Origin of the sequence: Terrimonas ferruginea DSM 30193 (assembly GCF_000425585.1) — a bacterium.
Taxonomy (GTDB): Bacteria; Bacteroidota; Bacteroidia; order Chitinophagales; family Chitinophagaceae; genus Terrimonas; species Terrimonas ferruginea.
The window spans coordinates 210,087-267,757 of the sequence record NZ_KE384398.1; the positions used below are offsets into that span (position 1 = coordinate 210,087).

The following is a 57,671-nucleotide window of genomic DNA, read 5'->3' on the forward strand; positions in this document are numbered from 1 at the left end:
TTCGGCTACCGTAGATAAAAGGAGCTATTCAAAATTGCTTTTCTCAAATTGTTTGCAGGGAGGTAATGGTTGTTTGCGTTTCCCTGCTGCAAATTGCACTGGGGAACAGCCATAATGCCTGCGGAATAATGTGCTGAACGAAGTCGTGCTTTCAAATCCCACTTCATGACAAACGTCCTGCACAGGCATTCCCTTTTCCAGTAAACGGCATGCGGCACCGATGCGCACCGATACCAGGTATTGATGAGGTGTGCGGCCATACAGGCGCCGGAACGCGCGGATAAAATAAAAAGGAGAAAGATGTGCAGCCAATGCAATGTCTTCGACACTCAACGGCTTTGCATAATGCATCCGGATATAAGCAGCGCCCCGCATGAGCTGCTCGCGCAATCCCTTCGGCGAGGTATACAATTTTTCGTGAGCGGTTATTGCTGCTGCGAAATAATTTTCATTACCGGATGACATGTTGCAAAGATACACGGGGGGCTTGCTCATGGCAAATGCCGGTCGCGGAAAAAAGCCCATATCAGCGCCGTTGCGTTTAATGCACGCGAAGGCTGATCGGCCCGCGCGTGGGGCAAACGCCCGCCGGGCCAGGAATGGCCTCCATCCGAAGTCAGGTAATACACAATGGCAGCCGTATCCTCCTGGTTTTTCCAGACGGTGCGCTTATACCCCGCCTCATCCGAGATCTCCCCGGCGGGATTACAATGATTGTATGCTACCCATTTCTGCAGGCCGTCCATAACAGGCGGAAAATAATAACCACCGAGGCCGGTACCGCCGGCTGGCGGAACTTTCGTATCCAATGCCGAATGAAAATGGATCAGCGGAACAGTCCTTACCGGTGCGCAGCCGGCTGTATAATCGGTTCCGCTGACCACGGCGGCAGCGGCTATTTTGTCCGATAGCTCACAGGCCAGCCGGTAAGCCATCATGCCGCCGTTGGACATGCCCGCGATATAAATGCGCCGCGCATCCACCCGCCAGTTATCCACCAGGTAAGTAATCAACAAACGAATGAAATTAACATCCGGTATCCTGTTCATAGTCGCTTCATGGCAGCAGCCTCCGGCATTCCAGGTACGTAGTGCCAGCGGGCCGTTGCTTTGCACGCCTTCGGGATAAACGGTGATGAACCCCGCCGTATCCGCCACTGACTGAAAGCCATAATCGCGCGCCGCCTGGGACGCCTTACCACCCGCACCGTGCAATACGATCAACAGCGGTCTCTTTGTTTCATCCGTATAATAATTTGCCGGAAGGTTCAACTGATAGGTTCTGTTCAAACCATCTGCTTTCAGTACCTGGTAATAAGTGTAAGCCGTATCGGCATCTCTCGTACAACCGGCTACATATAGCACCGAGAGCATTACAAGAATACCGGTTATCCATTTTTTCATCATAACCTGTTGATTACCCTTTTCTGTTACGCCATTCGGTTTTTGCTTTGTCCTTTCTCTCTTCCATAATGGCTTTATACTTTTTGTACTGTTCGGCAGACAAAACTTTTTTCATCGCTGCATCTTTATCTGCCTGAACGGATTTTGCGGCTTTCAGTTTGGCCATTTTGCTGCCTGCCTGCTGTACAGCTTCCTGCATTTTGCCGGCATACTTAAGATTGATATCGTATACTTCCTGGTACTGGGCACTGTCGCGCAGTGGCAGTTCGGTGTATAAATTATCGGTCTGTTTGCGTACACGTTCTTCCATTCCTCCGTCCACCTGTGCATGGGCACCTGCTGCTAAAAAAAACAAAGCAATCATGAAAAAAAACCGGCGGAAAGGTGTTGCAATGCTCATTCGTTGTTGCTGCATAAAATTTTGTTTTAATCAATAAAAATGATGGTAACTATCAGACCTGCCTGTTTACGGATCGTTTAATGACCGGAAAGGCTACCCGTAACTTAACCCGCACCAGGCGAGCCAGATAAGTAGCAGTGTGAGTACAATATTGAACACCAACAGGCAGCTACGATAATTCATGCGGCAATATGGCGATAACCATTTTTAAAAACAATCACTTTTGCAGGAAGCGGGCAACAAGGAAAGGGAAGCGGACGATTCACTACCTGGAATGTTGGAGCCATTTTAAAAAAAAGGTTGCTCGGGCCTTACTGACAATGATTGTTTCCGGAATTGGCACAGTCAACCGTACGATCAGTTTACGGGCGAAATAACGTTCTGCGTTGCGGATGGCTTTTCGGTTAACGATAAACTGACGATTGGCACGGCAGAACTGTTCCGGATCGAGCAGCTTTTCCATTTCGTCCAGCGTTGACTGGTAGGAAAAGTTATGTCCCTGCATGTCATAAAGCTGTACTGTTCCTTTAGTGAGATAGCAAAAAGCGATATCGCTGACGGGTAGCGGTATGATGCGTTCCCGCTCATTCACCAGCAATGTATTGCGCCGGGTAGAAAACATTTCCGTCTGCAGGCGGTTTATCCACTGGTCACCTGTAGTGAAAACCTGCCGCATATTGTTCAGTTTTCCGAGCGCCTCCTGCAATTTGGATAATGTCACCGGTTTGAGCAGATAGCTTACCGCACATGTATCAAAAGCCTGCAATACATATTCATCAAAGGCTGTGCAGAAAATTACCGGACAGGAGCAGGAAATGCGTTTAAACACATCGAGGGATAACCCGTCTGCCAGTTGTATATCTGCTATGATCAGATCGGGGCAAGGTTGCCCGTCAAACCACTCCATCGCCTGCTCTACCGACTCGAGGCGCATCATTACCTGTATAGCCGGATCTGCCAGCTTCAGCAGGTGCAGCAATTCATTTGCCGAACGGATTTCATCCTCCATGATCACCACTTTCATATTGCCAATGGAAGTTTTACGATAAAGAAATCGGTTGTCTGTTCGATAACGATATCTTTTCCGACAAGCAGGCGATAACGCTGCAGAATATTGGCCAGTCCCGTACCGGTTGACGGTACTACTGATTGTTTTGGCTGCAGTTTATTACAAACAACTACCCATCCGTCGACGAAAGATATGGATATAGGCAAAGGTTTACGCAAAGCGGTCACATTGTGCTTTACGGCATTTTCCACCAATAGCTGCAAGGTGAACGGAGGTATCCGGTGGTGCTGGTATTTTTCATGCACATCAATGGTTACCTGTATAGCATCACCCAGGCGGATCTGCAACAGATGAAGGTATGCACGTATAAAAGCTATTTCGTCCCGCAGCAGTGTCAGGTCACGGTCCTGGTATTGAAGCGCATAGCGGTATACCTGTGCCAATTGATCAACATATTCTTTTACGGGCATTTCCTGTGAGAGGGAGCTGAGGGTATTCAGGGTATTGAAAAGAAAATGCGGGCTGAGTTGTTCTTTTAGTGAGGCGAGCCGGGCCTGCAGTTGTGCCTGCCGGAGTTGCTCCATTTCTTCCCGTGCCTGCTGTTTCTCTTCTTCCAGGTGAAAATAACGGATAAGGAAATAAATAAGGACGCTGATCACCACACTACGTACGGAGATCACCGTCCGTCGCCGCATGATTTCAACAGGATCAATTGCAAGACCTTCCCGCACAAACCACCCGTACAGTAAATCATAAAAAAAGGAAATGCCGGCAACGACCATGATCACGGCAAATCCACCGAGATAGCGCCGCGCAGGCTTCCAGTATTTATGCAGCAATAACTGCATTTCCCAGGCCAGGAAACAATACGGCCATATATAGAGAAATGAATGAAGAAAAAGAGCCGGCGTGACAGCGCCATCGTTGGCCGCCAGGCGTGGCATCGATATCGTTAAAGCCACAGCCAATGATACCCAAATACCTTTTATCCGGTAGCGTCTTTCCATGCGCGAATGTAGCCATTCGGTAAACCCGGCTCACCGAATCCGGATAAAACGGGCAAAGCACTGTATCAAGCGGGCATTTTCAACACCGTTCATAGGATAATACGATCACGCCGGATTCAAAAACACGCGTAGAGGTAAGTTGCAGGTCGAGCATATCGGGTTGATAGCGGAACAAAGCTTTGCCCTGCCCCAGCAATACCGGATGAAGCCACAATACATAGCGATCTACCAAACGTTGCTGCATCAATGTACGTACAAGACTTCCGCTTCCGTATACGATCAGGTCGCGTCCGGGAGTTGCTTTGAGGCGGGTTATTTCTCTTTTCAAACCATTTTTCACGAAACGGGAATTGGGCCATTCGCCGTATTCCTGTGTGCGCGAGAAAACGACTTTGGGATAACGGTTCATCATTTCCGCGAAGGCAATGTCTTCACGCGGCACGGAAAGATCTGCCGCGCGCGCCGGCCAGTATTGCGACATAGCAGCATAGGTAACGCGGCCCAGCAGGATGGTATCGGCTTCGCTGAGTTGCACACCGATCAATCTCGACATCTCTTCATTCCAGTAGCGCAGGTGCCAGTCGAGTTCACATTGCGGTCCCGACATATAACCGTCGAGCGTTACGTTCATGGATACTACTAATTTTCGCATAATGGGGAAGGAGGTTTAAGGCATAAGGGGTAGGGTTAAACAGCCGCCCGACACTTCGGGCCGAAGCTTCGGGCCGAAGTGTCGGCCGTAAGTAATAAGTTTTAAGTATTAAGTTATAAGTAAACAGCCATTCACTATTCACTATTGACCATTCACCTGGAGAAGGAAGGCGTAAGGCCCGACACTTCGGGCTAAGGTGTAAGGTTAAACAGCCGCCCGACACTTCGGGCCGAAGTGTCGGGCGTAAGTAATAAGTTTTAAGTATTAAGTAAACAGCCATTCACTATTCACTATTGACCATTCACCATTCACGCCGCCAGCGACAACTGCCCCTCGCTTGTCGCTGCCAGTTTCTTGTGATAAAAAACATAAGACCCCACCCCAAGCAACACGGGAATAAAAACGAAAGCCCAATCCTGCACCGGATGGCCGGAGGCCCAAATAGAATAAATAGCCCCTGCGAGGTCGAAGAACAAACCCGCATAAGCCCACTCTTTAATCCGCGGATAACCCGGAATCAAAACGGCTATTACGCCGAGCGCTTTGGCAACACCCACAAACGGCAGCAGGTAAGTTGGCATTTGCATATCCTGAAAACCTTTCACGGCCAGTGGAGCAGAAATGATGTCGGGAATGGCAGAACCCAGCATCATGAAACAAAAGAGTCCGGTGAAAACCCAGTACAGAATTTTTGTCTTTTTCATGTCGAGCAGTTTTTGTTAGTTAAGATTTTTTTGACTTTTGACTTTTGACTTTTGACTTTTGACTTTTGACTTTTGACTTTTGACTTTTGACTTTTGACCCTTCGATAAACTCAGGGTAACACTTTTGACTTTTGACCCTTCGATAAACTCAGGGTAACACTTTTGACTTTGTAAAACTATTTCACCGCGGCAACTGTAAACCTGTGTGTTTGTGACTAAATAAGGGGTGATTTGCGACGCAGGCGGGCATGGCTTTTGCCGTCCTGCAATCGGCAGGTTTCATCCACCCCGAATCACGGATGGTCGGGTGCGGGTGATTGTGATAGAGTGCTTTAACCGGAAAAGACTAATTTAGGCTCGCCGCCTTTGCCCCGCTGAGGGGTTAATACCACCAGCCCTGTATAAAAGCTGTTGTATGCCAGTAAAACACATTTCCATTCTTGTACCGCAGGAAGCTGTTCCTGCCAGCATCGTAGACCCGCGCTATATGTTTACCGTGGTCAATCAGTTTTTCGAAGAAATGGGCGAAGCCCCTCCTTTCCACGTACAACTCATCGGACTGACCAATGAAGTGGTATTGAATAAAGGTTGCTTCAGCGTACATGCCGACAAACTGACCAAAGACATCACGAGCACCGATCTTATTATTATTCCCGCTATCAGTGGTGATATCCGGCAGACGGTTGAACTGAACGCGGCGTTTGTTCCATGGATAGTGGATCAATACAATCGCGGAGCGGAAGTGGCCAGCCTTTGCATTGGCGCTTTTCTGCTGGCGTCCACGGGTTTGCTCGAAGGACGTGAATGTTCTACTCACTGGATTTATGCCGATGAATTCCGGAAAATGTATCCGACAGTGAACCTGGTAGACGACCGTATCATCACCGAAGACCAGGGCGTGTATTCGAGCGGAGGAGCCGCTTCTTACTGGAATCTTTTGCTCTACCTGATCGAGAAATACACCAATCGTCAGATGGCGATCCGTGCGTCCAAATTTTTTGCCATAGAGATCGACCGCAAAAGCCAGTCGCCTTTTATCATGTTTAACGGGCAGAAGAAACACGAAGACGAACCGATCCGGCAGGCACAGGAGTTTATTGAGAAAAATGTATCGGAGAAAATATCCATCGATGAGCTGGCATTGCGTTATGCCATCGGCCGCCGTCATTTCGAACGCCGGTTCAAAAAAGCGACCAACAATACACCCGTGGAATATATTCAACGAGTAAGAATAGAAGCCGCAAAGAAAAAATTTGAGAATACCCGGCTCAATGTAAACGAGGTGATGTATGAAGTGGGCTATATAGATGTAAAAGCATTCCGCACCGTCTTCAAAAAGATTACCGGCCTTTCACCGGTCGAGTACCGGGGAAAATACAATAAGTCAATGGCCCGGGTTTAAGAATGTGAAAATGTGTAAGTGTGGAAATGTGTAAATGATCAAAAGGACGGAGCCCGGCACTGCAGCTATTACTTCCCGTCAAAGTAAATACTTCCGTGCCATCTTCCGTCCTTTTGACACCAGTCTTATGTATGTTTTATCAGTGCCTGAACCTGGTAACGGTAAACCAGCCAGCTGATGAACACCACCGCCAGGAATACCAGTACAAGAATCCAAAGACCATATCGGTCGAAATAATTTTTGTTCATTTTTATGAAGCTAAAGCAATCGTTCAGCAAATAAACGATCTGCAACGCAACAGCACGTTACACAAGGCGTTACAAAACGTTACAAGTGCCTTTTTTCCCGGAAATAATTAAAAAAATGGGGAGAAATCAGATGCCCGCGGCCAGTTCTTCCAACCGTTGGTCTTCGGGCAGGTCTGCTTTTTTGCGGAGGCGATGCCAGGTAACGCGGATGGCCTGCGGAGTGATGCCGAGTGCAGCAGCCATTTCTTTCGGCGAAAGATTGAGCCGGGCCAGGGCCATGAGCCGGATTTCGGCCGGTGTGATACCCGGGATTTTTTCGTTTAACCGCTGCAGGTATCCGCGGTGCACTTTTTCAAATAATTCGCGGAAGCGGCCCCAGTCGGCGCCGGTGAGGATGATGCTTTTTTCGAGTTCCTCTACCAGGCTGCTGTGACCATATTGATTTTCCATGGCCTCGATCAACTGATTTTTCTCTCCGATATGACGGGCAAAATCATCGAGTTGCTGTTTGGCCGTGGTCAGTTCTTTTTCAGCTTCCGCCAACTGAAGATCACGCACGATTTTTTCCTGGCGGTAACGAAGCTGCCGGTTGCGGTACAGATAAATACCGATCAGCAACAGCAGCAGCAGGCTCGCCAGCGCGATGTAAAACCGGAATGCAAGCCGCTGTTTTTTCTGTTCTACCTCGTTGAGTTTTTCTTTTTGCTGAGCCAACGCATCTTTCTGCACGGCGCGCGCCATCAGCAACCCGCTGAAATGCTGATGCAGGCTATCGCGTATTAACAAAGAAGAATCGAGGTAACGCGCCGCCATGTCCGCATTTCCCTGCAATGAATATTTACGGACGAGCAAAGGATACAATTCCTGCAACAAGTCCAACGGTGAACGGGCCAACTGCGTATACCGCTGTACCGAGTCGAGTGAAGCGATGGCCAATGGATTTTTCTGCCGGAAATAAACAGCCGTGAGCGGCAATTGACAGCGCGCTGCGAGGTTCATATCACCAGCTTCCAACGCTTCCTTCACACCGGTTTGTAATAAGGGAATTGCTTTATCGTCTTCCGAACGCAGGTAGGCATTATACCCAAGCCCGCAGGATGCAATACCGTTCCAGATAGAAGCCTTATACGATTGATCATATGCCTGTAAACGATGAAAGTAATGATCGGAAGAATCAAGCTGGTTCAGGGCACGGTAACAAAACCCAAGGTTGTTCAGCGAATGACGATAGCTATATACCTGCAAGTCTCCTTTAGGTTCACGGATTTCAGGCACCTGTTTATAATATGTTATAGCTGATGGATAATCGCGGAAGAAGAAGTATGCATTGCCGATATGAAACAGCATCTGCATTTTATCCGGAAATGACGCCACGGTTAGTGGTTGCAGCACGCGCTCCAATTCACGATAAGTACGCAATGCCATTTCGTATTGCTGATCGTTGGTCCAGTAAAATTCAGCAAGGAGATCGAGCGCTTTGGCTTCTTCTTCTACACAGTTGGCCTGAATCGCCCTGCTGCGGATACGATGCAATTCGCCGGTAATGCGATGCCCGACCATGTTCCTGTCGTACCGGAAAAGATAAAAGATGGTGTACAGATCGGCCTCCAATTCGAGCGCCTGGTCACCGGCTTTTGCTGCTGCCGAACGCAATTGGTCTGCAAGTTTAAATGCACTTACCGAATCGGGTTGATAATGTATTTCATCGCCTTTTTTCCAGAGCCATGCCGCGCGCTCGGCATATTTTTTATTGAGCATGGCATTGTCCTCCTGCGCCAACGCAGGCAACGAAACGAGGAAACAACAAAACAACAGACTGAAGACGGCAGTTCGTCGATGGATCGAGCGGAACATGCAATAAAAATACGTCAAAATGAATCAACGACCGGAGAAATGCGCCGCAACATCTGTGACAAAAAATCCTCCCAAGTGGGAGGATGAAAAAGATCAACTGTTTTCTTTTCGTTTCTTAGAAGCTTCTTCCTCACTTTCCGAGTCGTTCTCTTCTGCTTCTTCTTTAATGCCCTGTACGATGGAAGACACAGGTCCTTCCATATTTTCCTGCGGATCGGTCTCTTCGGTGTTTTCTTTTTTCTTCTCTTCGGGTTTGTTTTTTTCTGTATTCATGACAATCGTTTCCGTACAATGTCCAAATTCCAGGCCACGATGCCGGTTATCAGAAGGTGTAACGGATGCCAACACCTGCAGTAACCGCGTTTACAGGGTGACGGTCTTTGCCCGTGTACCAGCGCTGAAGCTGATCGCCGTTATTGATCGAGTAATTATATACACGGCGGTATTCGGGTGCTGCGCCGGTAAATCCTGTACGAAACCCCAGCGACCAGGCCGTATTCAGGTGATAAGTGAGTTCCAGTCCGGCCGACCAGCCAAATGTAACGCCGGGACTTACTTTGTCCGTCTGCGCTTTGACCTGGTAAACAGGCATACCTCCACCGGGATTGGACGTGGAAGTAGCATCGTAACCGGCGGCAGGTACGGTCACCTTTGCGGCGCCGCCCAATACGCGGAACTCCAGGTCAAGTTTTGAAGAAAGCAGCAAGCTGTATTGCGCACCGGCAAAGGCGTTCAGAACCTTCCAGGCATCCCCCCATGTACTCAGATCCTGATTAAATCCCTGCTCACTGAGCGATCGTTTCTTTTCGTCCATATCCTGTCCGTGGCTGCGATAGCCAAGGTCCAGTAATACTGCCCAGTTACGTGAAAGGCGATAGCCACCTGTAAGTGATACGGCTATGCCTGTTTGGGCCCAACCTTTCCGTTCTGTTGCGGTATTGGGGTTCTCCTGGGTTTTGCTGGCAAAACCACTGACGGGAATAGCGGCCTGCGGGGTGATCTCCATAAAAAAACGGGAACTCGTTTGCTGGGCTTGCACATTCAAAATAAAACAACCGGCAACGGTGAATAAGACAAGGTGACGAAGCATGAGGTTGGTTTTTTGTAGAAATAATACCCGAATATATCACCATCCGCACAAACATAAAACGGTGTGTCTGCAAACGGTAAAGTCATATCTGCGAACGGAGGTCTTACGCCAGGATTGTATATCGCGCAGGGATAGCAACGGAAATCCCGCAGCAGCTTGCTGCTGCGGATTGGAGAGAATAGCCCGGCCCCGCATCGCGGGGGCGCGCACAAAAAAATGGGGCACCTCGCGGCGCCCCACCATTTTCATAGAAACAGGTAATGGTTATTATTCGCTCCTGATAACTTTTGACTGGAATATTTTCTCACCATGTTTGTTGATCACATTCAGCAAATAGCTACCGTTGTTGTACCTGGAAAAGTCGACATCGGTCTGGTAGCTGGTCGCCTGCCAGGTTTGCAGCAACTGTCCGGTGATGCTGTATAACTGGATAAGTTCTCCTCCATTCAGACCACGGATGGTGTAATTGTTACGAACAGGATTGGGAAAGGCAACAATTCCTTTTTCGCTGCAATTGATGTTGACGGCAATGGCCGGGCTGTATTGAAAGCGGCTGTCGCGGTCGAGCAATCGCAGGCGATAGAAATATTTACCTGCTGGCAGATCAGTATTGCTATACGTATAATGCTCGCGATACTGATCGTAGGCTACTGCACCCAGTGCAGTATAGCTAATACCATCACTGCTTCGTTCAATTTCAAACTTGTCGAAATTGGTAGCGTCGGTTGCTCTCCAGCGCAGCGTGAGACTATTGCACCGATCAAGGTGGGCGGTAAAGCTTTCCAGTTTTACCGGAATGGGGATCAGCCAGGCGATGGAGTATGCCGCCGAACTCCCCACCACGCCGGTTGCATCACGGAAAGCATAGTTGAAAGTGATAGCTGTGGCGCCGTTGGTAATGGCCGTGACGGAAAGTAATGCGGGATTGAAACCGGTGATCACCTGGTTGAGTGTAACGATCGCACCATTATACCGCAACACACCATTGGCAGGAAGCTGCGTGATCAAAATAGGATTGGCATTTGTCATGGCACCATCTTCAGGATCATTTCCTGTTACATTCTGTGTGAAGGTGCCAGCAGGAATAGTAGTACCCGAAGGCTGCGGAATGATCTGTGATTTAGGATCGGCGGTTGGGGGACGTTGCATGCCAAAGTTAACGCCTGTTACGTTTGTACTGCTGACAGTAATGGACGTAAGACCATCAGCAGGTGTGGCATCGGTGGAAGCTACGTTTACATATCCTGCCGGCGTGGTAACACCTACCACATAGCTGCCCGGTACGATGTTGGCAAAGCTATACGTGCCATTAGCCGCGGTGAACGTTGTGCCCAGCACAGTTGTACCATTGCCGGCATAGAGCGTAACGGTAACGCCTGCCATTGGTGTGCCGTTGGGCACACCTCCATCGATATCGTTGAACACTGTACCACTCACGGTTACGGGCGGATTAACGGTGACAGAGATTGTGGCTACGTTGCTCACGGCACCGGCAAGGTCGGTAACGGTATAACTGACCGGTGTGGGTGTGCCGGTAAATCCACCGAGTGGCGTAAAAGTAACGGCACCGGTAGTGCTGTTCAGCGACCAGGAGCCTTGTCCGGGCACGGTGAATCCTGTAACATCACCCTGCGCATCGGTGGTGATACCTGTTGCACCGGAAGGAGCGATAAGTGTAATGCTGTCGGGGTTGAGTGTAAGGCCGTCGTATTCGGTATCGTTAGCCAATATATTGGGTACGGTAGCGGGCAGTCCGGGTGTGACACCTGATATATTATCGTTCACCGCGATGGGTGGTCGTTGTATACCGAAATTAATATTGGTAACGGCAGTTCCGGCAACGGTAAATACGGCGCTGACACCGTTGACCAGCGGATCGCGTCCGGTATTGGGTGTACCATTGAACTCACCGGTATTGGCCCATCCTGCCGGTAGAGCTTCTGCGGGTTTTGTGGCACCCTGTGTGCCCGCAGTAGTACTAAGGCTCATCGTATAACTGCCCTCGCCAATTGCCGGAATAGTATAAGTGCCATCTGTAGCAACAGGTGAACTGGCCACTACCCGACCACTGGCATCGACCAGGTTGGCAAACATTCCCGAAGGCACCAGGTTGGCAGAACCGCTACTATTATTAACGTTGCCGCCGTTGGGATCGTTGAACACATTACCGGATACGCTTACGGGAGCCTGCAGGCTGATACCGAAAAGTATCGCGTCGCCTGCCACACCCTGTAATGCAGTAGATCCGCCACCGGGAATAAATCCTGATTGAAAGGCATACTTCACTATGTTGCCGTTGGTGGCTGGCGTGGTGGTGCCGGTAGCCAATGTTATGAGGCCGCCATCGCCTTGCAGGTAAAGGCGGAAAGAAAGTGTGGTGATGTTTGTACCGATCACGGCTACGCTGCCGCTGGCACCAAAACGCGTAACACCGCCAACTGCCGCACCAGCGGTACTGGCGCCTTTAACAGTGGAATTGTTGCGGATACTGGTACCTCCTGCAATCACGAAATTGCTGCTGCCGGATAATCTTGATAAGGTGACACCTGTGGTAAGCAGATCAAGATCCATGGAATAGCCCAAAGTATAAAAACGTTGTACACCACCCGTGGTCACATTGTAAGAAGTGGAGGCGCCGATGCCGGCCAATTGCAATACCGGATTACTGACCGGGCGACTGAAGGCAATGGTAAGGTCTGCATAATGAAAGCGGCCGGTTGTACTGGGCTGGTTACCTGCGGCATCGATCAGTGCATCGGTGTAAGCCATAAGATTGATAGCACGATGCGTGGTAACATCGATGCCCGTACCCGCAGCGCAGGTGTTGCAGGCTGTGAATTGATTGCTGACGGCACCGCCAAAAGTATTCATCAGGTTATACACCGGGTCGCCGGGTGCGGGCGAGTTGACAGTAGTACTAACGGTAGCACCGAAAACGGTACCGGGCGTACCTGCATTGCCTTCGATGTTGGCATACTGCTGATTGCTGATCCGGTAGGTTGCTGTTATGGCCGGTGTGAATGCTGTGGTAGCATTGGTATACATTGTAACAGCCTGGTTGGTTGTTACCGGTCCGGTAGTAGCGGGACCGCCACCCGGAGAAGTACCTAATAAACTGATGGTGGTTTGTGCACCGGCAGTAACAGCCGTTGTGCAAAAAAACAGTAACAGTAAAAATCGGAAAGGGTAAAACTGTGTTTTCATAAAGTACGGGGGATTTAGAGCGAGTGATTCAGTAAGTATCACTCATGGATTAAAGCATTGTGTACGGATCATTCGTGAAAAACTTTCATGGTTAGCGGTTTGGTTGTGTCAGCTGTCCGTCGGTTGGTAAATGGTTGATCTGAAGAAACTGGTCCGCGCTGAAGATGCAGCAATCCCCACAGATACGCATCCACCGCAAGCGGTGGTTTTAAAAAAATGAACTTTTTTATGCTGAATTATTCTCATTGCAGCTGATTAGTTTGGTTAAGGAAAATAACTACCCGTTTGCCTGATACGGTACATCAGACATTACGATGAATGTTTATCCGTCGCGTAAATACGCGCGGAACTTTTACTATGTGGTGGCGGATTGGAAACATCTTCTGCCGACAGCTGCAGAAATCATTTCCGGCGCAGGAGCAATAAAAAAATACAACAGGAAATGGCTTTGGTTTGGTCCTGTGTAAATGCTCTTGCCGATACTACAAACACTGGCTTCTCATATAAGTAGTAGTAGTTGTGGAAATTGGCAAGCGATGCTTAACCAATTGTATATTTTAAAATTAGCGTCATACCCTCAAACGGCCAATAAGTGTTAAGTAGTAATTAGGAGATTCTAATATGCAGCCTTATTGTATTAAAAAAAATTACCGCATATAAGCGGTAATCATTAAGCAGATAAGGAGATAACAAACGGTCTGTTTAAAAATTTTCATTTAACCATTTGAGCTGGTTATAGCTGTTTAGAAATTTCAAGCGAAGATCGAGCAGTTTCTGCTCGGCTTCGAGTAATTTATTTTCGCGTGAGTTGATCAGAAACATCGAGCTCTCGCCGTTTCGAAACAGGGTTTCCTCTGCATTCAGCAATTTGCGGTAGTTACCAATGTTCTGTTGTGCGATATCGATCTGTCGTTTATAGTTAAGTACTTCATTTCGCGTTGCGGTAATTTTTGCTGTTAACTCCTGCTGCTTATAATTAGCATCCAGCCTGTTTTGCCTGATTTTCACTTTCGCTATTTCATAACCGGCCCTCGCCTGTCGCAGAAATAACGGAATTTCCAGCTTCAATCCATACTGATAGTTATCGGTGAACAGCGGAAAATAAGCAGCGCGATAATTTTCTTTATTAAAAAAATTATAGGTGAAGTCCAGCTTGGGCAGAAAACTTTGAAACTTCAACCTGCGCTCACTCTCCAGGATGTTTTGCTTTTGAAAATAATATTGCAGCGCCGCGTGCTGGGTAATGGTTTGATTTTCGATCTGGAGCAACATGGCTGAATAATCATCATAGGCCTTGCTGCCGGTAATTTTATCAACAGGTATAATCATTGAGCTGATATCGTAGGGCTGTTGGTCTTCTTTCCACAGGAATAAAGACAACTCCTGCGTAGCTTTTACAAACTTCAGGTAGGCATCTTCCATCTGCAGTTCAAAACTTTGCAATTGCGACAATGCTTCGGTGGTGTCGATGGCGGCACGCTCGCCGTACTCATAGGTTTTGCGTATGAATTGTAAACGTTGCTGGTTGATGGAGAAGGTCTGCCTTTGTAATTGATAAGCATCATAACATTTCACCCATTCCCAATAAGCATTATCGGCATCAAGTAGCAGTTGGTTGGTGAGCAGGCGTTGTTCCACCTCCGTCATCTGCAGGCCGAACCTCGCCTGGTCGAGCAATGCCCTCCTTCTGTCGTACAATAAGTTTTTGGCAAGCGGCAACGTGATACCGAATTGATACAAACCTCCCCTTGTATCGCTGTTGTTGAGTTTATCGCCTTCCAGGTTGGTATAGTTGCCATTGAGCTCGATGCCGTACCAGGTAGGTATACCGAGACCGATATTTTTTTCTTCGTAATAATTGAGTGCGTCGATTGTCTTCGATCCTGTTTTTGCCTGGAGCATAGGATCAAATTCGCCACGGGCCGCTTGTATTTCCGCCGTCGCTATTTGTGTCTGCAAACGGTAGCGGAAGGCCAGCGGGTGATAATTCTTTACGATGGCCAGGAACTCATTGTGCGCCAGGCGCAAGGTATCCTGAGCCGTGACAATATGACTAACCAGCAGCAGTAGCAGGAGCAAGCTGCCTTTATTTAGATTTTTCATTGCCTGAACCGGATTTATCAGTGGACACGGTGTAATAATCGGGAGGGAATCCGTTGATATTTCTCCATAACTCGTACCATACCGGCACATCGTTGAGAATGGCGATGGCCTGCACGCCTGCGCCCATTTTTATCTGGGGCGGCCAGGGCTTCTTGCCTTTTTCTTCCACCACCAAAGCTTTGAAAAGTCCGTTTGTTGTGATGTTACTTTCCACCGCTATTACTTTGCCGGCGAAGATGCCGTAGCTGGTGTTGGGCCATCCGGAAAAAACGATGGCGGGAAATCCGTCGAACACGCACATCACTTTCTGACCGGGTTTCACCAATGGCAGATCAACGGGTTTGATAAAGATTTCCACCGCATAGTTCACATGTGCCGGCACGATGGAACCAATACTTTCGCCGTCTTTTAAAATTTCACCTATGCCTGCTTTGTTGAGCTGCACCACCTGTCCGTCCTGTGATGCGATTACAAAATAAAGTCCCTGACGTATCTTATAATTGGTCATCTGGTTTTCCAACTTCACAATATCGCCGGTGCTGCTTTCGATCTGGCCCATACTCTGGAACCGTTCACCCTGTATTTTGCTGAGCTTTTCTGTATAGTCCTGCACCGTGGCATTTTGCTCGAGGTTCACGGTGATGAGCTCCTGTTGTGTTTGTGCCAATTTGTTTTCGGCAGCGGTCTTTTTGGCCAGGGCGTTCTGATATGAAACGCTTCTTTGCTGAAACTGTGTCAATGAAACCAATCCTTCGTCGTACATTTTTTTCTGGCGCTCGTATTGATCGCCGGATAATTTCAGCTCATTGGTTGCCGCTTCCAGTTCTGCCTGTTCTGCAGCGAGTTTATTATTAAGCTGGCCGAGTTTCACTTTCAATTGCTGTAATTTCAACTCCCTTGAGCTGTTCAATGCAGCGAGCTGTGCTTCGGTGGTACCTACTTTAGCTTCGTAATAATTCCTGACACCTTTTTTTGCGTCAACCTGTTGCTGTGTCCGGTCTACCAGCATCGGGTCCATATAATCTTCTTTTACTTCCGTGAGTTGTACAATGGTATCTCCCTTCTTCACGAAATCTCCGTTTTTCACATACCACCGGACGATGCGGCCGGGGATGGGTGAATTCAATTGTTGGGGTCGTTGCTCCTGGTATAAAGTGGTTACGGTGCCTTTGGCCTTTACATTCTGCGTCCAGGGCAGGAATAAAATGACCACACCCACGGCAAGGAAAAAATAAAACCAGCGTTTCACCCGTGAGCCGCGGTGTACGTGGTAAATGTTTTCAAATGATTGGAGTTTCATATTGTCAGCATTATAGGTGGTGATTGAAGGGGTAACTGGTTGCCGGATTATTTTTCCTGTATTACTGCACCATCTTTTAAGGAGAAAATATTATCGGCGGCTTCGAGCAGTGCGGTGTTTTCGGTAACTATCACGATGGTGGTATCCTCTTTGATCCTGTTCAGGTACCGGATCATCGCCTGCGAAAACGCTTCATTCATGCCATCGACAGGATCTTCGAGCAATAGCAACCGCTTGCGGCCAAGCATGGCTCTCAGCAGTAAAATTTTCTTTCGTGAGCTGAAGGAAAGTTCGGTATCCGTTTCGCTTAATACGGTAAGAAAGCCTCCGGTAAACTGGCTGGAAAAATCGCCGATGCCCCACTCTTCCGCCAATGCAAGTACATCCTGGGTATCGATGTTTTGCCGGCCAAGGATAATATTATCCAATAATGAGCCTTTGATCACTGTCATGTCTTTGAGGTAGATGCCTGTCATATCCCGGAAAGAAGACTTGTCAAGATTTTTCAATGGCACTTTATCGAAAAGAATACTTCCGTTGGCGGGTTCATAAAAACCGGCCATCATGTTCAGGAGAAGCGACTTGCCGGCGCCGAGTTTACCACGGATGATGGTAAGGCTGTTGGCCGGGATACTAAAATTCAGGTTACGCAGGATGGGTTTCTGATCGCTGAACTGGAACATCACTTCTTTGAAAACAACTTCTACGCCGTTATCGGAAGGATTCAATTCTATATCGGCGTTACGTTCCTCGGCCAATTCCGTTACTTTGCTCAACTTGGTCAATGACGTAATGACGTCGTAATAACTCTCCAGGCTCTTGATCAATTTCTCTACAGCGGTGAGGATGGTCAGTACCACGATCTCTGCGGCGACGAAGGCGCCGATGTTCAATTGCTGGTTGACGAGCAGGTATACGCCGATGCCCAGCATCAATAAAGTGATGAGGACTTTGAACCCTACGATGGTCCAATACTGAAACAACAACACCTTGAAATGGGAAGTACGGTGTTGCAGGTAATCGACTACGCGGTTGTCGGTGCCGGAGAGGTGTGTATTGGCGCGGGAATTGATCTTGAACGTTTTCACAGAGCCGGCAATATCTTCCAGCCACGACACGACTTCGTACTTTTTATCGCTCTCTTCGATACTGGACTGGATACCCGAATTCATGGAAAACCGGAAAATGAGGATCACGATCATCAATACCATTCCACCAAAAACCAGGAACCAGGGGTGATAAAAAGAAAGCAATAAAATACCAAACACGATTTGAATCAGGGCCGTTGGTATTTCCAATAATAACTTGGCAATAGCTTTCTGCAGGTTGGGCGCATCGAAAAAGCGGTTGACCAATTCGGGCAGGTAGTACTTTTTGCTGGCGGTGAGGTTGATCCGCGGGAGTTTCTCTGCAAAAGCGAGTGCATACTCTACGAAAATTTTCTGCTGGATCTTTTCAATGATCTGCATAACCCGGATTCTGAAAAAGCCGACAAGGAAGGTGCCGAGTACAACAAAGCCGATAAGGATATATAAAGAGGTGACCATGGTTGCCCCCATTACAAAACTCACGATGGCCTGGATGCCGAGGGGAATGCTCAATTGCACGAGACCGCTCAAAATGGCATAAATGTAGATATTGCCTACATCCTTTTTTTCTTTGGTAATGTACTGAAACAGCTTCCTGCTGGTGAATTGTACGTTGGTGTTTTGCGCCACGGTATAGGTTATTTAAGTACCGAGAAAGCCAGCTTGTTCAGGTAATTGAAAACATACTTACGGTGATCAAGTCTGGCGGTATTATCTGTCAGGGACGGCAGGTGCTCGCTGAAAAACTGCTGATCGTGTGCGGTTTCCAGCAGGGTACTTGCCAGGGATCTGGAATAATCAAAATCCGGATTGAGTTCAAGAATAATTTCCTGTATAAAATGGCAAAGGCTCTTCAGCGGGCTGAATACTTTCTCCTGGTTGATTTCATCCACTTCTTTCACGAGGTAGGCTTTGCTGCTCTCTGCGATAACGATGCTGTGCAATTTTTCAAGATTATAATCCTGTACGCGGGAGACTACTTCTTCGTCGTGCATGATGATGCGCAGCATCAGCCTGAGTTTTTCAACCGGGTCAACGATCTGTTGAAGTCGCATTTTGGCCACGAACTCGAGGTAGCACCAATACCAATTGAGGATATAGGTCAGTAACTTATACTTGGAAGAAAAATAGCGGTAGATGGTAGCTTCGGTGGAATCGATTTTCTGCGCTAATTTTTTAAAAGTGAACTGTTCGAAGCCGACTTCGTGGATCAGTTCGATGGCGTTGTTGACAATAGCTTTGCCGACTTCGCTTGTTTCCGGATCTCTGAGGTAGAGGTGTTCGTTTAATTTAAACTTCAGCAAGACGTCCATAAAAATGTTTTTCGCAAGAAACTATGCTATTACAAGATTATGCAAAGCTAATATTTTAAAATGTTAAACAATTATAAATAATAGTATTACTATCACAAAAATGTCATTCTTTGATTTTGCAAAATTAGCTGCCCCGGGTATTAGTAGAAATTAGAATATGATTAGCAGGTGGTTAGAAAAATGGGGACATAAAATCCAGCCCTTCGGCGCAACTGACATTATTTGGCGGTTGTTCCAAGAAAGTAAGTCACCTGTTGCCGTCGGGCCACCCGGCAAAAACCCGGAATTGACAAAGGAGTATAACGAAAAGAGAAAGACGATCAGCATCAGTGGCGCACAGGAAAAGTACAGCCTGATACTTAATAAAAACGAATTAAGCCTGACTGACGTACGAGGTAGCCATATTCTGAAACCCGTGCCTGCGGAAAGGCTGGAGCGGATTGAAGACATGCCGGCCAATGAACATGTGACAATGCAGATTGCCAATCAACTCTATGGTATAAAGACAGCCGCGTGCGGGATGATCTTTTTTGACGATGGTAACCCTGCCTACATCACGCGGCAATTCGATTACAAAACCGACGGAACCAAATACCAACTGGAAGATTTTGCCACCCTGATGGGAAAAAGCCCGGAAAGGGAAGGCACGGACTTCAAATACAACGCATCTTATCTGGATATCGCGAACCTGATCCGTAAGTATGTTCCGGCCGCGGGTGTTGAAATGATCAACTTCTTCAGGATCGTTGTATTCAATTATCTTTTTGCCAACGGCGATGCACACCTGAAAAATTTTACTTTGATGGAAAGTGAACAGGGTGATTACCTGCTGTCACCTGCCTATGACTTATTATGCACGACACTGCATATTGATGACGCAGACCTCGGCCTGCATGGCGGACTTTATGAGGGTGATATGATTGAGGCACCCTATCTCAATTACGGATTTTATACCTATCAATCCTTTATACTATTCGCGGAAAAAATCGGTGTGCGGCAGCAACTTGCCGAAAGCATCATAGATCAATACACCAAAGCCGTATTGCCGGCTACGGAAATGATCAGGCGTAGTTTTTTACGTACGGAAGCTAAAGAGAAATACATAGAGATACTTTGGGAAAGACACTGGCGGTTTAAATTGAGGTGAGGTGTTTGATCTCATTTTCCGATTTTTACCGGTCCAGGCCAACAATATATTTGGCATTGATCTCGGTCATGTAGCCGGCATGTCCCACCTTGTCTTTAAACTTGGAATAGCTAATGCGGCCGTCCACCAGTACATGGCTTCCTTTGATGAAATGGTTCTTTGCATTCTCTATCAATTTTTCCCTCCACAGAATGACCGTATGCTAGGTGGTGATCATTGTCAACTTGCCATCGTCCTTTTACAGGACAGTGTCTGTTGCCAAGTTGAGTTTAGCCGTTGTACTTCCGTCACGGCGTTTCAGGATCTCCGGGTCTTTGCCTAACCAGCCGATAAGCTGGGCTTTGTTGAGGGATTTCATGTGCCTTCGCTTTTGATTGAATACGAAGGTGATAGGCAGCGCGGGCGCAAGCGGTACGATACTCGTTTAGTACCGTTTCATCAAACGGATAATTTCTTACTTTAACAGTATGGACCTGTCGATCAAAACTTGTCTTGAATGTGGCGATCCTGTCGGTAAGGGTAGGGCTGAACGTAAATTTTGAAGCTTTGAATGCAAGAACAAATACCACAATAAGGAAAACTTTGCCGATAAAATGGAGACGTCAAGGATCAAGAAGATCCTTGAACGAAACCGGAAAGTGCTGAAGAGGATGTTTGCGCGTAAAGACAAGCATGAAATCGAAAAAGAGCGACTATTGAAAGTAGGTTTTAAATTTGACTATCATACACATTTTAAAGACACGAAGTTTGGCAACTATACGTATACGTTTTGTTTTGATTATGGATACCGGGCGGTGAAGGATGGATACGGCAAAAGGACCGATTTAAAATTGTAAAGGCGTTTGACGAAAAAGAGGAATAACTGAATGATCTATCTAACATTTGACAGCAATATCTGGATATATCTACTCGATAATTCATGGACTTTATCCAATCCCCTTGATCACCTCGAACATTGGATTGATGAAAAACATATAGGAATTCTGGTACCTGATATTATTCTAACGGAATGGAATAATCACAAAGAGGCGGAAAAAGAATACAGGGTCAAAAAGCTGAAAGATTTTTTCCGGATGGCGCAGGAACTGATCCCCTCTCCTTTTATAGATGAACATAACAAACCCGATAACCTTTCCCATATCGTCGAGGAACAATTCAGCCGTATCGAAAAACTCATTCAAACAAATTCAAGAATACTCCCGATCGAAAGTGCGACCCGGCTTAAAGCAGTGGAATGGGGTGTTGCCAAAAAAGCACCCATGCACAAAAAATCAAGCATGGCCGATACATTGATTGTATGGACCGTCATTGATTTTGCCATCGCAAACCCGGGACATGACTATTTTTTTATTTCCAACAACACAGAAGATTTTTATGAAGGAGCCCCCAAGAAAATACATAGTCACCTGAAGGATCATTTTGAAACCAATAAAATAAAAGAATCCAGATGGCTGGCACAGGTTATTGAAGAACTGAAATTAAAATTGCCAGTCAGCATTGATATCGAAGCGGCCAAAAAAGAAAGAATAATAGCCAAGCTGGAGCACCAGGTATATAACCCCACTATACAAAAAGTAGTTTCGAATGCAGAAGACAGTTATTTAAGCAATACTACCATACTGGACGGAATCATAGGAAATCCGAGTCCAACTCCGGCACAAATGGCTTTTGCAATCAGCCTGACAAAAGAAGATAACAGTTATGCCTATCATTTTTATAAAAACCTGAAAAATGCATTATGGCTGGATCACCTGATTGAGCTTGGCGTTTATAAACCTGCCAATAATCCACTAACTGAAAAAACGGATAAAGGTTTTATAAGTCCGCTATGGTCTCCTCTATTATACCTGCTGAACCTGGCTAAAGATGCTTCCTTTATTGCTGACAGGAATAATGTTGAAAAAATAATTGCAATAATTGACCCGATCAGTAAAGATGCAAAAGATAACAGCAGGACCTGGCATTTAATTATTGAAATTGTAATCGCCATTCCGAATGAAATAATCTCGATTGACTTTTTAGGGAATATACCTGTTTGGGTCTCCAGCAAATTTGATAACTATATCGTAGGTGTACGGCTTTGCGAAGATCTGCTGCCTAAATTTTTAAACGCACACTCTTCGCCAGATGCTTTAGAAAAAGGTGAAATTGTAATTCGTGAAATATTCCGGTTATACCGATCAGAGCAGTCATCACCCTATAATAAAAAACCGGGGGAATTATATTCACCCATTTTCGATTACTATTTAGCAAAGGTTTCCCACCAGGAGCAGGTGATTAAGCAGGTTGTAAGCAATAGCAAGGACGAGCTCATTCTTTATATCTCTTCCCAGCTTACCCGTTTATTGTTAGACTATCCCAAAGGTATTACGACTAGCATTAAAGCCGGCACTAACCGGTATAGCCTAATCGCATTTGTGAAACAAAAAGATGCATTGTTTGTTCTCCGGGACGTTGAAACTGAAAATGTAATAGGGGAAACAACTATTACAGATTTCTTATCCGCCAGTGAAAGTAAGTTGGAAACATCCATTCTTTCATTTCTTGCTGACAACAATATTGCCTACAACGCAGCCGAAAATGAAAGTCATACGCTGGATATTATCATCATCAATCTGCTTAGGGGCAAATCATACCAGCTTGATTCAACTCCTTTGTATAAACTGGAAGCTGACGAGGATGAAAAAGACCTAGTTGCCATTTTTACCAAGATGCTGATTGCACTGATCCGGGAATATGTCATACAATTTCCAGAACAGGCATCTTCCTTTCTTGAACAATACTGGGAACAACATCCTTTGCCTGCTCACCGTCGTGTTATCCTGCATATCATTACCGGAAACTGGGCTACCACACGGTTGGTATTTACATCACTGCTTTCGAAGCATCCATCTGTCTTTTACTCACACGACTATGAAACAGAGATATATTGGCTATTAAAGAATAATTCTGGTTTGTTCTTCGAGACAGAGATTGCTACAGTTAAGCAGTTTATTGAAAAAGGCCCGGACAATTTATTAAGCGAAGAACATGCGGAAAGCAGACAATATTGGCAATTAAAGTGGTACGCTGCACTGAAAGATCACCCTGAATTTGGATTATCCTATAAACTACTTTCCGAAAAATTCAAACGCACGCAGGAAGATTTTGATAATGAAGGGGAAGTCAGGGTACGGTTCGGGACTGTTTCACCGTTTACTACCGAGGAAATTCTTGAAAAATCAAATAAAGAGATCGTCCAGTTCATGCTCCATTTCAAACCGAAGGATAGCTGGGAAGAACCCAACATAGACGGAATGGCTGAAAGATTGGGGAAAGCTGTAGAAAGCCAACCTGCCAGATTTGTTGAAGAGATAAAATTATATCTCGATGTGCCGTTTATTTATTTCTATCATATGCTCAATGGGTTAATTGAGGCATGGAAGAATAAACAATCATTTGACTGGGAGAAAATAATAGATTTCTGTACTGATTATATTGATCAGCCCAAATTCATTTCCGGTGAATTAAAGCAAGCTGCTGATAGCTGGCATGCCGATAGTGAATGGATCACAGGTTCCATCGGGAGATTGCTGTCGTCTGGTATGCAGCATGATGAGAATGCCTTTGATGCATCATTGCTTCCTAAAACCAAAAGGCTTTTACTCAGGTTATCACAGGGATTGGAGATACCCAAACAGGGGGTGAGGGATAAAATGGACTATCCAACTTATTCCCTGAACTCAACAGCCGGTAAGGTCCTTCGTGCATTGTTTGATTATTCACTCAAGTGGGCCAGGGTTAATAAAACTGCTGACGAAGATGAAAAATGGGAAAGCGATGTCAAAGCTGCTTTTGAGGCAACCATGCGCAAGGGCATTATAGATGGTTTCATCCTGCAGGGAATGTATTTTCACCAGTTTTACTGGCTTGATAAAAACTGGCTCACCCAGCATGTTAATTCTCTTTTGACAATTGAAGAGGATAAATGGATGGCATTTATGGGAGGATATTCATTTTCCAACGCACCTAATAGTAAGGAAGTCTATGCAATGATGTATCCCCACTATGAAAAAGTAATAGAGAAACAGCTTGAGTTTTCCAACTTTAATGAGCGCACCATCGTCCTTCACCTTGTCTCCTATCTGTTCTGGGGATACGAGACAATAAAAGAAAAGAAGCTGTCGTACCTGTACCTGACTGTTATGCCACCTGAAGCGGTCAGCGATTTCATCCAGTTTATTTCGCGGAATGAAAAATATTATAATCAACTGAAGGAAGAGGACAAGCCAGCTTTCCAGGCGATAATCCTTTCTGTCTGGCAACTTGTGCACGAACGGTTTTCTACGCCTGACACCGAAGATGAAAAAACGACAGTCGCGGCACTGGCTAAATTTCTTCCCTTCATGGCTACGCTTGATGATACTGTTACTGCACTCATACTGGACTCGGTAACAGTAATGAGTGAATATTACCATTGGCATGAACTCATCGAAGACTTACTTACCATCAGTGAAACAGCTACTAACAACCAAACTGCTGCGAATATTGGAAAGATCCTGCTGGCTTCTGACGGCCTTCCCTTGCATACAAGTTACGAGAGTGAAAAATTGATAACACTTGTAACCTACTTATATGAAAACGGCCAGAAGGCTACTGCCAACAAGATATGTGACGCCATCAGTCGCCAGGGCAATGATTTTCTACGTGAGGTATATAAAAAATACAATCCCTGAGCATCAGCAAAGGCTGTCTCTGAACCTGCGGTAAGTAATCTCCGAAAGGGTTCCGGTAAACCAGGGATTACCGACATACAATATATGACGGGAAAGGCCCTTGTATTCACTTACCCCAATTGTAAAATGATCTTCTTCTATCCTCGGCCCATGCGGCAAAGTCCCTACTGATGCTACAAACAGAATGACACCGAGACAGTCCGGGTAATTTTCCAGTTGCTGCATGATGGCGGTAGCTGTCTCGGCTTTATCCATTGAATAGAAATATAAAACCGATACCGGTATATACACTGTACCAGGTTGACCTGCGGGCAACTGCCTGATCTCACCAATGATCTTATTGCGATCCACCAGGCGCGGCGTGTCATTAAAGTTAACTTCCAAGCCCCCGACACTGTTGCGTTGAATCTGGTGACGTGCACACCATTCATCCAGTTCAGCTATTCGTTCCGGGTGAGTAACCGCGAACTTTATGAATTCATCTTCGTATACACAACACTTCTTTTGAGCCGCTGCTTCGTCTTTCATTGCACGGATCATTGCAATTGTCTTTTTCATCTGCGCCTCATCCAGGTGTTTCAATTGTTTACAGGCTTTGGGAAGATCATAGCCGTAATCAATAATGGTATTCGACAATTGACTATGCTGCTTCTGAATGGAACGCTGGTTATCGCTCAGCAACAACTGGCTCACTTCAATATAGATCGAGTCGCCAGTCTCTTCGTCCGTGATACGGATATCTGCACAGCGTTCTTTATTGGATTCCGTAAGAAAACTGAATTTGAAACCTGTCTTCGAGAACATCCGGCACACATCCGTAAATGGAATACCCTCTGACTGGCATTTCTTTCTTGGCTTTAACTTCTGCAATAGAAGCGTGTAATTCCCCGGATCATTTTCCTTCAATTCTTTCAGGAATTCCGTGAACTCAAACAAATCTTCGAGGTTGTGCAAATTCACTGTCAGCTTACTGCAAATCGGGTGATTATGATCACAGGTATCAAAAAAACCACGCCCTAATTCCTGCTTATAAAAATTAAGGAGCTCCAGCAATGCCTTTCGCTGTTCATCATTCTTTGCCATCTTTCCATAACTATCCGCCAACTTCGGCCATGTCGGAGCAGACCATCGAAGCGGTACCAGCGTGTACATTGTATGATCCATACCCTCACAAAAAGTTTAAGGTTCACTAGCGGATTATAAATTTACAAAAAAGCCAGCCGTTAACAGGCTGGCTTTGAAATTCTGAGAGACGATCACATGGATATACCATATCCTCTTGTACGCGCTTGCTTTTTTTTAAGCTGGGCGTTATCTTCCAGGTCGTCACCTCCTTTGACGGTTGCGGTCTTCTGTTCGAGTTTCTGGCCGGCCGGTTTGAAGTCCATGAACTCCAGCTTTTGTTCTTTGGAGAGCGGCTTCATGTGGGCATCATAGATATTTACCGTTCTCTCTTTGAGATTGGCTTCGATAAAACCTTTTACTTCTTCACAATCTCTTAAAAAGGTTACAGATTGAACATTTCCTTTAAGTAATGATTTGTGCAAACCACTTTCTTCTTCCGCTGTCATTGGTTTTAAAACGAGTTCATTGGCTGCCTTCGCGAGGTCATATCCATAGTCTCGTGGTAGCGGCTGATGGGATAGTTCTGGTTAAGGTCTATATCGCCTTTCATATCCAGTTGCACCCAGGCGTTGTATTTTTCTACTTCCTTGTTTACGAGACCCTTATTCACCGCGCGGCTTTCCAGTAAGTTGAATGCTTCTTTCGAGGTGATGGCATTGCCCCTGACAAGGTAAAATGTTTGGGAACGGTTGGATTCATCCTTCATGGTTCAAACTGTCCCGCGCTGTCCAGGAAATCCTGTAAGAATTGTGGTTTCAATGTTTCTTCCGGGACAATGGGACGTCGGAGTAAATTGGAGAACAATAATGATCCTGCTTTTCTTCCTGCCGGTTTTTTCGTCATCATAATATAACACTGGTGATCGAGGTAGGGCCGCTCATTGAAGAAGCGTTCGCTGGCGCGTGACAGGAAGCTGATACCGATCCCTGAAAAATCAGCTTTGTGTTTGGCTTCGGTGAACCACTCCTAATTATGAAATACCGTACCTGCCGGCAAAATTTTAATTGCCCTTATCAGTGACTGGTGCAAGGCTTCGTATTCCTGGTCAGATAAGGTAAAGAGTTCCTGTAACTGTACTTCATAGGCGACAGTGGTATCGCCCTGCTTGCTGAGTATGCAATCTTTCTCAACACCGAAGATGGGCAATATGTCTGCGAGGGTTTTGATGCATCAAAGGTGATGCAGAGGGGAGGCCAGGACATTGTGAAAATGGAACTACTACTTGTGAAAGAGAGAACATCAGTAAATTGCCATTCAGGCCAGTGCTTTTTCCTGTAATTTTTTAACGGCACTTATGGCACTGTGGCCAAATTCTGAATGATCGGCTAATTGCTTTAATAAAGGGATATCCAATGAACTTCCTACTACCTCCAGAAAAGTAATGGCATGAGTCAGCACAGCTTCTTTTTTATCCCATTGATATAAAGGGCATAGATCGCTTCCATTACGAATAGCGTGCCTGCAAACAGCGGCGACCCTTTCGGGAAATACCTCATGAATCATTGCGGGAGTCATCTTCAAATTATACCCAATATCATGATTGCGCAATGCCGCAAATGATTGGTACAATATATCCATCGTGTAGTTTGCCGCATCTTTTTCTAAATACAGCCATGCTTCTTCGCATTTTGCTTTTATTTCAGCATTGGTTAAATCAGTCCTGTTAATCCAGTAATGTACAATTGCCACGGCTGAAAGAGCATTATCCCGGGTCGTTGAATATTTTCCGACTCCTGTATCAATCAGCGCACCAAACTGAGCCAGTATACAATGTGCAAGGATATATACTGCAAGATCATCCTGCGGCATACTTGATTTTTCTTTCGGTGGTTCGGAGATAAATCGTTGCAGGTATACAGCCACTGCGGGGTCATCGAACTTTGCAAGTGATACAATAGCGGAAGTTGTGAACATACCATCATCGATACCCCTTACCACCATAATCATAAATTCCTTTCTTTCAGCTTCCGGGAGTTCATAGATAGCATTGCCATAAGCGCCTGAATAGGGATGGTCAAAATGCGCATAAAAAATTCCCACTGCTTCAGACCAGTTCTCAGGGTTTTCTTTATCAACCAAGATTCGCTGTAAACGGTGATCAACATTTTTACGTTCTTCTTCCTCCTCGTTCTCAAATGCACCTAAGCGACCCAGTGTGTCGAATATATTTGTATTCATCATGGGATTGCTGTTATCTATCAGTTCTTTAATCGCATCAATCAAGAGCAATCTTTCCTCTTCCTTTGGCCAGAAGTAACCAGCACCTTCGAGCAATTCAATTTTTAGATGGTAGGGCAGAAATTTCCACTTTTCAGTAAGACAATGATAGATGATGGAGTACAAAGGAATCAAACCATCGTTAAACCTTCCTAATGTCAATGCGGTATATAACGTCCCGTTGGACCATGACTCCAGGTTGATAACCGTTGCGACATTAGCAGGAACAGCCTCATTTTGCATCCGTAAGGACACAAGACCAGAATTTAATGTGGATACAATTCGGGACAAACCACTGCCGCGATCAGAGAAAGGACAATAAGCTGCAGAAAACAAATCACTGCGTATTGCAATCTTTTTCTCTTTTGCTTCCGGGTATAATCTTGTAAATTCTTTATCAAGCGTCGCGTCGGCGAAGCGGGCTACCTGGAAAACCTCTTCAAAAAAATGGCCATGCAGCAACAGTTCAGGAATGGCATATATAAAAGCCATCTCCGGCGGGCTCCATTTATTCATCGACTCTTCCACCATCGAAACTTTCCTGAAACCTTCATAATTGATTACAAATTGAAGCTGTTGCACTTCACACTTCAATTTTTTAAAAATGTCAGTAAATCGCGTAACCGCCCATTGACGGGCCACTTCTCCTCCTTCTCCCAAATATATCTCTGCTATCAGTTGCGAATCACTGATCTTTTCAAGCACCTTTAACAATACAGCTTCATCCTCAATCGCCCCTAACAAAAACATCCGGCTGTTACGATTTATCGGCATACCCAATGCAGTTGTAAGTATTTCCGGATCATGACCTGCTCTTCTTATAATGTCATCCGCGGTATAGGCATGAAGAAATAACTCGTGTCCAAAGCTCAGTTTGTCAAAATACCGGGCCAGGAGTTTTTTGCCTATTAACAGCTCAACGATACCCGGCTCTATATCCAGTTCTTCGAGTTCGCGAATGCTCAATACAAATGATACCCGGTCAGCCAGGTATTGTGCAATCCTGGAAAGCGTTCTGGTCCCTTCCGTGGCTGCGGCATCCAGTTTTTGACGTACATAATAATCAAAAAGGGAAAACCTGCTCTTACCAGCCAGCTTGTGAACTGCCATATTACCAATCATCATCGCTTCGAGACCTGAGGTAGCGGTTGACAGGAGTGATTGCAGTTTTTTACTGGCTTCCGGAGAGCTATAGCTTGCTGCTATTTGCTTTTTAGTTTCAAGGTCAGGCATCGGTACTGTAATCAATTCCAAATTCAATGCAGACGAACCAGCCTGGTGATCCTGGGATACGATGATCGTGCTTGCGGAATACCGGATGCATAATGCAAGCAGGCAACGATCGATTCGCTTTTGCTTGTCACGGCTGGATTCATTGTAGCCATCCACTACTATTATAATCGTTTTCTCCAGCTTTTTACAGGCATCAAAAAACACGGCAGCCGACGGAGCACCCAATAATTTTATTTCTTCATCCAGTAACGGCCCCAGCAGTGAATTAAAATATTTTGCTTCCAGATATAGCGTTACATGATCCTGCGCTGCCAGTTGTGTAGCAAGCCATTTCGCCATGAGTGTTTTTGAACAGCCTGATGGCCCGGCTATCAGCAAGTTTTTATTTGCTGTTGCCATTTCCATTATCCCGGACAGCGATATTGCATTATCTGTGTATGTGCACGCAACAGGGACAAATGTTTTTATATCGTCTTTCCAGGTTTCAATAAGTGACCGGTTGCAGTTTTTCAATAATTGTTCATGCTGGTAAAGCTGCGCACTTAATGCGGCCTCAGGAGTTGTGACTGGATGGATATGATGAGTGGCCAGAAAGCTTTTCCATTCCTGTATGGTGCAGCCGTTTTGCTTTGCTGTATTATTGTATGCCGGCAGTCCGGCAATTGATATCGTTGTAACCTTGAAATCAGTCGCGGGAATTCGAGATACAGTGTTAAGACCTGGTGCGAACAAAAGCTGAGTATGTGTATAAGGAACCTGCCTTCCCAGAAACTGAGATAACTCATCCCGTACAACATATCCTGCTTTCATTGCCTGCTCATAATAATTTCGGATAGGAGTCCATGCTGTTGCAGATGTTTTCTGCGACCAGGTTCCGTTGACCCCACCTTTGATTTCCTGCCGGGTACCTTTTACTTCAATTACATAACTGGTCATTTCAAACGCTACAATGAAATCAACCTGGGTCTTGTTCAGATTTACGTTTGCAATTAGTAATGCCTCTGTATTCATACTATTCAGCCGATCCAGAATAGCCTGAAAAGCGAATTTTTCGGAATCATATTCTATCGGCGACCCTATATATATAGTGACTTTTGATTGCATCGGCTTGCAAAGTTAAGTTTCCCGCTGACGAAATTCCCGAACATCCGTTATAAATTGATTATCAATCAAATACATTATTTAAGCCAAAAAATGTCCATTTTGTGATGTTTAGGAATAAAATATTTCCAATGATGGCATTTTGGTTATTAATATTTATATTTGGGATAAATTATCTCCAATTATATTACTTATGGAATAAAATATTTCCTAATTATCATAATTAAGGGAATCAGGAGGAAAAAATTACCATGAACAGGCTACAAGAAATTATTATCGGGTCCAAGGAACGGTCCAAAGAAATCGGAAAATGGGAGAAACAGGGGCTGCTACGAAAAATAGCCCCCAGGGTGTACACCTCCAGTCTTGAAGAGGCGCCTGAAAAGATCATCCGCCGTAACTGGTACCGGCTGATCTCTGATCTGTTTCCCGATGCGTTGCTAAGTCACCGGAGCGCGTTGGAACGGATGCCGACACCGGAAGGACATCTTTACCTCACCCGCAGCTATAAAGGATTAGTAGAATTGCCGGGGTTGACACTTCATTTTTCGAAAGGCCCGGAACCTCTCGAGGATGATACGCTTTTTTTTGGCAATCTTAAAGCATCCGGACTTTCCCGAGCCTACCTGGAAAACCTCCAGCGATCAAAAGGATCGGGTGAAGAATCAAAAACATTAAACCGGGAACAACTAGAAGAAAAAATTGAAGGTTTCCTGCGTGTAAAAGGAGAGCAGGCATTGAACGAGGTACGGGACAGGGCTAAAGTAATTGCACCTGTACTTGGAATGGAAAAGGAACTAGCCGAACTTAATCAACTTATCACCGATCTTCTGGGTACAGGACTATCAAAGCGAATTGTCAGTCCCATTGCCAGGGCCCGCGTATTGGGTGAACCGGTAGATCCTGACCGCATTCAGCTTTTTGAATCGGTTTATGAGGAGCTGGCTAGAAAAGAATACCCGGACTATCCAGATCCTAATAAGACGATCCGGTCTTACCAAAATTTTGCTTTTTTTGAAAGTTATTTCTCTAACTATATAGAAGGGACTGAATTTACTGTCGAGGAGGCAAAGCAAATCATTACCACATCAACTCCCCTGCCTGCGAGGGACGAAGATTCGCATGATGTTCTCGGCACGTACCAGATCGTCTCCAACCGGCAGGAAATGTCCATCGTGCCAGCTACGCCTGATGACCTGCTACGACTATTAAGAGAACGTCATGCCATCCTGCTGCAAGCGAGAAAAACAAAAAACCCCGGCGAGTTTAAGGACAAAAATAATCGTGCAGGCACTACTGAATTCGTAGATAAGGAACTGGTACCGGGTACGCTTAAAAAGGGATTCGACTGGTACTCTTTACTACAACATCCTTTTGCGAAAGCCGCTTACATGATGTTTATGATCAGCGAAGTCCATCCTTTCCTCGATGGCAACGGAAGAATGGCCCGGGTAATGATGAACGCAGAACTTAGTGTAAAAGGGATGGCGAAAATCATCATTCCAACCGTTTACCGAGAAGATTATATGGGTGCATTAAAAAAACTGACCAAACAGCGCGATGCTGATGCCTATATCCGGATGTTGCAGCGGGCATGGGAATTCAGTAGTAATATTTATAACGAAGATCTCGATGCTATGGAGGAATATCTCGTTTCCTGTAATGCATTCCTCACGCACAAAGAAGGATACTTAAAAATAATAGAGCACAAATAAGGTTCGTTCATTTAATGGGGTATCCATACATATCCACCGAGGCATCATCATCTTCACTATCATAGTAGAGTAGGTCAGGTTTACGAAAATAAGGGTAGCCTACTCTATACATGGTGACAGCATCGTCTGTTTCTACCAGCAGATTAACAACCGCGTCCTCGTATTCGCCTGTTAACACTTCTGCCAGCTTGTGATAAGTATATATTCTATGCAGTGCGTTATGCATATAAAATGTGGGCGTATTAATAACAAAAATACCATCGACCTTATACTCACAAATTTCGATGTCGGCATCCTTATATTTCAACCGAAAATGCTCCGGAACCGGTGGATCTTTCTTTTGGAAGGCTTTGATAGCCGGTGTTGACGGTAACAGTTTCACCTGCTATCACTTTTGTTCTAACGGAAACGGTGCCGAACTCTGTTCTTCCCTGCACTTTCAGTTCATAGGATTCGATGTTAACGCCTGTTATTACCAGCGTTGCATTATCGTCAACGTTCTTTAATTCAAAATAACCGGCGTCATTCGTGGAATTCGCATTCGCGGTTCCTTTCACGGTGACAGTGGCTACGACCGGTTCACCATTTTCATTCATGATACGTCCCTTTATATCAATAGGCGGTGGCGTATTACTGAATTCCGGTGTATTCGTCTTCACATCTCGGCTATTGATCACAATGACTTCGTTGGTGACCTGCCAGGTAAAGGGCTAGTTAGTGAAGCAACGGTTCAATGTTTCTCCAATATTTGCATTGGTAAGTTGAACGGTGACCGGCTTTGCTCTTGCCAACACGTCTTTGGTGTACACGAAACTGTAACCGCTTTGCTGTTCGACTTCGGAAAATACCTTCTCAAGTGGCGCATTCTCCATCTTCAGCGTGACAGATTGGGAAAACCCGTTCGCACTGACCTGCAGGCAGACCTCCAGTAACAAAATGGCGGTGATCTTCATGATCCGTGATAGTTTGGTTGCAGGGCCGGGCCATAGCCGTCCCTTACAAAGAGCCTTTAATAGCATAACTTTGTCTTGTTTGGGCTAAATGAATAAGCAGTCCTACCAGATTGTATTATAGGGTTAACCCAGACACTCTCCCGCCTTCCTAGTACGTTGGCGCGGTTTCTTTTTATTAATCATCTAAAAAACTATTTGAGTACGGTTATCTTTTTCCCATCAAGATTGAAATGCACCCATCTGTTGCTTCCCAGTATGCGGAAAAAATCATTCACATTTACGTTCCGTGGTATCTTCCTACAAATAACTACGCCGGTGTTTTGGCGTACCGCACGTCCACATCATACCAAGACTCCACCTGCCGCATGATCGTTTTGATATCTGCCTCCATGAAATTGAAATAGCCTGTTGTCCATGCCAGCACTTCCGCTTCATTCGGTGTCGCTATTACTGCAAGATCATCGTTACGTACTCTTGCCTGCTGACCAGGATCCGCCAATTGGGGAAATCCGTTTAATATTGACCAAGTCGGCACTACTGCGTACTCCCGATGAAGAAACTGGTACGTTTATCTTTTCTACGCGTTGCTTTAATTTGTAGGCCCAGGAGTTGCACCTGTGCGAACAATACCGTGTGACTAGTGTTCTGGCCATAAAAATCTCGCCACAATGTTCACATTGCTTTTTTACTTGCATGTTTGTGCTCATATAGATACATTTTCTGTGTTTACAGAATAACGGAAGTGCCTACGACTGCCACATACTGCCCCTGACTGCATGAGCTGTATGCGGCTGCGGTCTCGCCTCCTTTTGTGCTTGTATCTTGACTTTTTTCAAATTAGCGTGTCGAGATACAAACGAGATACAAAAAACTGCTAAAAACCAGATTAAGAAACGTCAGTTTGTCAAAATCGCTTTTGTACTCTCCAGTAAATGAATGTGATAAGTAAAGCGTAGTTAAGCGTAGTAAGTGGCCTCACTTCCCAATACAAAACTTCCCGAATATAGTCCCCAGTATATCCCGGTCCACTTCCACCTGCCCGGTGATCTCACCGAGATAATGCAGGCAACGGCGGATGTCCAGCGCCAGGAAGTCACCGGCAATATTATTGTCCAGTCCTTCACGCACTTCACGCAGGCATTCCTGCACCTGCAGCAAAGCCGCGTGATGGCGCGCATTGGTTACAATCGTATGTTCCGTGTCCACGCCTTCGCCCGCTACTATTTTGTATAGTGTTTCGCGCAGATCATCTACCGTATCGGCCACTTCCGTTGCTCCGGGTTTTGCGGCTAATAACAATACAGGCCATTCTTCTTCCAGTTCTTTTTGAATATGGCGCCATTTTATTAATGCTTCTTCTGTCAACAGATCAGCTTTGGTAAATAACAGTACCGGTTTTACGCTGCGGCCTTCCGTTAGTTCTTTCACGCGTTGTTTTACTTCATCCGGCTCCGCTTCGCGTACATCCGTTAAGAACAACAATACCGATGCGGTTTCAATTTTTTCATACGCCTTCCTGATTCCGATTTGCTCGATTTTATCCGAGGTATGCTCTCGGATACCAGCCGTGTCCTGGAAACGAAAAAGTATGCCCGCTATATTAATGGTTTCTTCAATCGTGTCGCGGGTGGTGCCCGCTATTTCGCTTACGATGGCTCTTTCTTCGTTGAGCAGCGCATTCAACAGTGTCGATTTGCCGGCATTCGGTTTTCCAACAATCGCCACATTTACGCCATTACGGATCACGTTGCCCAGTTTGAAGGACTGTGCGAGCCGCGCTGTGGCCACACTCAATTCATTGATCAGCGTCGATAGTTGGCTGCGATCGGCAAATTCCACATCTTCCTGCGAGAAGTCGAGTTCCAGTTCGATCAGTGCGGCAAAGTGAATGAGTTGCTCCCGGAGCCGGGACAGGTCCTGCGAAAAGCCGCCGCGCAGTTGTTTGAGCGCCGTTTGCCGCGCCGCCTCCGAGTCTGCCGCGATGAGATCGGCCACCGCTTCGGCCTGTGCCAGGTCCATTTTCCCATTTAAAAATGCCCGTTGGGTGAATTCACCCGGATAGGCCAGCCGCGCCCCGAGTTCCGTACAAGCAGCGATCACCTGCTGCTGCACATAGGGCGAGCCATGGCAACTGATCTCGATCACGTCTTCGCCGGTATACGATTTGGGACCGCGGAAAAGGCTGAGCACCACTTCATCCAGTATCTCCCCGCCTTTGCGCAGGTAACCCACCTGCAGCGTATGCGAAGGCTGCATTTCCAGGTCGCGGGAGGGAAACAGTTGGTTGACGATGGGAAAGGTTTTGGTCCCACTCAGGCGAATGACACCAATAGCACCCACCCCGGGCGGCGTGGCCAGCGCAATAATGGTGTCGGACCAGGATGTATGCAAACTCATTGTGCAAAGCTAATTGTGAATCGGCAATTGGCAATTGTGAATAGTGAATGGTCAATGGTGAATCGTCAATCGTGAATGGTGAATAAGTGAATGGAGGGTTGCGTTCCCTGAAGCCGGTACTTCGGCCTTCCGAAGAGCGGGACACGGCTGTTTTACTTTTGATTCAATACTTACTGCTCTTACACCCCAATTGCCTTGGGCCGAAGCTTCTGCCCAAAGTGTCGGGCCTTACGTCTTACGCCTTACACCCTACACCTTGTACCTGTCGCTTACTTACAACGGCTGTTTTACCTTCCCTACCCCGCCTTGCCCAAAAAACCTATCTTTGCCCGGCTAAAAATTAGTTTAAGCATGGCATTCAATCCCGATAAGCAGCATACGCTTAAAACAGAAATCAGCATATCAGGTACCGGCCTCCATACCGGAATCATGGCCGATCTGACCCTGAAACCCGCCAGTCCGGGCTTCGGTTACCAGTTTCAGCGTATCGATTTGCCCAATCAACCTGTTATCAAAGCCGATTGTGACCTCGTTACCGATACCAGCCGCGGCACCACACTGGAAGCCAACGGCGCGCGCATCAGCACCGTAGAACACGTACTCGCCGCACTCGTGGGCATGGGCGTGGACAACTGCCTCATCGAGATCAACGGCCCCGAAATCCCGATCATCGACGGCAGCTCCCAACCTTTCGTGGAAATCATTGAAGAAGCCGGCGTAGTAGAACAGGACGCTGCCAAAGTATGGTACAGCATCGACGAGAACATCTATCACTACGATGAAGAAAAACGCGTAGAGATGGTGATCATGCCCGCGCTGGAATACCAGGTGACCACACTCATCGATTTCAATTCTCCCGTTCTCGGCACGCAACATGCGCAGTTGAAGAAAATGAAGGATTTCAAAGACGAGATCGCTATCAGCCGCACGTTTGTTTTCCTGCATGAACTGGAAATGCTGCTCGAACACAACCTGATCAAAGGTGGTGATGTCAATAATGCAATCGTAATTGTAGACAAACCCGTTACCGATTCGGAACTGGACCGCCTGAAACAAACATTCAAAAAAGACAACATCGAAGTAAAAAGCGAAGGTTACCTCAACAACCTGGAGCTGCGTTTCCCCAATGAACCGGCCCGTCACAAACTGCTCGATATTATCGGAGATCTTGCTTTGATCGGTTACCCGGTGAAAGGACGCATCATTGCCAACCGTCCGGGCCACAGCAGCAATGTGGCCTTTGCCCAAAAAATCAAACAACACATCAAAAAAAACCGTCACACCAAAGATGTGCCGGTATATGATCCCAACCTTCCGCCGGTTTACGATCATTCCTACATAGAGAAGACCCTGCCCCACCGTTATCCTTTTGCGTTGGTGGACAAGGTGATTGAACTGACCGATACCAAGATCGTGGGTGTGAAGAATGTAACGTTCAATGAATGGTTCTTCCCCGGGCATTTCCCCGGCAACCCGGTAATGCCCGGCGTATTACAGATCGAAGCGCTGGCCCAGTGCGGCGGCATCCTGGCCATTAACCTGAGCGGTGGCGGCGAACACGATACCTATTTCCTTAAAATAGATAATTGCAAATTCAAACAGATGGTGCGCCCCGGCGATACCATGCTGCTGAAAATGGAATTGTCGGCACCTATCCGCCGTGGTATCTGTGAGATGAAAGGAACAGTATATGTCGGTGGCAAAGTAGCCACAGAAGCGGATCTGGTAGCACAGATCGTTAAGCGCGGTTGAATTAAAAAATTATCATGATAGCTGAAAGCTGCTCTCACCGGAGCAGCTTTTTTTATATCTTGCCTGCATGACCGTCACCACCAAAACTTACCTGCAGCGACTGCCTGTTGCCTTCGGCGTGCTTGTGATTGCATACGTACTCCGTTACATTTTTCTTCACTCTTTCGAAGTCGAACCTTCGGCTATTTACTGGCCGCAATTCCCGGCTTTTTTTGTAACCGGTGCCGGGCTGTTGCTGGCAGCGGGTATTCTTCTTGAAGCGATCCCGGCTGCGCAAACGGCTATCATGGTACATGGAGGGATTGCTGTTTTCCATTTTTTACTGACAGCGACCATCGGCCGGTCTGTGTTGCCGCCACCCAGCCAGGTAGCCGTTTCGTTTTATTACAACATTGAACTGTTGCCTTATATATTCTTTGTAAGCCGCCTTACCCGTCACTGGAAACAACAACGTTTATGGATCATTGCCATCGTACTTGTGCTATATCGCGGAATTATTGCTGCCCGTCCTGGATATAATGTCGTCGACTTTTCTCCCAGTACTTCTTCCACCTGGTACGAACAGATTCTCGCGGCTTTTCAGCGGATAGGTTGTTGGTGTGCTTTCGTCCTCCTGCTGGTGGAACTTATATTACATGCCGATCGCAATGAGAAGCCTGTTTTAAATAAATTAGCTATCTCATCCGGTCATCACCACGGTGCCAGCACCCTGGCTTTTTTTTCTTTCAAAACAATGCTGCTGACCAGTCCGACACTTCTTACTGTTATGCTGTCAGGACCGCCTTCGATTGCAAGAGAAAGTGAATACGATTGGGTTATATTTCTTTTGCGAATGGACTGGTTACTTTCTATTGTTTGCTGTATGGCGGCATTAGGCGCAGGAGTTCTCTATTTGCGTACGCATATTCTTGAGTTTATGTTGCGGTTTGATCTCCGGTCTAAACTCATCTACTGGTTGCTCAGCATTCCGCTCATCGGATTTATTGCCTGGTTACTTTTCGGAGCCATGAAACAACCGTCAACCAATAAGTCGCAGCAACTGGTAACGTTGAAGGCTTTCAGGAATGATTCATTGATATCCGTCAAAATCGCCGTATTGGCTGTATATGCGTTGATCGCCGCCTGGTTTTTCAACAAGAGTTCCTCCGATATGGACTTCGTCTATATTCTGGCGGCAAGTGCCGGCCTTTTCCTGCTCTCCACATTAAATCCGCAGGCATATCGTGCTCAATTATATATTCAACTGGCTTTTTGTGTCTATGTAATAGGGTCATGCCTGCTGGGCCAGCAGGAAACTGACTACATGAACTTCCGTAATTACGATAACTTTTTCAGCTTTTTCAATATCATGTTTATGGCACAGCTCGCTGTGATGGGCATGGCCTGGAGCCTGTTGCTCCTGCCTGCATTGCAACCTGATTATTTTAAACCGGATGAGGAAAAAATAACCACCGAAGACCACCTCTTCGCCGAACATGAATTGCAATAATTATGACCTCCAACAATAAAACCTATCTCGACCGTTTTCCCGCAGCCGCCGGCATCGTCGGCATTTTTTCTGCCGTTGCCCTGGTCTGTGAAAGCCGCTTTCCTATCTCAGATGACAACGGCTTACTCGCCGCTTTCTTTTTCCATTTTCTTATAAGAGCCGGTATTTTCCTGGGACTGGCATTGATGCTGCAGCAAATGAAAGCCGGCCTGAGTGCGATAGGTCTTGCATTCGTGTGCAGCTGCATTACTTATTTCTTTACCAAAGACTGGAAAACAGCCAGCTCTTCCCTTTATATAATCCTTTATTTAGTCAGCATTCTGATGGGTATGCTGCCATTCTTATTATTGGTAATCATGACAGGTGGAGGATTGAAGAGAGATAAACTTTCCATTATCATCATCACTTTATTCGTTGTGCAATTGGCACTCGACAACCAGTCGGCCGTCATGGCAGCCCAGTATTTACTTAGTTCATCCACAGAGAGCAGTGTCCGCACGCTCATACTTCGCATCCTGGTTGCTTTTGTAGGCGGCAGTACCGCCATGATTGCCATTTCAGAATTGCTGAATTTTGTTAAGACTGATGATTTTATTAAAAAAACACGCCTGCTCAACCTGGCAAACACCCCTTCGGCTTTTGGCAACGCAATTGCTTTCTGGATATTGAAACTGGCTTTGTTTATTTACTGTTTGTCGCTGGGCGTGTATGCCAGAAATCTGCCTACCTACCTGCACTCCTCCTTTATTGCAGATTTCCGCGTGTATTTCATCACGTTCACATTTTGCTCCATTGCAGGCATTACGGCCTTTGTACTCGCAATAGCCTGGTATTTGCGTAAGCAGATGTTTGAGCATATACTCCTGTACAACCTGTCAAACCGGATATGGATCTGGCTGTTCTCCCTGCCATTTGCCGGATTTATTGCCTGGCTGATTTCGCTGGCATTGGGCAACCGGCAGGAGACAGTGAGCGAGCGCAAAAGCAGCCTGGAAGACTATGCATCGGGATCAGCCAGAACGGTATTGATCATTACCGGCATCTGTTATTTCCTGCTTTTTATTAATAATTTCAGGCAGGCCGGGCTGGCGGGAGCGATCGTTATCCTGCTTTCTGCGGGTCTTTACTTTCTTTATGCAATAGAACGTGCCGGTTTTTATATCCTTTTCTGGCTGCAGGTATTGGCTTGTATGATTGCTTTTTACAGGCTTCTGACTGCTACCGAAGCAAGCCATATTTCTGCAGATATCAACAATGCAGCCTTGCTTTTTGCCTTCGGCGCTTTGGGATTTGCCTATACCATGCTGCAACTCCCCGTTTTTCACCCCACCCTGTTTGAATACATTCCGGCAGGCGAAGAAGTGAGTGACAAACAGGACGGTGAAGACCTGTTTGCCGACTACAAACTGAACTAAAAAAGGCATTTTAAAGCTGGCCGGAGCCCAAATACACCAAATCCGCCAAAAGCCCCGGAAATCAACATTTTCAGGGGTAAAATGTGGGCAAAAAACACGCCCCAAAACCCCGCTCTACGGCCGATTTTTCGTAGATTTGCAGGTCTTGTTTTTTTGAATTTAACGACAGGATTTTACCCAATTTATGAGCGAAGAAATCAAAGAACCCGTTGCCCCGCAAAGCGGTGGTTACGGAGCCGACAGTATCCAGGTGCTGGAAGGTCTGGAAGCAGTGCGTAAACGTCCTGCGATGTATATCGGAGATATCGGTGTCAAGGGTCTGCACCACCTCGTTTATGAGGTAGTAGACAACTCCATCGACGAAGCCCTGGCCGGTTACTGCCGCAATATCGATGTCACCATCCACGAAGACAATTCTATTTCTGTGCAGGATGATGGCCGCGGTATCCCCACCGGCATCAACACCAAAGAACAGAAGTCTGCCCTCGAGATCGTAATGACCGTATTGCACGCAGGTGGTAAATTCGACAAAGACACCTACAAGGTCTCCGGCGGTCTGCACGGTGTGGGTGTGAGTTGCGTGAACGCCCTCAGTACACATCTGCACGTTACCGTTCAGCGCGAAGGAAAAGTTTTCGAACAGGAATACCGCATCGGCGTTCCCCAATATCCTGTCCGCGTAGTCGGCGAAAGCGAGAACACCGGTACACGCGTACAGTTCTGGCCCGACGATACCATTTTTACCTCTACCGTTTACAACAAAGAGATTCTCGAAGGCCGTTTACGCGAATTGTCATTCCTCAACAGAGGCGTGCGCATCAACCTCACCGATCTCCGTGAACAGGAAGAAGACGGACAACCTTACACCAAAAGTTTCTTCAGCGAAGGCGGCATCGTGGAGTTCGTGGAAATGCTCGATACCAACGCCGGCCGCACTACCCTTATCCCGAAAGTGATCTCCGTAGAAGGACACGACAACAACACCAACGTGGCCGTGGAAGTAGCACTCAGCTATAACAACAGCTACGCCGAACATATCTACAGCTACGTTAACAACATCAACACCATCGAAGGTGGTACACACGTGTCCGGTTTCCGCCGCGCACTTACCCGCGTGTTCAAAGCTTACGGCGACCGCAACAGCCTTTTCGAAAAAGCAAAAGTGGAAATCGAAGGTGATGACTTCCGCGAAGGACTCAGCGCTATCATTTCCGTGAAAGTGCCCGAACCGCAATTCGAAGGTCAGACCAAAACCAAACTTGGTAACAGCGATGTAATGGGCGTGGTTGATTCAACGGTAAGCAGAGTACTCGAAGCTTATCTCGAAGAAAATCCCAAAGAAGCCAAATCCATCGTAGCCAAAGTGATCCTGGCCGCACAGGCACGCGCCGCCGCCCGCAAGGCACGTGAACTCGTACAACGTAAAACTGTTCTCACCGGTGGCGGATTGCCCGGCAAACTTGCCGACTGCTCCGATCGCGATGCAGAAAAATGCGAGCTCTTCCTTGTCGAAGGTGACTCGGCCGGTGGTACTGCCAAGCAGGGCCGCGACCGCAGCTTCCAGGCTATTCTTCCCCTCCGTGGTAAGATCCTCAACGTAGAAAAAGCCATGGAACACAAAATCTACGAGAACGAAGAGATCCGCAACATGTACACCGCACTCGGCGTAACCGTAGGCACACCCGAAGACCCGAAAGAACTCAACCTCACTAAACTCCGCTATCATAAGCTAATCATCATGACGGATGCCGACGTGGACGGAAGCCACATCGCCACACTGATCCTGACCTTTATCTTCCGTTATATGAAAGCAATGGTGGAACAGGGTTATGTTTACCTCGCACAACCTCCTCTTTACCTCGTGAAAAAAGGAAAAGAAGCTGCCTACGCTTTCAACGAAACACAGCGCAAAGCCCTGGTGGAAAAACTCGGTGGTGGTAAAGAAGATTCAGTGAACATCCAGCGTTACAAAGGTTTGGGTGAGATGAACGCCGACCAGCTCTGGGAAACAACGATGAACCCCGATACCCGCACACTGAAACAGGTAACCATCGAAAGCGCAGCAGAAGCTGATCGCATCTTCAGCATGCTGATGGGCGATGAAGTAGCTCCCCGCCGCGAGTTCATCGAAAGCCACGCGAAATACGCCAAGCTCGATATCTGACAAAATCATTTCAACGCATACAAGTCCCTGCCATACCGCGGGGACTTTTTTTATGGATGCACCCGCAACCAGGCATCCACATAACGAAGCAGTTTTTCATCCGGCATTTCTTTGCCTGCTCCTGCAAATTTTTTAAACCGGCGATAGTACAATGCCGCCTTCCTGTTGTCCTTCAAATACATCTCGGCAATATAACCGGCCGCATACAAATGAACAGGGCGTTGAAACACATACCATGCTGAATCATGGCAGGCAATGGCCGTGTTGTATTGCTTCAGCGCAATATAATTTTCAGCCTGCGCATTCCAATATACTATCGCATCTTCTTTTAAACTCATGCGCACACACAGTGACAACAACCGGTTGCTTTGTTCCCGGTCATTGAGTCCCGCGTATCCTAATGCAGCATAGTAAAACACCGACTGACCGGCGCGATTAGTGGTGAGTAACCATTCACAAACACCAATTGCATCCTGGTAACGCTGCTGCGCTATGTACACAGCCGACAGGTAAATAAAAGGATCGGTTACATACACACTGTCTCTCAGCAATGTTTCACCCCAACGCACCACCTCTTCCTTTTTTTCCAGCTTAAAGGCGAGTTCCGTTTTTCGGGCAATGACGTTCCGGTCCGTTGTATCGCGCGACAAGAAAACAGTGAGCAGGCTATCCGCTTGCTGTATTTTATTTTGCCGCACCAATACATCCGTCAATCCGAGTAAAGCCGTTCCCGCCTGAGGGTTGAGGCGATAAGCTTCCTGCAAATATTTTGCAGCGGAATCTGCATAACCCATTTGCAGGAATACCGTAGCTGCCTGCTGATGAAAACGCCATCGTCCGGGATACAACTGCAACAATTTTTTGTAATAACCCAGTGACTCTGCGAAATCTTTTTCTTCGTAATTGAGCTGCGCGAGGTACAGCAAGGCAGGAGCGTAAACCGGATTTAGTTTCAACGCGCGTTCTAGCCAGGTTCTTGCCTCCGCATATTGATTATTCTGGTAGTAGCTATATCCGAGATCAGTGACGTAGATCGGCGTGCCCGCATAAGCAGCCGTGAATTGTTGAAGGTATTTTATAGCTCCTTCGTAATCCTGCTGCTGCTGTAGCGAAACGAGTTCGTAGCGGTCATAAGCGTCCTGTGCAACGGCAAAACTCCTACCGGCAAAAACCAGCAATCCCGTTAACAGGAAATATTGCAGTACCTGTTTCATGCAGTTTTTCCGAAAAAGATACTGGAATTCTGAGAAAAAAAGGCGTTATATATTGAAATTTACAATTGAATGTCAAGCAATTAGACATGGTGACAATTAGGCACGCTTTTAGACAGACTATAACATCGAAAACGCGTACCTTTCAAAACCCAGAAAGGATTTTTTTAATACTAAAACTTCGAATCATGGCAGATGTAACTCTTACCGCTTACAATGTAAAGACTAAAGAAAAAGGTGTAACCATCCAGGATGCTGTTATCACTAAAACAGCCAAAGGTGCGTACATGGCGCAGGGCAATGATGGCAAGGGCAACAAGCTGACCACTCTGCTCGGGCAGGAGAAGGCGCTGGCTGCTATTGCTGCAGGCATCGCGAAGAAAGGTTGGGAAGATTGATCTTAACGACTTATGTTCTTATAATAGTAAAAGCCGGCTTATCGCCGGCTTTGCTTTTATCTTCATAAATTATTATTGTAACATGATGCGGAACACCGATTTATTTTTGCCGGTTCCTGCTTCTACCAGGTAAAGACCGGCCGGGTATTTTGCCCGCGGCAATACCAGCACCTGCTTCTGAATAAATCCATTTCCGGAAAACTCCGTTTGTTTCACCACGCGTCCCGTTGCATCAAAGATCCGCACCGGTACTTTTGAACCGGCCTCTGCCTGGTAAACAAAATACATTTCACCCGCAGATGGGTTCGGATAGAGCTGCCAGTTCATTTCTGCATTGAACACCACCGGACGTATATCCGAATAGGTAAAGCTGCCATCGGCTTCCGCAATTTTCAACCGGTAATAACGAACGCCTGATTTGTTGCTTTCCCCATCGGTGTAATTGTATTGACGTTCCAAGCCAGGCGCACCATTGGCCGGCAAAAATCCGAGCGTCACGAATTGCTGGTTGTTCAGCGCCTCATTTCCTTTCGCCACCTGTATTTCAAATCTTGTTACCCCAACTTCTGCTGCGGTACTCCAGGTCAGTTCCGCGTTTTTGCCATCCGCCGTTTTGATGGCATTGAAAGCCAGCAGTTGAACAGGCAATGGTGTATTGCGATCAGGCCCACCGTTGTTCAGCCAGAATTCGGAGAAATTACGCACATTGAATTCTGCATAGTAACCTTTGTCAAAGGGCACTTTCATTGCTCTGTCTGCCGCAATGAATAACCACTCGCCTCCCGTATTGTTATCGATGTCTCCGTCTTCAATGTTTTTATCGGTATGCGTGAACTTCGATACGCCAAGCTCCACTACCTGTGCCGGTTTGGTACAGCCGCCACAACCCGTCGCAGCAATCAATGCTTCGGTTTCGGTATCGAGGAAATAGAATCGTACGATCGCTGAATCTGGTTGTGTGGTGTTGACGGGTTTGACGGTAATATTCCGGTTGTGATAGTATTGACCGTTGTTGTTGCGTACGTTTCCCGTATGGATATATGCCTGCGCGGTAGTATTGCCAAGCGTCAATCCGTTTGCATTTACGGAGGCAACCAGTTTATCATTTTCCGTAAAATCAATCCAGTTGTTACCGCTTACCGCAGCAGCAGGCGTAGGCGCTGCCATCGTTATACCATCATAAATTCCTTTGGTGTTGTCATAGATATGTATATCATCGATGCCTACCCCTTCCCGGTTAACATAAGGATCGGAGTTCATCACCATCCGTAAACGAAGGCGGCTTACTCCCGTTGGCAATGGAATAGTGGCTACATGCCATCTGGTATAATCCTGTATGCTCCACACCGGATTAGCGGGATAATTTCTGTTATACCAGTTAGTGCCTTCACCCACTGCTCCTAATCGCTGCCAGTCGACACCATTGATTGAATATTCCATCCATGCTCCGTCGCAGAATGATCCGTTGCCGCAATCTTCCGCGTCCAGCGCAAGGTGCATGCTGAGTGTGGGAGCTGTCATGCCGGTAACATCATAACAGGGAGAATAGAGATAAGAAAGTTCGCCATCGTTGTAATTGCCTGCAAGGCGGGTTTTCCAGGCTTTCGCGCCGCTTGCGGCACGGCTTATTTTGGTGGATGCAGGCGTACCATATTCCCAAGAAGATTTTTTACCCCCTGTATACCATCCACCATCACCTGTTTCAAAGTTCTGCAGATGCGGGAAGGTGGTGATCACCGGTGAGTTGATGATCGTCACGATAACCGTATCATTATCGCGATACGTATCGCCGGGGAAATCGACCCACGCTTTTACCGTATGCGTACCGGGGGCCGACAGATCAGCAGTCGCCGGAAACTGGTAAACCGCTGTTCCATTACCCGGAATAGAGGCGATCGTTCCGTTCACTACCCCTCCTGCATCTACCTGGTAACGCACCGGTACATCGGTCACTGCTGTATTCACGCTGTTACGCACCCTGATACGCACCGGCACATTGTTATCAAGACCACAGCTTGCCACCACCGGCGTATCGATGCTCACCATCTGCATATCATTTGCCACGATATAAAAATGAACATCATCCAGTGTATAACCCGCCGCATTTTCGTTGTCCGCTGTTTGTATCTGTCCCCATTGGCCCCAACGCACCTGGAAGCTTGACGTGAAGGCTTGTCCTGCCGCCACCAGCGCATCGCTTACTTCCAGGCTGCTGCTTCTGCGAAAAACACCGGGATCGCTTTGATTGGCATAGAGGTCATATACCTGTATCCAGGGATCCAGGTCGCTGCCTCTTACCCATACACGGTTGGCATTGTTGTCGAGTTGTCCATGATGTTTATATAGAAAATCGAGACGTATATCCTGTGTTGTGGCATTGTAACCAGCCAGGTTGAATGTTCCTTTCAACGAGTCTGCCGTACCTCCGCCATTGAAGCGGTCTGCATCGAGCGTCAGTCCGCGCTGACCATTTGCTATACCACTGTTGACAAACGTGCGCACGCGGCCATAAGCTGTTGACGAAACAAGATCGTATCGCCCGGCGCCTCTTAATCCTGTTACCGGCGCAATGTATTCCGCCGAGTCGGCAGCTTCGATGTTATCGGTAAAATCATTTCCGAGACTTATTACCACCGGTGCGTTTGGCAATTGCCGGATCAATTGAGTAATTGTATCGTTGGCCGCAACAGGATCGGATGCAGACAAATTGACCACTTCCGCTTTAACATCATAATCACCGGCAGCAGAAAAATTATAAGTAGTGGTAAATGTATGATCGAGTGTAGCCTGACCCGCCAGCGGCAATCCGGCAGGCGTTTCAGTAGCCTGCAATACACCATTTACATAATACCGCACCTGCAATGACGCGACAGGTGCATCATCCAGGTTTTTGATCCGTACCGTTACCGGTGTGGCGGCTGTCAAGGCGGTAGCCGTTAATTGCCGTCCGCTTGAGGGAGCACGGAGTGATACCATCTTCAGATCATTGTCGGAAATATTACCGCTGCAGGTACCACCGGATGGTTGTAAAGCAGATGCAGCTCTGGCTCTGCGGCCGTGGAATGTGCCAAAGTTTGCCCGCACGGTAACGCAATACAGGGAATCACGTGATAAACCCGAAAATGAATATGTAGTGGTGGAGGGAGGAACTGTTGCTACCGAAACCATTTCATTTCCGCGCTGAATAAATAATTCGTAAGCTGTAGCGCCTGCAACAGCCGTCCAGTCAATATTAATATAAGACTCACATTGCACGGTTCCCATACTTATCACCGGTGTGCCGATGATCGAGAATGTTCCGCCCGTGCTGGTCATTGCCGTGCTGTTTCTGGTTACCCGTATTTGTGCCTGACTGGTTACTACAGAGGGCACCGTCCAGTTGATCCGGCGGATGTCCGCAGGCACTGCTGCGTCGATCACATTCCAGGTAATACCGTCAGTGGTGTATTCCACAGTAAAAGTATTGGCCGGTAGCCCATAGGAATCCCAGGCGATAGGCAACACGTCACCGGGACTTGTATATTCGCCTCCGACGGGATAAGTAAGTCTTGTGACTACAGGCAGTGTATCGTATACGAGGAAATAATCCTGACGCGGCGATTGTGTTACGCGTGTTCCTTTGACAACGAATGTATATGTGCCGGCAACAGGCGCGTTGATCACTACCTGCTCGATATTGTTCACATGATCGGGACCCGTTAAAGCAACGTTATTTACCATGGAAGGAACCGTATCGAGCAATTGGGGATACATGGTAACGGAAGGTGTAATAACTTCCAGATCCAGGTCATGCACCAAAGCAGGGTTAGCCAATACAGATGCTGCCGGATCATTCCAGTACAACATTACTTTCAACTGCGCCAGTCCCGCAGGTACATTAAACGTAATGTTTTTTGTATCGCCCTGGGACAATGAGTCGTGCTGATAATTATTGGCTTCAAGCATCAGCACCGAACGTTGCAGATCCATCCAGCCAAAACCATAACGATAATCGGGACCCGGATTTCCGAGATCAGCCGCTCCGTTACAGATAAGCGCCTTCATTAGTCCGTTACGCGGATTGGCATTGCCATGCAACTGACGATAACGTTGATAGAGCAACGCAAGTCCGCCGGCAACAGCCGGAGAGGCCATACTCGTGCCGCTATTGGTACCATAAATATTGATCGAAACGGTAGACATTACCAGTGTGCCTTGTGCCATTACTTCCGGCTTGATACGCCCGTCACGCACCGGACCGCGGCTCGAATTATTAGCAATCATACCGGAACTGGTCGTATTGCCTACGGTAATAACATTCTTAGCACTTTGATACGCGCCAAGTACATTACTGAATTGCGTGGCATACGGAGAACAGGTATAAGTACCGCTGTTGCCCGAACCAAACACGTGCTGAAGCGCCGGATAACTATTGATCTGCTGATCCACAACGCGTGAATACAGATCGTACTTACCGAATGAATTACAATCATCAACAATATTTCCATACGAGTTATTGGTAATAACCATCCCATAATCCTTTACATATGCCGGCGTGTTGGTAAGAATATTGGAAAAGGTCTGCGCTACAATGGTCGCTTCAGGTGCATAACCCGTATATCTTTCATCGATAATGCCTGACCCCGCGGTTGTCCCCATTACATGTATCCCATGCCAGTTGCCCACACTCGAAGAACGGTTGATCAGGTGCGACTGAATATCTGCATGCTGCAGAGGATCGGCGTCGTCGCCTACACCAATCACTACCCCCTGACCTTTGAGATTACGGCCGGTAGATGACTGTAATACCGTGGCTTTGGAATTCGCCCGGCTGCTGTTGTTCAGCGTACGATCCGCCGGTAAAGCCGGTTGCACATACTCGATGCAAGGCAATGAAGCAAGCTCCTGCACACGCAGGGCAGCCACGCGCAAACGCACAAGCCGCGCCGAAAGAAAATCGGTGGACAAAATATCGAAGCGAAGATCCGTTAATGTCTTACGCACTGTTTCCCAGCTAAAGCCTTCGGGAAAACTAATGGCCACATCCACAGTACCAGGCACCGTCACGGCATAAGAGGGAAACAATCCGTTTTGCAAAGAAACGTCCATCTTCTGACGCGCTTCGGGAAGTATCAATGCGCGCACACCGGCAGCTTCCAATATATTTTTTGAGGGAACAGATGTACAGACGGCCGTGAAGGCGTTACCGGTTATATAATCCTGCAGATCGATACCGGCTTTTTTGAGACGTTCGCGGCTGGCTGCATCCGGCAGTTTTTCAAATTGTATAAAAAGGAAAAATCGTTCGTCGATCCGTGGAGCCTTTGACGACAAGGCGGTAAGTTGCTGATCCGTAATATTCCTTTCCGGCACAAAAGCGCCGCTTTTCAATTGCAGGGTATAATCCTGCTGCTGTGCACCCGCAAGCAGGCACGAGAAAAGCGCAGCCATCAAGGGAATTGGATATCGTCTCATAAGTCTGGTTTGTCAATAAAGATACATTAAATGAAGGTATTCTTATATACGACAAACCCTTATTGGCAGATGTTCCGTCAGTCGGTCTGCACCACCTGGCTATGCATAAGTTTCAGGAAGTCAAACATCTCCTTCATATCGCGGATCGGTTCGGCTATCAAAAGAAACAGACGGCCTGTTTGTTTGAGACGGCCTTTATTGGTGCCGGTTTGCAGGAAGGCGATCACTCGCTGGAACAGATCAGATTCAAAATAAGGTGAATCCGGACGGTTGATAAAGAAACAACGCAAGACATCATCTTTAAGCGACATTTTTTCAAATCCGAGTTCAACGGCCAGGCGCCTGCATCTTACGGTGGTAAACAGGTCATCGACCTGCGGAGGTACAGGACCAAAACGGTCGGCCAGCTCCTGCCGCATCATATCCAGTTCTTCATCATTCTCGCAGTTGTCCATGCGTTGATAAAGCGACAAACGTTCCGTGATACTTTCGACATAACTATCCGGAATGAGAATCTCCTGATCGGTGTCGATGGTACAATCCTGCACGAAATCATCTTGTTTGGAAATCTCCTCTTTAAAGAGGTCTTTGAATTCCGTGCGTTTCAATTCGCGGATCGCTTCTTCGAGTACTTTCTGGTACATTTCAAAACCGATCTCGGCCATGAAACCGCTTTGTTCGCCACCAAGCAGGTTGCCTGCGCCACGGATATCGAGGTCGCGCATGGCTATCTGGAAACCGCTGCCGAGTTCGCTGTGCTGCTCGAGTGTCTGCAAACGTTTACGCGAATCGGGCGGCAACGTGCTCATCGGCGGAGCGAGCAGGTAACAGAACGCTTTTTTATTACTGCGCCCCACCCGCCCACGCAGCTGGTGAAGATCACTCAGTCCGAAATGATGCGCATTGTTGATGATGATGGTATTGACGTTGGGAATGTCCACACCACTTTCCACGATATTGGTACAAACCAATACATCGTATTTTCTTTCGATGAAATCGAGAATTTTTTCTTCGAGTACATGTCCTTCCATCTGGCCGTGTGCATAGCTGACGCTGAGGTCAGGACAAAGCCCCTGGATGATGGCCGACATTTCTGCAAGACCACTGATGCGGTTATAAATAAAGAAGACCTGCCCGCCGCGTTCGGTTTCGTAATAGATCGCATCGCGGATCACATCTTCGTTGTATACGGCCACTTCCGTCTGGATGGGCTGGCGGTTGGGCGGCGGCGTATTGATGATGCTCAGGTCGCGCGCGCCCATTAAGGAGAACTGTAACGTGCGTGGTATTGGTGTAGCGGTCAACGTCAATGAATCCACGGTGGTACGCAGGGTCTTGATCTTTTCCTTGTGTGCCACACCAAACTTCTGTTCTTCATCCACGATCAGCAGACCGAGATCTTTGAACTTCACATCTTTTCCCAGGATACCATGTGTGCCTACAAGAATATCGATCTTTCCTTCTTCGAGACGTTTGAGCGTATCCTTTTTCTCTTTCGCCGTTTTGAACCGGTTGATATAGTCGACCGTAACGGGAAAATCTTTTAACCGGTCTTTGAAAGTTTTATAGTGCTGGAAGGCGAGGATTGTTGTCGGCACCAATATGGCGGCCTGTTTGCCGTCCACATTGGTTTTAAACGCCGCACGGACAGCGATCTCTGTTTTACCAAAACCCACATCGCCGCACACGAGGCGGTCCATCGGGGAGGGTTGTTCCATATCTTTTTTTACATCGGCGCTTGCCTTGCTTTGGTCTGGCGTGTCCTCGTAAATGAAAGAAGCTTCGAGTTCTGTCTGCAGGTAATTATCAGGTGAATGCGCAAAGCCTTCCTGCGCTTTGCGCTGTGCATATAACTTGATCAGGTCGAAGGCAATTTCCTTGACCTTGGTTTTTGTTTTTTCTTTCAGTCTTGCCCACGCATCGCTTCCGAGTTTGTTCACCTTGGGCACACTACCTTCCTTGCCGGTGTACTTGGCAATTTTGTGCAGCGAGTTGATGTTTACATACAAAATATCGCTGTCTTTATAAATAATACGGACAGCTTCCTGCATGCGGCCATTGGCTTCGATCTTCTGCAAGCCGCTGTACACACCAACACCATGATCGATATGTGTGACGTAATCGCCGGGTTGTAATTCGCGGAGCGTGCGGAGCGTAAGTGCCTTGTTTTTATTGTAGGCCTGCTTGACTTTGTATTTGTGATACCGCTGGAAAATCTGGTGATCGGTATAACAAACGAGTTTAACATCTTCATCCACAAATCCTTCGTGAATGGAAGACACGACCGGATCGAAAACGAGTTCCGACTTAAGGTCATCAAAAATCGTTTGCAGACGTTCCAGCTGACGCGGGTTCTCTGCAAAAATGCAAAGGCGGAAACCTTTCTCTTCCCAGCCCTTGAGATCGCGGATGAGCAGATCAAACTGGCGGTTGAAGGCGGGCTGCGCTTTGGTATGAAAAGCAATTTCGGCGGTAATGGAAGGCGTGGTATTGTGCGCGCCAAACTCTACCAGGTGGCGTGTGCTGACCTGCGTTTCCCATAATGCTGCAGAAATAAAATCGTCTTCTTTTACATTTTTCTTGCGCAGTTTATCCTCTTCTTCTTCCTGTTCTTTTTTTGAATGGGTAACGGGCTGTTCGTGTTTCAAACGGAGAAAGGCCTGCAGATCGTCGCCGGCAGCTTCGAGACGTTCGCGGCAAAGCTGATAATCTTCCACCCACACAACGGTGTTTTCGGGAAGAAACTCCATTAACGAAACCTGTTCGTCGGATTCGAATTGGGTTTCAACGTTGGGAATGATGCTTACCTGCAGCAGCTTGCGTTCGCTGAGCTGTGTTTCGGGATCGATGATCCGTATCGAGTCTACATCATTGCCGAAGAGTTCGATGCGGTAAGGTTTATCATTTCCGTAAGAATAAATATCGAGGATGCCGCCCCGGATAGCAAACTGTCCGGGTTCGTACACGAAATCGGTTCGTTGGAAGCCGTAGTCGGTGAGTTTCAGCAAAAGCTGGTTGGTATCGAGTACATCGCCCGACTTGATATGAATGATATTGGCGGAAAGCGTAGTGGGCAACACTACTTTCTCGAACAGCGCTTCCGGATGTGTGATAAGAACTTTTTTATTTCCGCCTCCGGCGATACGGGTGAGCGCTTCCGTCCGCAGCATTACATGCGAAGAGTTGAGTAACTCATAGTTCTTGCGGTTTTTAAACGAGGAAGGGAAATAAAAAATGTCGAGTCCACCGGTCAGGCTTTCCAGGCTGTTGAAAAAATAAGCCGCGTCTTCCGCATCATTCAGGATGATCAGGTGATTGAGCTGAGCGCAGGCCGGGTGGCCAAACACGGAAGCAGCAATAAAAGCTGGGGCACTGCCATGGAGCTGGGAAAGATGGAGTATCTGGGGTTGGGCATAGGTCAGCTTGTCCGCTACTTGAAAAAGGGCGGGTGAATGCTGGTACAACTGCAACAATTCAAAACTCATAGATGCTGGGGCAAAGTTAAGGCAAATTCAAAAGTCAAAAGTCAAAAGTCAAAAGTCAAAAAGCGCGTCGGGCGGGCTTGCAACTTAGCGCCTTTGCTCCTTATGCCTCTTTGCGTGACATGCAGATCGCATAACAGCACTCATTTTTGAATTTTGAATTATATGCCCTGGTAAAAGAATTGCCCCGGCGAAAGCCGTGAGCAAAGTCAAAATTCAAAAAGAAACATCGCGGGTTTGCAACTTAGCGCCTTTGCTCCTTATGCCCCTTTGCGTGACAAGAATATCGCATAGCAGCAATTTTCTGATTTTTGAATCGATTCATCCGGGTGCAAAAAAGAATTGCCCCGGCGAAAGCCAGGGCAATGGATATTCCGAACCGTCCAAGTGAGAAATATTTTTTAATTCAAAAGTCAAAAAAAGATCCAGCGTTCAGCCAGTGGTCTTTTTGAATTTTGACTTTTGAATTTTGAATTATTGTAAAACGATCTCGCCGACATCCAGCGGCTGATCTTTTACTTCAAGATTTTCCAATGTCACATCTTTAAAAGGTTCTTTAGCGTCGATAAATAGCCGGTAGGTGCCGGGCTTTACCTGCAACGAAAACGAACCAACACTGCTGATCAGTCCGCGAACAGTATCGGTAGTGCTGGCGGCCCATACGGAAATACCACCGTCAGGAGGTGAAACCTTACCTGTGATACCGCCTTGAATAATACTATTTTGTGCGTTGCCCTGACCGGAACGGAAGGCAAACATCAGACTGACCATTCCAATAAAGGCGGCCAGCACCAGGAGTCTTTTTTCCATTGCTCAAGAACTTAAAGATGATAAAGAACGATCTCCGGTGGTAAGAGGTAGCTGCCAGAACATTTTCAACTACTATGCCAATGGCTTTTTTCTGTGGATAACTCAATACATAATCACTCATTTAGGGGTTAACTCAGTCTGCCGCCGGGAAATCTACGATGCAGGTTTTTGCTACCCTCAAACAACCACTGAGCTTTTCGTACATTGTAGGAAATAAGCTTGCTATGGCTGCACAACCCTGGCGTACCGGTAAAGTGGTGCGTATCGAAAAGGAAACATATAATACCAACCGCTACTGGATCGAAATTCCTGAATTGGAACACTTCGAGTTCATTCCGGGACAGTTTGTAACCCTCGATCTGCCGATTCATGAAAAACCCAATAAACGATGGCGCAGTTATTCCATCGCGAGTTGGCCCGACGGAACGAATGTTTTTGAACTGGTGATCGTGCTGGTCGATGGAGGATTGGGCTCTACCTATATATTCAATGAAATAAAAGTGGGATCGGAACTTCAGATCCGCGGGCCGCAGGGTGTATTTACGCTGAGCGAAGAAAATCTGCAGAAAGAACTATTCCTGGTGTGTACCGGTACCGGCATCGCACCGTTCCGCAGTATGGTTCATCATCTGCACAGAGAGAATATTCCGCACAAAGGCATTTATATTATATATGGCTGCCGTACGCAGCAGGATTTATTATATTATGATGAGTTGCGCTCCCTGGAATTGGAGAACTTCCATTATATCCCTACGCTTTCCCGTGAAGAGTGGGAAGGCAAACGCGGTTATGTCCATGCCATCTATGAAGAACATTGCTGCGGCCGGCAGGACGCGACTTTTTTCTTATGTGGCTGGAAAAATATGATCGACGAGGCGAAGGAACGTATTCAGAAAATGGGATACGACCGGAAGGCAATACACCTGGAGCTATATGGGTAATTCAAAATTCAAGGAAGCGTTCCGCTATGCGATGCCTTTTTCACGCAAAGAGGCATAAGGAGCAAAGGCGCTAAGTAGTAAGTTTACCTGGTCGAAAGATTCAACCGCCCTGGTTCGTGTATACACGAACCAGGGAATTATGATTCACGTCTATATATTCACTCATTGATTTATTCCCCGGTCAAGCGCTGAACTGGCGCAAATGGTGATCGAGGTGTTTCCACATTGACTTACCCCATTGATCGGAGGTCATTTTTCCGAAGAACGGATGCGGATAACGGCCGGCCTTGCCCGGACCCAATTCATAAAAGTGCTGAATCTGCTGAAGGAGCAATGCTTTCTCTTTATCAAATTCCCGCTGATCGGCGATTTTGAGATAGGGAGCTGTTGGTAAACCTTGTTTCCAGGGTTTTTCGCTGTACAAAAAAGGCCGCATCAGCGGGCCGAGGATACGTCCGAGAAACATACGAGGTATTGGCTTCCCGCTGTTCGGTATGTCAAATATCCTGGTGCAATGCGCGAGCATCTGCGACACATCCATTTTACCCCAAACACGATTCACCGAAGGCGTTAATTGTTCGATACGTTGGACGATATCGCGGTAAGCAGCTTCGTCGAAAAGATTTTTTATTTCCATATTGTCAATCGTGAATAAATAGTACGCACTAATCCCTTGGTTCGTGTATACACGAACCAAGGGATTAGTTAATAACGTTCAGCGGCTGTTCCCCAAAACCTACACCCCTATGCCCATGCCTTATACCTTACGCCTTCCACCTTATACCTTCACTCTATCGCCGCCAACACCATCTCCTTCAGCTTGCTGACCGGCACACGCTCCTGCTCCATCGAGTCGCGGTGACGGATGGTAACCGTATTGTCTTCTTTCGTTTGGTAATCGACCGTTACGCAGAAAGGTGTTCCTATTGCATCCATACGGCGGTAGCGCTTTCCTATCGCATCTTTTTCCTCAAAAAAACAACGGAAGGAAGACCGACAATCTTTGATAATTTCCCGTGCGATATCTGGCAAGCCGTCCTTCTTAACCAATGGCAACACGGCCATCTTGATCGGCGCCAGTTTCGCAGGCAATTTCATTACCACTCGGCTGTCTGGTTTTTCCGGTGTGCTCAGGTCCTGCTCCTCGTACGAATTGCTTACCACGGCCAGGAACATCCGGTCGAGACCGATAGATGTTTCGATCACATAAGGAATATAATTCTGGTTGATCTCGGTATCGAAATATTGTTGTTTTTTCTTACTGAATTCCTGGTGACGGCTCAGGTCGAAATCCGTGCGGCTGTGAATACCTTCCAGCTCTTTGAAACCAATCGGGAAGTTGAATTCAATGTCACAGGCAGCATCGGCATAGTGTGCCAGTTTGATATGATCATGGAAACGATAGTTCTCTGCAGGCAAACCGAGACTCAGGTGCCATTGCAGGCGCTGCTCTTTCCAGTATTCATACCATTCTTTCTGCGTGCCGGGACGCACGAAGAATTGCATTTCCATCTGCTCGAATTCGCGCATGCGGAAGATGAACTGACGCGCCACGATTTCGTTGCGGAAAGCCTTACCGATCTGGGCAATACCAAAAGGTATTTTCATGCGGCCGGTTTTCTGCACATTGAGGAAGTTTACAAAAATGCCTTGCGCCGTTTCGGGACGCAGGTATACTTTATTATCATCGCCTTCTTCACTGACGGCACCGAATTCGGTCGCAAACATCAGGTTGAACTGGCGGATATCGGTCCAGTTGGAAGTGCCGCTGATCGGGCATTTGACACCGCGGTCGAGGATGAGTTTTTTTAATCCTTCAAAATCATCCTTGGCCAGCAGCCTGTCCATTTCGTTGAGCATGCCTTTGGCCTCATCATCACGACCATCTTTTTCCATCAGCTCGGCATGTGCTTCGATCAGGTGGTCTACGCGATAACGTTTTTTACTGTCTTTGTTATCGATCATGGGATCGTTGAAATTGTCCACGTGACCGCTGGCTTTCCAGGTGGTGGGATGCATAAAAATAGCCGCGTCGATGCCCACGATATTATCGTGCAATTGCGTCATGCTCTTCCACCAGTAATCTTTGATGTTCTTTTTGAGTTCGGCCCCCATCTGACCATAGTCATATACAGCCTGCAGACCATCATAGATCTCGCTGCTGGGAAAAATAAAACCGTACTCTTTACAATGAGAGATAATTGCCTGGAACTTATTCGTATCGTTTGCCATAGGCCGCAAAGATAAGCGAACAGAGCCTTTGCCGTATGCTTCCGCTAGTAGGTAAGAGGAAAAATGTGTTCGCTGCGGCGTTTCACATCGCCTTTTTGCGTGCGGAGTTCGTAGGCCATGGGAGTACAGCAGCTAACGTTGCAGAAACGCGGATAGAGGGTATAGATACGCTGTCCCTGGATTTCGAGAAAAAGCGTGTCCTTCACCTGATTCTTACCAGTCTCTACAGACAAATGCGCCGCTCCGAATGACCGGTTATAGGCTGTTACCGCCAATTCGATTCCGGCATTGTTGCTCACCGTAATATCCGAGGGTTGTAGAAGGGGATTAGTTGCAAATACGAGGTCTTCGCCCGTTTCTTCATCCAGCAATACAAACTTAAACAGATTGGTGGCGGGCTGGCAGTTCACGTCCGCGCACGTAGACATGTCAACGCAGGGAGAAGAGGAAGCATCGCCGCCTCTCCGGCATGCCATCAGCGTGAGCAGACAGATAGTAAGGATCGTTTTCGTAGTCATGCAATTTCTGACAACTGTTCGTGTCATTCCGTTGCAGATTCACCAGGTTTTTGCACCGGCTCGGCGGCATTTTGTGCGGCTACGGATGGTTGTGCCTGGATCGATTTTTCACTCTCCACTTCCACCTGTTCGATCCATACCGCATAATTATTCGGATAAATATGCGACCCCTGGCTTATGGCGTAAGCGCGGGTAAAAGCCGCACCGAAATAAAGAATGATCGCCGAATAATATACCCACAACAGGATCACGATCACGGAGCCTGCAGCGCCGTAGGCTGAAGACATTTTACTTTGACCCAGGTAAAGACCGATCAGGAACTTTCCTATCATGAACAAAGCGGCAGTAGTAAACGCCCCCGCGCGTACGTGCCGCCAGCGAATGCGGGCGTCCGGCAATACTTTAAAAATAAGACCAAAAAGAAA

47 protein-coding genes (1 of these 47 only partly in view) are annotated in these 57,671 nt (G+C 46.9%); 10 read left to right on the forward strand and 37 right to left on the reverse strand.

What is annotated here, in order from left to right; genetic code table 11:
• Positions 1-24: 24 nt before the first annotated feature.
• The 7 genes from H608_RS22310 to H608_RS0113060 form a co-directional block, all read right to left on the reverse strand.
• Positions 25-465, reverse strand: a complete 441-nt coding sequence (locus H608_RS22310; RefSeq protein ID WP_051268288.1) for an AraC family transcriptional regulator — start codon at positions 463-465, stop codon at positions 25-27.
• A 26-nt stretch (positions 466-491) separates the two neighbouring features.
• On the reverse strand, positions 492-1,406 hold the full coding sequence (locus tag H608_RS22315) for an extracellular catalytic domain type 1 short-chain-length polyhydroxyalkanoate depolymerase (RefSeq protein ID WP_081658888.1): 915 nt from the start codon (positions 1,404-1,406) through the stop codon (positions 492-494).
• A gap of 10 nt (positions 1,407-1,416) precedes the next feature.
• Positions 1,417-1,818 (reverse strand): hypothetical protein, encoded by a 402-nt coding sequence (locus H608_RS0113040; RefSeq protein WP_155990161.1) that lies wholly within the window; start codon positions 1,816-1,818, stop codon positions 1,417-1,419.
• Between the two features lie 250 nt (positions 1,819-2,068).
• Complete coding sequence (locus H608_RS0113045) at positions 2,069-2,827, reverse strand: LytR/AlgR family response regulator transcription factor (RefSeq protein WP_028788062.1); 759 nt, start codon at positions 2,825-2,827, stop codon at positions 2,069-2,071.
• Positions 2,824-3,819 carry a sensor histidine kinase gene (locus H608_RS22320; RefSeq protein WP_051268292.1) on the reverse strand — a complete coding sequence of 332 codons (996 nt, stop codon included), beginning with the start codon at positions 3,817-3,819 and terminating at the stop codon, positions 2,824-2,826. Before H608_RS22320 ends, H608_RS0113045 begins: the two co-directional genes overlap by 4 nt.
• A gap of 79 nt (positions 3,820-3,898) precedes the next feature.
• Entirely contained in the window at positions 3,899-4,471 is a 573-nt protein-coding gene (locus H608_RS0113055; RefSeq protein ID WP_028788063.1) for a dihydrofolate reductase family protein, read from the reverse strand.
• 308 nt (positions 4,472-4,779) lie between these two features.
• The gene (locus H608_RS0113060; protein WP_028788064.1) at positions 4,780-5,175 is read right to left on the reverse strand and encodes a DoxX family protein; all 396 of its coding nucleotides are present in this window, start codon (positions 5,173-5,175) and stop codon (positions 4,780-4,782) included.
• 415 nt (positions 5,176-5,590) lie between these two features.
• Here H608_RS0113060 and H608_RS0113065 point away from each other — a divergent pair, with 415 nt between their 5' ends.
• On the forward strand, positions 5,591-6,577 hold the full coding sequence (locus H608_RS0113065) for a GlxA family transcriptional regulator (RefSeq protein WP_038008409.1): 987 nt from the start codon (positions 5,591-5,593) through the stop codon (positions 6,575-6,577).
• Between the two features lie 125 nt (positions 6,578-6,702).
• On the opposite strand, the gene H608_RS24840 is transcribed toward H608_RS0113065, so the two are convergent.
• The 10 genes from H608_RS24840 to H608_RS0113120 all read right to left on the reverse strand — a co-directional run bounded on the left by H608_RS24840 (position 6,703) and on the right by H608_RS0113120 (position 18,777).
• Positions 6,703-6,825: a hypothetical protein gene (locus H608_RS24840; RefSeq protein WP_281169179.1), complete on the reverse strand. Its 123-nt coding sequence runs from the start codon at positions 6,823-6,825 to the stop codon at positions 6,703-6,705.
• Between the two features lie 126 nt (positions 6,826-6,951).
• Entirely contained in the window at positions 6,952-8,679 is a 1,728-nt protein-coding gene (locus tag H608_RS0113075) for a tetratricopeptide repeat protein (protein ID WP_155990162.1), read from the reverse strand.
• A 93-nt stretch (positions 8,680-8,772) separates the two neighbouring features.
• Entirely contained in the window at positions 8,773-8,952 is a 180-nt protein-coding gene (locus tag H608_RS0113080) for a hypothetical protein (RefSeq protein WP_028788067.1), read from the reverse strand.
• Between the two features lie 49 nt (positions 8,953-9,001).
• Positions 9,002-9,769 carry a hypothetical protein gene (locus tag H608_RS0113085; RefSeq protein WP_028788068.1) on the reverse strand — a complete coding sequence of 256 codons (768 nt, stop codon included), beginning with the start codon at positions 9,767-9,769 and terminating at the stop codon, positions 9,002-9,004.
• Between the two features lie 36 nt (positions 9,770-9,805).
• Positions 9,806-10,018: a hypothetical protein gene (locus H608_RS24395; RefSeq protein WP_155990163.1), complete on the reverse strand. Its 213-nt coding sequence runs from the start codon at positions 10,016-10,018 to the stop codon at positions 9,806-9,808.
• Positions 10,019-10,036: 18 nt separating this feature from the next.
• The gene (locus H608_RS0113090; protein ID WP_028788069.1) at positions 10,037-12,973 is read right to left on the reverse strand and encodes an SdrD B-like domain-containing protein; all 2,937 of its coding nucleotides are present in this window, start codon (positions 12,971-12,973) and stop codon (positions 10,037-10,039) included.
• Between the two features lie 702 nt (positions 12,974-13,675).
• A complete protein-coding gene (locus H608_RS0113105) occupies positions 13,676-15,076 on the reverse strand; it encodes a TolC family protein (RefSeq protein WP_028788070.1) in 1,401 nt (466 codons plus the stop codon).
• A complete protein-coding gene (locus H608_RS0113110) occupies positions 15,060-16,376 on the reverse strand; it encodes an HlyD family secretion protein (protein WP_028788071.1) in 1,317 nt (438 codons plus the stop codon). The genes H608_RS0113105 and H608_RS0113110 overlap by 17 nt, the downstream gene beginning before the upstream one ends.
• A 47-nt stretch (positions 16,377-16,423) precedes the next feature.
• Positions 16,424-18,094, reverse strand: coding sequence for a peptidase domain-containing ABC transporter (locus H608_RS0113115; protein ID WP_051268294.1), 1,671 nt, complete (start codon positions 18,092-18,094; stop codon positions 16,424-16,426).
• Positions 18,095-18,102: 8 nt separating this feature from the next.
• Positions 18,103-18,777 (reverse strand): TetR/AcrR family transcriptional regulator, encoded by a 675-nt coding sequence (locus H608_RS0113120; protein WP_028788073.1) that lies wholly within the window; start codon positions 18,775-18,777, stop codon positions 18,103-18,105.
• A 286-nt stretch (positions 18,778-19,063) separates the two neighbouring features.
• Between H608_RS0113120 and H608_RS22325 the strand changes: the two genes are divergently transcribed.
• Positions 19,064-19,924, forward strand: coding sequence for a HipA domain-containing protein (locus H608_RS22325; protein WP_162142878.1), 861 nt, complete (start codon positions 19,064-19,066; stop codon positions 19,922-19,924).
• 25 nt (positions 19,925-19,949) lie between these two features.
• On the opposite strand, the gene H608_RS24125 is transcribed toward H608_RS22325, so the two are convergent.
• Together H608_RS24125 and H608_RS24400 are read right to left on the reverse strand one after the other, a co-directional pair.
• Positions 19,950-20,117: a single-stranded DNA-binding protein gene (locus H608_RS24125; protein ID WP_081658890.1), complete on the reverse strand. Its 168-nt coding sequence runs from the start codon at positions 20,115-20,117 to the stop codon at positions 19,950-19,952.
• A gap of 45 nt (positions 20,118-20,162) precedes the next feature.
• Positions 20,163-20,282, reverse strand: a complete 120-nt coding sequence (locus H608_RS24400; RefSeq protein WP_155990164.1) for a single-stranded DNA-binding protein — start codon at positions 20,280-20,282, stop codon at positions 20,163-20,165.
• A 508-nt stretch (positions 20,283-20,790) separates the two neighbouring features.
• Between H608_RS24400 and H608_RS0113145 the strand changes: the two genes are divergently transcribed.
• The gene (locus H608_RS0113145) at positions 20,791-24,639 is read left to right on the forward strand and encodes a PIN domain-containing protein (protein ID WP_028788075.1); all 3,849 of its coding nucleotides are present in this window, start codon (positions 20,791-20,793) and stop codon (positions 24,637-24,639) included.
• Between the two features lie 3 nt (positions 24,640-24,642).
• Here H608_RS0113145 and H608_RS0113150 read toward each other — a convergent pair whose 3' ends face one another.
• From H608_RS0113150 to H608_RS0113170, 6 genes are all read right to left on the reverse strand, one after another.
• Positions 24,643-25,803, reverse strand: coding sequence for a hypothetical protein (locus H608_RS0113150; protein WP_155990165.1), 1,161 nt, complete (start codon positions 25,801-25,803; stop codon positions 24,643-24,645).
• A gap of 92 nt (positions 25,804-25,895) precedes the next feature.
• Positions 25,896-26,210, reverse strand: coding sequence for a hypothetical protein (locus H608_RS23715; RefSeq protein WP_028788077.1), 315 nt, complete (start codon positions 26,208-26,210; stop codon positions 25,896-25,898).
• 5 nt (positions 26,211-26,215) lie between these two features.
• Positions 26,216-26,470 (reverse strand): hypothetical protein, encoded by a 255-nt coding sequence (locus H608_RS23720; protein ID WP_028788078.1) that lies wholly within the window; start codon positions 26,468-26,470, stop codon positions 26,216-26,218.
• The gene (locus tag H608_RS24660) at positions 26,467-26,610 is read right to left on the reverse strand and encodes a hypothetical protein (protein ID WP_211227066.1); all 144 of its coding nucleotides are present in this window, start codon (positions 26,608-26,610) and stop codon (positions 26,467-26,469) included. The genes H608_RS23720 and H608_RS24660 overlap by 4 nt, the downstream gene beginning before the upstream one ends.
• A 120-nt stretch (positions 26,611-26,730) precedes the next feature.
• Positions 26,731-26,931 (reverse strand): DUF3875 domain-containing protein, encoded by a 201-nt coding sequence (locus H608_RS24955; RefSeq protein WP_211227068.1) that lies wholly within the window; start codon positions 26,929-26,931, stop codon positions 26,731-26,733.
• Between the two features lie 87 nt (positions 26,932-27,018).
• Complete coding sequence (locus H608_RS0113170; RefSeq protein ID WP_081658891.1) at positions 27,019-30,318, reverse strand: NERD domain-containing protein; 3,300 nt, start codon at positions 30,316-30,318, stop codon at positions 27,019-27,021.
• 248 nt (positions 30,319-30,566) lie between these two features.
• On the opposite strand from H608_RS0113170, the gene H608_RS0113175 reads away from it, so the two are divergent.
• Positions 30,567-32,030, forward strand: coding sequence for a Fic family protein (locus H608_RS0113175; protein ID WP_038008412.1), 1,464 nt, complete (start codon positions 30,567-30,569; stop codon positions 32,028-32,030).
• A gap of 296 nt (positions 32,031-32,326) precedes the next feature.
• On the opposite strand, the gene H608_RS0113185 is transcribed toward H608_RS0113175, so the two are convergent.
• The 4 genes from H608_RS0113185 to mnmE form a co-directional block, all read right to left on the reverse strand.
• The gene (locus H608_RS0113185) at positions 32,327-32,689 is read right to left on the reverse strand and encodes a carboxypeptidase-like regulatory domain-containing protein (RefSeq protein ID WP_155990167.1); all 363 of its coding nucleotides are present in this window, start codon (positions 32,687-32,689) and stop codon (positions 32,327-32,329) included.
• A 51-nt stretch (positions 32,690-32,740) separates the two neighbouring features.
• Positions 32,741-32,983, reverse strand: a complete 243-nt coding sequence (locus H608_RS0113190; RefSeq protein WP_155990168.1) for a hypothetical protein — start codon at positions 32,981-32,983, stop codon at positions 32,741-32,743.
• Between the two features lie 307 nt (positions 32,984-33,290).
• Entirely contained in the window at positions 33,291-33,482 is a 192-nt protein-coding gene (locus H608_RS0113195; protein WP_028788085.1) for a FecR domain-containing protein, read from the reverse strand.
• A 476-nt stretch (positions 33,483-33,958) separates the two neighbouring features.
• On the reverse strand, positions 33,959-35,380 hold the full coding sequence (mnmE, locus tag H608_RS0113200; RefSeq protein WP_028788086.1) for a tRNA uridine-5-carboxymethylaminomethyl(34) synthesis GTPase MnmE: 1,422 nt from the start codon (positions 35,378-35,380) through the stop codon (positions 33,959-33,961).
• A 351-nt stretch (positions 35,381-35,731) separates the two neighbouring features.
• On the opposite strand from mnmE, the gene H608_RS0113205 reads away from it, so the two are divergent.
• The 4 genes from H608_RS0113205 to gyrB all read left to right on the forward strand — a co-directional run bounded on the left by H608_RS0113205 (position 35,732) and on the right by gyrB (position 42,200).
• Positions 35,732-37,132: a bifunctional UDP-3-O-[3-hydroxymyristoyl] N-acetylglucosamine deacetylase/3-hydroxyacyl-ACP dehydratase gene (locus tag H608_RS0113205; RefSeq protein WP_038008416.1), complete on the forward strand. Its 1,401-nt coding sequence runs from the start codon at positions 35,732-35,734 to the stop codon at positions 37,130-37,132.
• A 67-nt stretch (positions 37,133-37,199) separates the two neighbouring features.
• The gene (locus tag H608_RS0113210) at positions 37,200-38,621 is read left to right on the forward strand and encodes a hypothetical protein (protein WP_028788088.1); all 1,422 of its coding nucleotides are present in this window, start codon (positions 37,200-37,202) and stop codon (positions 38,619-38,621) included.
• A gap of 2 nt (positions 38,622-38,623) precedes the next feature.
• A complete protein-coding gene (locus tag H608_RS0113215; protein WP_028788089.1) occupies positions 38,624-40,036 on the forward strand; it encodes a hypothetical protein in 1,413 nt (470 codons plus the stop codon).
• A gap of 184 nt (positions 40,037-40,220) precedes the next feature.
• Positions 40,221-42,200, forward strand: a complete 1,980-nt coding sequence (gene gyrB, locus H608_RS0113220; RefSeq protein WP_028788090.1) for a DNA topoisomerase (ATP-hydrolyzing) subunit B — start codon at positions 40,221-40,223, stop codon at positions 42,198-42,200.
• Positions 42,201-42,250: 50 nt separating this feature from the next.
• Here the strand turns inward: gyrB and H608_RS0113225 are convergent, their stop codons facing one another.
• Positions 42,251-43,414 (reverse strand): tetratricopeptide repeat protein, encoded by a 1,164-nt coding sequence (locus H608_RS0113225; RefSeq protein WP_028788091.1) that lies wholly within the window; start codon positions 43,412-43,414, stop codon positions 42,251-42,253.
• A gap of 185 nt (positions 43,415-43,599) precedes the next feature.
• Here H608_RS0113225 and H608_RS0113230 point away from each other — a divergent pair, with 185 nt between their 5' ends.
• Entirely contained in the window at positions 43,600-43,809 is a 210-nt protein-coding gene (locus tag H608_RS0113230) for a hypothetical protein (protein ID WP_028788092.1), read from the forward strand.
• Positions 43,810-43,881: 72 nt separating this feature from the next.
• Here the strand turns inward: H608_RS0113230 and H608_RS0113235 are convergent, their stop codons facing one another.
• From H608_RS0113235 to H608_RS0113245, 3 genes are all read right to left on the reverse strand, one after another.
• On the reverse strand, positions 43,882-49,263 hold the full coding sequence (locus tag H608_RS0113235; protein WP_028788093.1) for a S8 family serine peptidase: 5,382 nt from the start codon (positions 49,261-49,263) through the stop codon (positions 43,882-43,884).
• A 77-nt stretch (positions 49,264-49,340) separates the two neighbouring features.
• Positions 49,341-52,748, reverse strand: a complete 3,408-nt coding sequence (gene mfd, locus H608_RS0113240) for a transcription-repair coupling factor (protein ID WP_028788094.1) — start codon at positions 52,746-52,748, stop codon at positions 49,341-49,343.
• Between the two features lie 471 nt (positions 52,749-53,219).
• On the reverse strand, positions 53,220-53,555 hold the full coding sequence (locus tag H608_RS0113245) for a hypothetical protein (protein ID WP_028788095.1): 336 nt from the start codon (positions 53,553-53,555) through the stop codon (positions 53,220-53,222).
• 224 nt (positions 53,556-53,779) lie between these two features.
• On the opposite strand from H608_RS0113245, the gene H608_RS0113250 reads away from it, so the two are divergent.
• Complete coding sequence (locus H608_RS0113250) at positions 53,780-54,496, forward strand: ferredoxin--NADP reductase (protein WP_028788096.1); 717 nt, start codon at positions 53,780-53,782, stop codon at positions 54,494-54,496.
• A 181-nt stretch (positions 54,497-54,677) separates the two neighbouring features.
• On the opposite strand, the gene H608_RS0113255 is transcribed toward H608_RS0113250, so the two are convergent.
• The 4 genes from H608_RS0113255 to H608_RS22335 form a co-directional block, all read right to left on the reverse strand.
• A complete protein-coding gene (locus tag H608_RS0113255) occupies positions 54,678-55,133 on the reverse strand; it encodes a DUF1569 domain-containing protein (RefSeq protein ID WP_051268299.1) in 456 nt (151 codons plus the stop codon).
• Between the two features lie 149 nt (positions 55,134-55,282).
• Positions 55,283-56,728, reverse strand: coding sequence for a glycine--tRNA ligase (locus tag H608_RS0113260; protein ID WP_028788098.1), 1,446 nt, complete (start codon positions 56,726-56,728; stop codon positions 55,283-55,285).
• 44 nt (positions 56,729-56,772) lie between these two features.
• Positions 56,773-57,246 carry a hypothetical protein gene (locus tag H608_RS0113265; RefSeq protein WP_028788099.1) on the reverse strand — a complete coding sequence of 158 codons (474 nt, stop codon included), beginning with the start codon at positions 57,244-57,246 and terminating at the stop codon, positions 56,773-56,775.
• Between the two features lie 23 nt (positions 57,247-57,269).
• Positions 57,270-57,671, reverse strand: the final stretch of a protein-coding gene (locus tag H608_RS22335; protein WP_051268301.1) for a YihY/virulence factor BrkB family protein. The gene runs 585 nt beyond the window's last position; only the last 402 of its 987 coding nucleotides appear in the window; its start codon lies off the right edge, out of view; it ends in the stop codon at positions 57,270-57,272.

Excerpts from the sequence above, each read along its gene's own strand:
- H608_RS22310 (WP_051268288.1), bottom strand. The coding sequence starts at position 465 with ATGTCATCCGGTAATGAAAATTATTTCGCAGCAGCAATAACCGCTCAC.
- H608_RS0113205 (WP_038008416.1), top strand. The coding sequence starts at position 35,732 with ATGGCATTCAATCCCGATAAGCAGCATACGCTTAAAACAGAAATCAGC.
- H608_RS23720 (WP_028788078.1), bottom strand. The coding sequence starts at position 26,470 with ATGAAGGATGAATCCAACCGTTCCCAAACATTTTACCTTGTCAGGGGC.
- H608_RS0113105 (WP_028788070.1), bottom strand. The coding sequence starts at position 15,076 with ATGAAAAATCTAAATAAAGGCAGCTTGCTCCTGCTACTGCTGCTGGTT.
- H608_RS0113255 (WP_051268299.1), bottom strand. The coding sequence starts at position 55,133 with ATGGAAATAAAAAATCTTTTCGACGAAGCTGCTTACCGCGATATCGTC.
- H608_RS0113210 (WP_028788088.1), top strand. The coding sequence starts at position 37,200 with ATGACCGTCACCACCAAAACTTACCTGCAGCGACTGCCTGTTGCCTTC.
- H608_RS0113215 (WP_028788089.1), top strand. The coding sequence starts at position 38,624 with ATGACCTCCAACAATAAAACCTATCTCGACCGTTTTCCCGCAGCCGCC.
- H608_RS0113175 (WP_038008412.1), top strand. The coding sequence starts at position 30,567 with ATGAACAGGCTACAAGAAATTATTATCGGGTCCAAGGAACGGTCCAAA.
- H608_RS0113250 (WP_028788096.1), top strand. The coding sequence starts at position 53,780 with ATGGCTGCACAACCCTGGCGTACCGGTAAAGTGGTGCGTATCGAAAAG.
- H608_RS0113085 (WP_028788068.1), bottom strand. The coding sequence starts at position 9,769 with ATGCTTCGTCACCTTGTCTTATTCACCGTTGCCGGTTGTTTTATTTTG.
- H608_RS0113090 (WP_028788069.1), bottom strand. The coding sequence starts at position 12,973 with ATGAAAACACAGTTTTACCCTTTCCGATTTTTACTGTTACTGTTTTTT.
- H608_RS0113055 (WP_028788063.1), bottom strand. The coding sequence starts at position 4,471 with ATGCGAAAATTAGTAGTATCCATGAACGTAACGCTCGACGGTTATATG.
- H608_RS24395 (WP_155990163.1), bottom strand. The coding sequence starts at position 10,018 with ATGAAAATGGTGGGGCGCCGCGAGGTGCCCCATTTTTTTGTGCGCGCC.
- H608_RS0113080 (WP_028788067.1), bottom strand. The coding sequence starts at position 8,952 with ATGAATACAGAAAAAAACAAACCCGAAGAGAAGAAAAAAGAAAACACC.
- H608_RS0113150 (WP_155990165.1), bottom strand. The coding sequence starts at position 25,803 with ATGGATCATACAATGTACACGCTGGTACCGCTTCGATGGTCTGCTCCG.
- H608_RS0113065 (WP_038008409.1), top strand. The coding sequence starts at position 5,591 with ATGCCAGTAAAACACATTTCCATTCTTGTACCGCAGGAAGCTGTTCCT.
- H608_RS0113040 (WP_155990161.1), bottom strand. The coding sequence starts at position 1,818 with ATGCAGCAACAACGAATGAGCATTGCAACACCTTTCCGCCGGTTTTTT.
- H608_RS24660 (WP_211227066.1), bottom strand. The coding sequence starts at position 26,610 with ATGATGACGAAAAAACCGGCAGGAAGAAAAGCAGGATCATTATTGTTC.
- H608_RS0113170 (WP_081658891.1), bottom strand. The coding sequence starts at position 30,318 with ATGCAATCAAAAGTCACTATATATATAGGGTCGCCGATAGAATATGAT.
- H608_RS0113190 (WP_155990168.1), bottom strand. The coding sequence starts at position 32,983 with ATGAAGATCACCGCCATTTTGTTACTGGAGGTCTGCCTGCAGGTCAGT.
- H608_RS22320 (WP_051268292.1), bottom strand. The coding sequence starts at position 3,819 with ATGGAAAGACGCTACCGGATAAAAGGTATTTGGGTATCATTGGCTGTG.
- mfd (WP_028788094.1), bottom strand. The coding sequence starts at position 52,748 with ATGAGTTTTGAATTGTTGCAGTTGTACCAGCATTCACCCGCCCTTTTT.
- H608_RS0113120 (WP_028788073.1), bottom strand. The coding sequence starts at position 18,777 with ATGGACGTCTTGCTGAAGTTTAAATTAAACGAACACCTCTACCTCAGA.
- H608_RS0113145 (WP_028788075.1), top strand. The coding sequence starts at position 20,791 with ATGATCTATCTAACATTTGACAGCAATATCTGGATATATCTACTCGAT.
- H608_RS23715 (WP_028788077.1), bottom strand. The coding sequence starts at position 26,210 with ATGACAGCGGAAGAAGAAAGTGGTTTGCACAAATCATTACTTAAAGGA.
- H608_RS0113110 (WP_028788071.1), bottom strand. The coding sequence starts at position 16,376 with ATGAAACTCCAATCATTTGAAAACATTTACCACGTACACCGCGGCTCA.
- H608_RS0113265 (WP_028788099.1), bottom strand. The coding sequence starts at position 57,246 with ATGACTACGAAAACGATCCTTACTATCTGTCTGCTCACGCTGATGGCA.
- H608_RS0113260 (WP_028788098.1), bottom strand. The coding sequence starts at position 56,728 with ATGGCAAACGATACGAATAAGTTCCAGGCAATTATCTCTCATTGTAAA.
- gyrB (WP_028788090.1), top strand. The coding sequence starts at position 40,221 with ATGAGCGAAGAAATCAAAGAACCCGTTGCCCCGCAAAGCGGTGGTTAC.
- H608_RS0113045 (WP_028788062.1), bottom strand. The coding sequence starts at position 2,827 with ATGAAAGTGGTGATCATGGAGGATGAAATCCGTTCGGCAAATGAATTG.
- mnmE (WP_028788086.1), bottom strand. The coding sequence starts at position 35,380 with ATGAGTTTGCATACATCCTGGTCCGACACCATTATTGCGCTGGCCACG.
- H608_RS0113060 (WP_028788064.1), bottom strand. The coding sequence starts at position 5,175 with ATGAAAAAGACAAAAATTCTGTACTGGGTTTTCACCGGACTCTTTTGT.
- H608_RS0113245 (WP_028788095.1), bottom strand. The coding sequence starts at position 53,555 with ATGGAAAAAAGACTCCTGGTGCTGGCCGCCTTTATTGGAATGGTCAGT.
- H608_RS22315 (WP_081658888.1), bottom strand. The coding sequence starts at position 1,406 with ATGATGAAAAAATGGATAACCGGTATTCTTGTAATGCTCTCGGTGCTA.
- H608_RS0113235 (WP_028788093.1), bottom strand. The coding sequence starts at position 49,263 with ATGAGACGATATCCAATTCCCTTGATGGCTGCGCTTTTCTCGTGCCTG.
- H608_RS0113225 (WP_028788091.1), bottom strand. The coding sequence starts at position 43,414 with ATGAAACAGGTACTGCAATATTTCCTGTTAACGGGATTGCTGGTTTTT.
- H608_RS0113230 (WP_028788092.1), top strand. The coding sequence starts at position 43,600 with ATGGCAGATGTAACTCTTACCGCTTACAATGTAAAGACTAAAGAAAAA.
- H608_RS24840 (WP_281169179.1), bottom strand. The coding sequence starts at position 6,825 with ATGAACAAAAATTATTTCGACCGATATGGTCTTTGGATTCTTGTACTG.
- H608_RS24400 (WP_155990164.1), bottom strand. The coding sequence starts at position 20,282 with ATGAAATCCCTCAACAAAGCCCAGCTTATCGGCTGGTTAGGCAAAGAC.
- H608_RS0113075 (WP_155990162.1), bottom strand. The coding sequence starts at position 8,679 with ATGTTCCGCTCGATCCATCGACGAACTGCCGTCTTCAGTCTGTTGTTT.